44 protein-coding genes, 2 tRNA genes and 1 pseudogene are annotated in these 43253 nt (G+C 71.3%); 27 read left to right on the top strand and 20 right to left on the bottom strand.

Annotated features, from left to right (window positions below):
• The 5 genes from clpX to E1269_RS03115 form a co-directional block, all read right to left on the bottom strand.
• The coding region (clpX, locus tag E1269_RS03135) for an ATP-dependent Clp protease ATP-binding subunit ClpX (protein WP_131891021.1) at positions 1-808 on the bottom strand (808 nt) is incomplete at its 3' end.
• Positions 809-1093: 285 nt separating this feature from the next.
• On the bottom strand, positions 1094-1699 hold the full coding sequence (locus E1269_RS03130; RefSeq protein ID WP_131891019.1) for an ATP-dependent Clp protease proteolytic subunit: 606 nt from the start codon (positions 1697-1699) through the stop codon (positions 1094-1096).
• 59 nt (positions 1700-1758) lie between these two features.
• On the bottom strand, positions 1759-2331 hold the full coding sequence (locus E1269_RS03125) for an ATP-dependent Clp protease proteolytic subunit (RefSeq protein WP_162606206.1): 573 nt from the start codon (positions 2329-2331) through the stop codon (positions 1759-1761).
• A gap of 323 nt (positions 2332-2654) precedes the next feature.
• Positions 2655-4127 carry a trigger factor gene (tig, locus tag E1269_RS03120; RefSeq protein ID WP_131891016.1) on the bottom strand — a complete coding sequence of 491 codons (1473 nt, stop codon included), beginning with the start codon at positions 4125-4127 and terminating at the stop codon, positions 2655-2657.
• Positions 4128-4204: 77 nt separating this feature from the next.
• Positions 4205-4280: transfer RNA gene (locus E1269_RS03115), tRNA-Pro, on the bottom strand.
• 65 nt (positions 4281-4345) lie between these two features.
• On the opposite strand from E1269_RS03115, the gene E1269_RS03110 reads away from it, so the two are divergent.
• Positions 4346-4419 (top strand) — tRNA-Gly (locus tag E1269_RS03110).
• A gap of 14 nt (positions 4420-4433) precedes the next feature.
• On the opposite strand, the gene E1269_RS03105 is transcribed toward E1269_RS03110, so the two are convergent.
• The gene (locus E1269_RS03105) at positions 4434-4703 is read right to left on the bottom strand and encodes a hypothetical protein (protein WP_131891013.1); all 270 of its coding nucleotides are present in this window, start codon (positions 4701-4703) and stop codon (positions 4434-4436) included.
• A gap of 272 nt (positions 4704-4975) precedes the next feature.
• On the opposite strand from E1269_RS03105, the gene E1269_RS03100 reads away from it, so the two are divergent.
• From E1269_RS03100 to E1269_RS03075, 6 genes are read left to right on the top strand one after another with little or no spacing between them, the layout of a single operon-like run.
• Complete coding sequence (locus E1269_RS03100) at positions 4976-6028, top strand: LacI family DNA-binding transcriptional regulator (RefSeq protein WP_131891010.1); 1053 nt, start codon at positions 4976-4978, stop codon at positions 6026-6028.
• Positions 6025-6963: a ribokinase gene (locus E1269_RS03095; protein ID WP_131891007.1), complete on the top strand. Its 939-nt coding sequence runs from the start codon at positions 6025-6027 to the stop codon at positions 6961-6963. The genes E1269_RS03100 and E1269_RS03095 overlap by 4 nt, the downstream gene beginning before the upstream one ends.
• A 54-nt stretch (positions 6964-7017) precedes the next feature.
• Positions 7018-8325: an ABC transporter substrate-binding protein gene (locus tag E1269_RS03090; protein ID WP_131891004.1), complete on the top strand. Its 1308-nt coding sequence runs from the start codon at positions 7018-7020 to the stop codon at positions 8323-8325.
• Entirely contained in the window at positions 8322-9236 is a 915-nt protein-coding gene (locus tag E1269_RS03085; RefSeq protein WP_131891001.1) for a carbohydrate ABC transporter permease, read from the top strand. The genes E1269_RS03090 and E1269_RS03085 overlap by 4 nt, the downstream gene beginning before the upstream one ends.
• A 2-nt stretch (positions 9237-9238) precedes the next feature.
• Positions 9239-10090 (top strand): carbohydrate ABC transporter permease, encoded by an 852-nt coding sequence (locus E1269_RS03080; RefSeq protein ID WP_131890998.1) that lies wholly within the window; start codon positions 9239-9241, stop codon positions 10088-10090.
• 5 nt (positions 10091-10095) lie between these two features.
• Positions 10096-11085, top strand: a complete 990-nt coding sequence (locus tag E1269_RS03075; RefSeq protein ID WP_162606205.1) for a nucleoside hydrolase — start codon at positions 10096-10098, stop codon at positions 11083-11085.
• A 42-nt stretch (positions 11086-11127) separates the two neighbouring features.
• On the opposite strand, the gene E1269_RS03070 is transcribed toward E1269_RS03075, so the two are convergent.
• Positions 11128-12207: a helix-turn-helix domain-containing protein gene (locus E1269_RS03070; RefSeq protein ID WP_131890993.1), complete on the bottom strand. Its 1080-nt coding sequence runs from the start codon at positions 12205-12207 to the stop codon at positions 11128-11130.
• A 145-nt stretch (positions 12208-12352) separates the two neighbouring features.
• Between E1269_RS03070 and E1269_RS03065 the strand changes: the two genes are divergently transcribed.
• The 4 genes from E1269_RS03065 (at position 12353) to E1269_RS03050 (ending at position 16005) form a co-directional block, all read left to right on the top strand.
• Entirely contained in the window at positions 12353-13774 is a 1422-nt protein-coding gene (locus E1269_RS03065; RefSeq protein ID WP_131890990.1) for an FAD/NAD(P)-binding protein, read from the top strand.
• A 463-nt stretch (positions 13775-14237) separates the two neighbouring features.
• A complete protein-coding gene (locus E1269_RS03060) occupies positions 14238-15032 on the top strand; it encodes an ArsR/SmtB family transcription factor (protein ID WP_131890987.1) in 795 nt (264 codons plus the stop codon).
• Positions 15029-15463: a DUF3592 domain-containing protein gene (locus E1269_RS03055; RefSeq protein ID WP_162606204.1), complete on the top strand. Its 435-nt coding sequence runs from the start codon at positions 15029-15031 to the stop codon at positions 15461-15463. The genes E1269_RS03060 and E1269_RS03055 overlap by 4 nt, the downstream gene beginning before the upstream one ends.
• Complete coding sequence (locus E1269_RS03050) at positions 15463-16005, top strand: GNAT family N-acetyltransferase (RefSeq protein ID WP_131890984.1); 543 nt, start codon at positions 15463-15465, stop codon at positions 16003-16005. Before E1269_RS03055 ends, E1269_RS03050 begins: the two co-directional genes overlap by 1 nt.
• A gap of 68 nt (positions 16006-16073) precedes the next feature.
• Here E1269_RS03050 and E1269_RS03045 read toward each other — a convergent pair whose 3' ends face one another.
• The 6 genes from E1269_RS03045 to E1269_RS03020 form a co-directional block, all read right to left on the bottom strand.
• Complete coding sequence (locus E1269_RS03045; protein ID WP_131890981.1) at positions 16074-17165, bottom strand: phage baseplate protein; 1092 nt, start codon at positions 17163-17165, stop codon at positions 16074-16076.
• Positions 17166-17238: 73 nt separating this feature from the next.
• A complete protein-coding gene (locus E1269_RS03040) occupies positions 17239-17922 on the bottom strand; it encodes a glycerophosphodiester phosphodiesterase (RefSeq protein ID WP_131890979.1) in 684 nt (227 codons plus the stop codon).
• Positions 17922-19349, bottom strand: coding sequence for an ABC transporter substrate-binding protein (locus E1269_RS03035; RefSeq protein WP_131890976.1), 1428 nt, complete (start codon positions 19347-19349; stop codon positions 17922-17924). The genes E1269_RS03040 and E1269_RS03035 overlap by 1 nt, the downstream gene beginning before the upstream one ends.
• A gap of 35 nt (positions 19350-19384) precedes the next feature.
• The gene (locus E1269_RS03030; RefSeq protein ID WP_131890973.1) at positions 19385-20248 is read right to left on the bottom strand and encodes a carbohydrate ABC transporter permease; all 864 of its coding nucleotides are present in this window, start codon (positions 20246-20248) and stop codon (positions 19385-19387) included.
• Positions 20245-21249: a carbohydrate ABC transporter permease gene (locus E1269_RS03025; protein ID WP_203432814.1), complete on the bottom strand. Its 1005-nt coding sequence runs from the start codon at positions 21247-21249 to the stop codon at positions 20245-20247. Before E1269_RS03025 ends, E1269_RS03030 begins: the two co-directional genes overlap by 4 nt.
• Before the next feature lie 150 nt (positions 21250-21399).
• Positions 21400-22206, bottom strand: coding sequence for a DeoR/GlpR family DNA-binding transcription regulator (locus E1269_RS03020; RefSeq protein WP_131890967.1), 807 nt, complete (start codon positions 22204-22206; stop codon positions 21400-21402).
• A gap of 181 nt (positions 22207-22387) precedes the next feature.
• Here E1269_RS03020 and E1269_RS03015 point away from each other — a divergent pair, with 181 nt between their 5' ends.
• The 13 genes from E1269_RS03015 to E1269_RS02955 all read left to right on the top strand — a co-directional run bounded on the left by E1269_RS03015 (position 22388) and on the right by E1269_RS02955 (position 34243).
• On the top strand, positions 22388-23854 hold the full coding sequence (locus E1269_RS03015; RefSeq protein ID WP_131890964.1) for an FGGY-family carbohydrate kinase: 1467 nt from the start codon (positions 22388-22390) through the stop codon (positions 23852-23854).
• Complete coding sequence (locus E1269_RS03010) at positions 23851-24489, top strand: histidine phosphatase family protein (protein WP_131890961.1); 639 nt, start codon at positions 23851-23853, stop codon at positions 24487-24489. The genes E1269_RS03015 and E1269_RS03010 overlap by 4 nt, the downstream gene beginning before the upstream one ends.
• Positions 24482-25270, top strand: coding sequence for a DeoR/GlpR family DNA-binding transcription regulator (locus E1269_RS03005; protein ID WP_131890958.1), 789 nt, complete (start codon positions 24482-24484; stop codon positions 25268-25270). The genes E1269_RS03010 and E1269_RS03005 overlap by 8 nt, the downstream gene beginning before the upstream one ends.
• A 45-nt stretch (positions 25271-25315) precedes the next feature.
• On the top strand, positions 25316-26773 hold the full coding sequence (locus E1269_RS03000; protein WP_131890955.1) for an FGGY family carbohydrate kinase: 1458 nt from the start codon (positions 25316-25318) through the stop codon (positions 26771-26773).
• Entirely contained in the window at positions 26770-27810 is a 1041-nt protein-coding gene (locus E1269_RS02995; protein WP_131890952.1) for a 2-hydroxyacid dehydrogenase, read from the top strand. The genes E1269_RS03000 and E1269_RS02995 overlap by 4 nt, the downstream gene beginning before the upstream one ends.
• A gap of 287 nt (positions 27811-28097) precedes the next feature.
• Positions 28098-29777, top strand: coding sequence for a LuxR family transcriptional regulator (locus E1269_RS33260; protein ID WP_131890950.1), 1680 nt, complete (start codon positions 28098-28100; stop codon positions 29775-29777).
• 110 nt (positions 29778-29887) lie between these two features.
• The gene (locus tag E1269_RS02985; protein ID WP_131890947.1) at positions 29888-30301 is read left to right on the top strand and encodes an ester cyclase; all 414 of its coding nucleotides are present in this window, start codon (positions 29888-29890) and stop codon (positions 30299-30301) included.
• Between the two features lie 14 nt (positions 30302-30315).
• Entirely contained in the window at positions 30316-30591 is a 276-nt protein-coding gene (locus E1269_RS02980; protein ID WP_131890945.1) for a hypothetical protein, read from the top strand.
• Positions 30592-30783: 192 nt separating this feature from the next.
• A complete protein-coding gene (locus tag E1269_RS02975; RefSeq protein WP_131890943.1) occupies positions 30784-31095 on the top strand; it encodes a hypothetical protein in 312 nt (103 codons plus the stop codon).
• 137 nt (positions 31096-31232) lie between these two features.
• Positions 31233-32114 (top strand): hypothetical protein, encoded by an 882-nt coding sequence (locus E1269_RS02970; RefSeq protein ID WP_131890941.1) that lies wholly within the window; start codon positions 31233-31235, stop codon positions 32112-32114.
• A gap of 153 nt (positions 32115-32267) precedes the next feature.
• Positions 32268-32783 (top strand): RNA polymerase sigma factor, encoded by a 516-nt coding sequence (locus E1269_RS02965; protein WP_203432812.1) that lies wholly within the window; start codon positions 32268-32270, stop codon positions 32781-32783.
• Positions 32776-33507 (top strand): hypothetical protein, encoded by a 732-nt coding sequence (locus E1269_RS02960; RefSeq protein ID WP_131890937.1) that lies wholly within the window; start codon positions 32776-32778, stop codon positions 33505-33507. Before E1269_RS02965 ends, E1269_RS02960 begins: the two co-directional genes overlap by 8 nt.
• 52 nt (positions 33508-33559) lie before the next feature.
• Positions 33560-34243, top strand: coding sequence for a hypothetical protein (locus tag E1269_RS02955; protein ID WP_131890935.1), 684 nt, complete (start codon positions 33560-33562; stop codon positions 34241-34243).
• Between the two features lie 15 nt (positions 34244-34258).
• On the opposite strand, the gene E1269_RS02950 is transcribed toward E1269_RS02955, so the two are convergent.
• From E1269_RS02950 to E1269_RS02940, 3 genes are all read right to left on the bottom strand, one after another.
• Positions 34259-35518, bottom strand: coding sequence for an RNA polymerase sigma factor (locus tag E1269_RS02950; protein ID WP_131890933.1), 1260 nt, complete (start codon positions 35516-35518; stop codon positions 34259-34261).
• Between the two features lie 3 nt (positions 35519-35521).
• Positions 35522-35875, bottom strand: coding sequence for a YciI family protein (locus tag E1269_RS02945; RefSeq protein WP_131890931.1), 354 nt, complete (start codon positions 35873-35875; stop codon positions 35522-35524).
• Between the two features lie 249 nt (positions 35876-36124).
• The gene (locus E1269_RS02940; RefSeq protein ID WP_131890929.1) at positions 36125-36532 is read right to left on the bottom strand and encodes a cupin; all 408 of its coding nucleotides are present in this window, start codon (positions 36530-36532) and stop codon (positions 36125-36127) included.
• A 103-nt stretch (positions 36533-36635) separates the two neighbouring features.
• Here E1269_RS02940 and E1269_RS02935 point away from each other — a divergent pair, with 103 nt between their 5' ends.
• From E1269_RS02935 to E1269_RS02925, 3 genes are all read left to right on the top strand, one after another.
• Positions 36636-37265, top strand: coding sequence for a TetR/AcrR family transcriptional regulator (locus tag E1269_RS02935; protein ID WP_131890927.1), 630 nt, complete (start codon positions 36636-36638; stop codon positions 37263-37265).
• A 99-nt stretch (positions 37266-37364) separates the two neighbouring features.
• Positions 37365-38978, top strand: a complete 1614-nt coding sequence (locus E1269_RS02930) for a flavin monoamine oxidase family protein (protein WP_203432810.1) — start codon at positions 37365-37367, stop codon at positions 38976-38978.
• A 28-nt stretch (positions 38979-39006) separates the two neighbouring features.
• Positions 39007-39657: a Rid family hydrolase gene (locus E1269_RS02925; protein WP_131890925.1), complete on the top strand. Its 651-nt coding sequence runs from the start codon at positions 39007-39009 to the stop codon at positions 39655-39657.
• Between the two features lie 199 nt (positions 39658-39856).
• Here E1269_RS02925 and E1269_RS02920 read toward each other — a convergent pair whose 3' ends face one another.
• From E1269_RS02920 to E1269_RS02905, 4 genes and pseudogenes are all read right to left on the bottom strand, one after another.
• Complete coding sequence (locus tag E1269_RS02920) at positions 39857-40960, bottom strand: PP2C family protein-serine/threonine phosphatase (RefSeq protein WP_131890923.1); 1104 nt, start codon at positions 40958-40960, stop codon at positions 39857-39859.
• Between the two features lie 66 nt (positions 40961-41026).
• Positions 41027-41830: an Fpg/Nei family DNA glycosylase gene (locus tag E1269_RS02915; RefSeq protein ID WP_131890921.1), complete on the bottom strand. Its 804-nt coding sequence runs from the start codon at positions 41828-41830 to the stop codon at positions 41027-41029.
• 176 nt (positions 41831-42006) lie between these two features.
• Positions 42007-42486 carry a ribose-5-phosphate isomerase gene (locus tag E1269_RS02910; RefSeq protein WP_131890917.1) on the bottom strand — a complete coding sequence of 160 codons (480 nt, stop codon included), beginning with the start codon at positions 42484-42486 and terminating at the stop codon, positions 42007-42009.
• A gap of 42 nt (positions 42487-42528) precedes the next feature.
• A pseudogene (locus E1269_RS02905) lies at positions 42529-43136 on the bottom strand (mycothiol-dependent nitroreductase Rv2466c family protein).
• Positions 43137-43253: the final 117 nt, after the last annotated feature.

Below are 43253 nucleotides of genomic sequence, written 5' to 3'. Positions count from 1 at the left end.
TGCCCACCCGTTGCCCGATGATGTCATCCAACCCCGCGAACGCCCCACCCACGATGAACAACACGTTCGTCGTATCGATCTGGATGAACTCCTGATGCGGATGCTTCCGCCCACCCTGCGGCGGCACCGACGCCGTCGTCCCCTCCAAGATCTTCAACAACGCCTGCTGCACACCCTCACCAGACACATCCCGCGTGATCGACGGGTTCTCCGACTTCCGCGCGATCTTGTCCACCTCGTCGATGTAGATGATCCCCGTCTCGGCCTTCTTCACGTCATAGTCAGCCGCCTGGATCAACTTCAACAGGATGTTCTCCACATCCTCGCCGACATACCCCGCTTCGGTCAGCGCCGTGGCATCAGCGATGGCGAACGGCACATTCAACATCTTCGCCAACGTCTGCGCCAGATACGTCTTCCCACACCCCGTCGGCCCGATCAACAAGATGTTCGACTTCGACAGCTCGACCGCCTCGTCGCGGCCGTGCCCGCGGGCCGCACCAGACTGCCGCGCCCGCACCCGCTTGTAGTGGTTGTAGACGGCGACCGACAGCGCCTTCTTCGCCACGTCCTGACCGATCACGTACTCCTCGAGGAAGTCGTAGATCTCGCGCGGCTTCGGCAGCTCGGACAGCCCGCCGGTCTCCGCGGTCTCGCTGAGCTCTTCCTCGATGATCTCGTTGCACAGATCGATGCACTCGTCACAGATGTAGACCCCGGGGCCTGCGATGAGCTTCTTGACCTGTTTCTGGCTCTTGCCGCAGAACGAGCACTTGAGCAGGTGGTCAGCGTCGCCGATGCGTGCCACGCGGTACGTCCTTCCGTCTTCTGGTGCGATCTCGGCTGGTGGGCCGAGGATCCGCGGTGCGGGCCGGCGCGCTGCGGGCCCGCTCGCGAATCGACGTCGTGCGTATCGCCGGCCCTTGCGAGCCCTGCGTGCCTTCGACGGTACAACGTCGCGCCGACAAACGGGCACCCGCGGGCCGGTTCGTTCCCGGCGCGTCGCGGACCGGCGGACGCGAACTGCGGGAACGCGACGGCCACGGGCGCGGAACCCCGCCGCCCGTGGCCGTCGTGTGCATCGTCGTGGTCCCTAGCCGACCAGGCTGGCCTTGCGCGAGGCCGTGAAACTGTCGACGAGGCCGTAGTCGATGGCCTCCTGCGTGGTCAGGATCTTGTCGCGCTCGATGTCCTGACGCACCTGGTCGATGCTCTTGCCGGAGTGGTCGGAGAGCATCTTCTCCAGCAGCGCGCGCATCCGCAGGATCTCGTTGGCCTGGATCTCGATGTCGCTGGCCTGGCCGTAGGTGCCCTCGGTGTAGGGCTGGTGGATCAGGATGCGGGCGTTCGGGACCGCCAGCCGCTTGCCCGGCGCGCCGGCCGCCAGCAGCACGGCCGCCGCGGACGCCGCCTGGCCCATGCACACCGTCCGGACGTCCGGCTTGATGAACTGCATGGTGTCGTAGATGGTGGTCATGGCCGTGAACGAGCCGCCGGGCGAGTTGATGTAGATCTCGATGTCGCGGTCGGGCTCCATCGACTCCAGACAGATCAGCTGCGCCATGACGGCGTTGGCGACGTCGTCGGTGATGGGCGTGCCGAGGAAGATGATGCGCTCCTCGAACAGCTTCCCGTACGGATCGATACGCCGGTAGCCGTAGGAGGTGCGCTCCTCCCACTGCGGGATGTAGTAGTTCATCGCGGGGTCTCCTCTATCGGTGTTCGCTCGGTGTCGTTGGGACGGCGACGGCGTGCGCCTCAGGCCGTGCCGCCGCCCTGGGAGACCTGCGAGGCGCTCTCGACCACGTGGTCGACGAAGCCGTACTCGAGCGCCTCCTGCGGCGTGAAGTAGCGGTCGCGGTCGGAGTCGGCCTCGATGCGCTCCACCGACTGCCCGGTGTGGTGCGCGATCAGCTCTGCCATCTCCTTCTTGGTGCGCAGCATCGCCTCGGCCTGGATGCGGATGTCGCTGGCCGAGCCGCCCATGCCGCCGGACGGCTGGTGCATGAGGATGCGGGCGTGGGGCAGCGCGTACCGCTTACCGGGCGCGCCCGCCGTCAGTAGGAACTGGCCCATGGACGCCGCGAAGCCCATCGCCACCGTGACGACGTCGGGCTTGACGTACTGCATGGTGTCGTAGATGGCCATGCCGGCCGAGACCGAGCCACCAGGCGAGTTGATGTACAGGTTGATGTCGCGGCCGGGGTCCTCGGCCGCCAGGAGCAGCAGCTGCGCGCAGATGGCGTTCGCGTTCTCGTCGCGGACCTCCGAACCGAGGAAGATGATCCGCTCTCGCAGCAGCCGGCTGTAGACGTTGTCGTCCAGACCCATCGACGTACCAGGCGTCGGGGTGTGGGCCTGAATGAAGTGCGGGCCCGACGTCTCGGGGCGTGTGCTCACCGTGATCTCCTTGACTTGCTCGGACTGGTCGTCGAGACCGTTCGTTTCGTCGTTGGTGCCAACGACATTAACCAAGAAGGTCCCGCCGCCCATCCGCCGCATGGCCTGTGTTCGCTCACGGCGTGCGGCGCGGCGGACGGCGCCGTCGTGAGCTGGTCCGATGGGATGACAGAAATGGATCAGGTGACCGACGTGGCTGGGTTCGGCCACGATCGGTCACCTGATCCACTGGTTCGCTGCTCTGGCGCTGGGGCTCACGCCTTGGTGTCGTCGTCCCCGTTCTCGACGGCGTCGGCCTCGACCTTCGCGTCGGTGCTGCCGTCGGCGTCGGCACTGGCTTCGGCGCTCTGCTCCGCGCCGGCCTCGGCCGTCGTCTCGGCGTCGTCGATCTCGGCGAACTCGAAGGAGTCGCCGATCGGCGCCGCCGGTGCGCCGTCCTCGAGCTCGCCGGGCTCGGCGAGCGTACCGTCCTCACGCAGCCGGTTCAGCTCGACGACGTTCCCCGAGGCGTCGGTGACCTTGGACTTCTCGACGACGAGGGCCAGCGCCTTGCCACGGGCGACGTCGGCGACGACCGAGGGCAGGTTGCCCTGGTCGACCAGCTGCTGCGCGAGCTCGTTGGGGTCGACCCTCGAGGACATGGCCTGCTGGATGATGTACGAGCTCAGCTCGTCCTGCGAAACCTCGATGTTCTGGTCCTTGACGAGGTCGTCCAGCACGAACTGGGAGACCAGGCTGCGACGCAGCTGCTTCTCGAAGTCGCTGCGGTGCTCGTCGTCGCCGTGGCCGTCGGCGAAGTGGCTCTCGATCTGCGACTCCACCAGCTCCTCGGGCACCGGGACCTCGCCGGCCTTGTCCAGCAGAAGGTCGAGCACCTTGTCGCGGGCCGCCATCGCCTGGTCGATGCGCTTGCGGTTCAGCGCCTGCTCGCGAACGTCGTCGCGCAGCTCGTCCAGCGTGTCGAACTCGCTGGCCAGCTGGGCGAACTCGTCGTCCACCTCGGGCAGCTGCTGCTCCTTGACGGCGGTGACCGTGACCTCGCAGTCGACGTCCTCGCCGTCGTGGGTGCCGACCAGCGTCGTCTTGAACGTCGCCGACTCGCCGGCCGACAGCCCCGTCGCCGCCTCGTCCAGACCGTCGATCATGCCGCCCCGGCCGATCTGGTACGACACGCCGCTGGCCTGACCACCCTCGACCGGCTCGCCGTCCTTGGTGGCGTTGAGGTCGATCTGGACGAAGTCGCCGTCCGCGGCCGCCCGCTCCACCGTCACCAGCGTGCCGAAGCGGGCCCGCAGTGCGTCCAGCCGCTCGTTGATGTCGTCGTCGGTGACCTCGACGTCGTCGACCTGGACCTCGAGACCCTCCCACTCGGGCAGGGTGATCTTCGGCTTGACGGTGACCTCGGCGGTGAACTTGAGGTCCTCACCGTCACCGAACTGCGGCTGGTCGATGTCGGGCTGCGCCAGCGGCGTCAGCTCGTTCTCGCGAATGGCGTCGCGGTAGATCTGCGGGATGGCCTCGCTCACCGCCTCCTCCAGTACCACCGGGCGGCCGATCCGCTGGTCGATGACCATCGGCGGCACCTTGCCCTTGCGGAAGCCCGGCACCGTCACCTGGGCGGCGATCCGCTTGTACGCGGACTGGATGTTCGACTCAAGCTCGGCGAAGGGAACCTCGACCGCGAGCCGGACCCTAGTCGGGTTGAGGGTCTCGACGACGCTCTTCACGCTGACGTGTCTCCTGTGCTGGATGGTGTCGGGCACGTTCCGCGTAGCGAGCCGGTCTCGCTACGAGGAACGCGGGCTGGTCGGGGCGACAGGACTCGAACCTGCGATCTCCTGCTCCCAAAGCAGGCGCGCTAGCCACTACGCTACGCCCCGGGTGCCCGGACAAGTCTAGGCCAGGTGACAGGGTACTCTGGTCCACCGGGGCGAACGCCCCCAGTGCGGGTGTAGCTCAATGGCAGAGCCCCAGCCTTCCAAGCTGGTCATGCGGGTTCGATTCCCGTCACCCGCTCCACTGTTCACCGCGGTTCAGCGGCCATGTGAACGTCCTTCTCGTGGCGCGAGCACCTCAAGGGCATCGGCGATTGCGTGGTCGCGGTCCTTCGTGGCGTGCCGATAGATGAGCGCCCCTCGCGCCGGTTGTCCGAATGCGCGGGCGCGAGCGGCGATCAGCCGCCGATCATCGGGCGACTTCGCCTTCTTCTCCGCAGCGACGGCAACGAGGTATCGACTGCCGTCGTCCGAGGGCCGCCGTTGCCACTTGTGCCAGCCCAGGCGGCACAGCAGCGACATCACCATGCCCTGATTGTGGGCGATTCTCCGGAATCTGTCGACGACAACTGACAGCCGGCACCCGCCCGGCGGGTTGCGGCGACCTCTGTGGTGCTGTGGCGATTCGCGAACCAGTGGTCCGGACCTGGGCTCGATGAGTCCTGACCTGCGCGTCAACTGGAGTTGAGCTCGCCGCGAACCGGGACGAACTACCGCTGAGGAGGCGTTCACCTTGTCTACCGGCGGTTGATGTGTTTGGGTCGCCGTCACGCAATCAACCCGAGTTGATGGAGCGGACGATGGTGACGAGACGCGACGTCGCGCGCTTGGCCGGCACGTCGCCGGCGGTGGTGAGCTACGTCCTGAACGACGGGCCGCGAGGGGTGGCGCCGGCTACGCGCGAGCGCGTGCTGCACGCCGTCGACCAGCTCGGATACCGGCCGAACCGGATCGCGAGCTCGCTGCGCACGAACCGCACGATGACGCTCGGGCTCGTCGTGCCCGACAACACCAACCCGTACTTCGCCGAATTGGCGCGCGCGATTGAGGACGTCGCGTTCGCCGAGGGTTACACCCTGCTGCTCGGCAACGCGACCGACCGCGCGGAACGTGAGAACGCCTACATCCAAGCGTTCCTGGATCGCCGGGTCGACGGCATCCTGCTGATCCCGTCCCACGATTCGGTGGCCGCAGCGGCCGAGCTCGCCCGGACGGGCACACCGTGGGTGCTGATGGACCGGCTCCTCGACCTCGACGGTGTGCCGGCGGTCGTCCTGTCGGACAACCGGCAGGGCGGGCGGCTCGCCACGGAGCACCTCATCGGGCACGGCCGGCGCCGGATCGCCTGCATCTCCGGCCCGCGCGATGTACGCAACACGAGCGAGCGGGTCATGGGCTGGCGCGACGCGCTCGCCGCCACGCCGCTCGATCCGGACGCGGCACCGCTGCGCGAAGTCCCCTTCGATCGCTTCGCCGGTTACCGGGCCGCGCGTGACATCCTCACTCGCCACGACGAGATCGACGCCATCTTCGTCGCCAGCGACGAGCAGGCGCTGGGCGTGATGCGCGCGCTCGGTGAGCTGGGGCGCACCTGTCCACGCGACATCGCCCTGGTCTCGTTCGACGGCGTCGCGGCGTCGCTGCTGACGACTCCGACGCTGTCCACGATCCGTCAGCCCGTCGCTGCGCTCGCCCGGCACGCGGTCGCGCGGATTCTCACCCAGCGAGAAGAGGAGCCCGCGCCTGTGGAGACGATCGTGCTTCCCGTCGAGCTGGTGGCACGGGGGTCGTGCGGGTGCCCGGACGTGAGCGACGGCGTGGACTACCTCGACACGGAGCACGAACCGGCATGACGAGGACGCGAATCGCGGTGGTCGGGAGTGCCAACATCGATCTCGTCGTGGCGGTCGATCGCCTGCCAGAGGCCGGGGAGACCGTCCTGGGCGCCGATGTCGTCTACCGTTCTGGTGGCAAGGGCGCAAACCAGGCGGTCGCAGCGCTCAGGTACGGCGCCGAGACTTCTCTGTATGCCGCCATCGGTCGAGACACCTTCGGTACCCAACTGGCCAATGCCCTGGCCGACGAGGGCCTCGACGTCTACCTGCGACGCGACGACGATCGACCCAGCGGCGTAGCGCTGGTCGTCGTCGACGGCGCGGGAGCCAACACCATCACTGTCTCCGCCGGGGCGAACGACACCTTGTCGTCCGACGGCCTGGCGGATCTCGGTGCGGCGCTGCCCGAGACCGACGCGCTGCTCCTGCAGCTGGAGATCCCGCTGGAGACTGCCCTCGACGCCGCGCGCCGAGCCGTCGCCCACGGAGTCACCGTGACGCTGAACGCGTCGCCGCTGCCGTCGGAGATCACCGAGGCGCTGTGGGAGCTCGTCGCACTCACCGATGTGCTCATCGTGAACGAGACCGAGGCGCGCACGCTGCGGGCAGGCGGCTGGGACTGGGCGCAGCGAGCGCGCAGCCTGCTCGACCGCGGCCCGGACGTCGCTGTCATCACCCTCGGCGCGGAGGGAGCCGTCGCGGCAAAGCGCGATCAGGTCGTCACGCAACGCGGCATCCCCGTCGACGCGGTGGACACGACCGGCGCCGGCGACACGTTCTGCGGTGTCTTCGCCGCCGAGTTCAGCCGAGGCGGTGACCTGCGCAGAGCGATGGCCCACGCCTGCGCCGCCGGCGCCATCGCGACCACGCGCGTGGGCGCGCGCGAGGGGATGCCCTCGCGGACAGCCGTCGCGGCCGTCCTCACCTCGCCGGGGGCGCCGCATGCGCCGTGACGACGTCGAGACATCAGGCGCCGCCGCACGGACAGCCGACGAGAGGAGCGCTGCATGAGATGGGCACGAGCATCGGTCGCCACCGTCGTGGTGAGCGCCGTGGTCGCCCTTTCCGGATGCCAGACCGGCGACGGGGACGAGGTGACACTGACCTTTCTGAACCCCCACGCCGGCGCCTACGAACCGGTCGCCGAGGCGTTCGAGGAGGCGAATCCCGGTGTCCGCATCGAGCTCCAGAGCGTGCCGTTCGAGCAGATGGTCGAGCAGACCCAGGCACGGCTCAGCTCCGGTGACACGACCATCGACATCGTCTCGGTCGACCCACCCAGGCTGGCGAACATGGTGGAGCAGGGGTTCCTGACCGACGAGTCGGAGTTCCTCCCGAAGATGCGGGCCAATGTCACCGAGGTCGCCATCTCCTCGATCACCGTCGACGACCGGCAGTGGGCGTATCCGCTGTGGACCAGCGACAACTTCCTCTTCTTCAACCGCACGGTGCTCGAGCAGGCGGGCTTGCCGGCGCCGGGACCCACCTCCGCCGACCGCCTCACGTGGGAGCAGGTCCTGGAGATGGCACGCACACTCGTCGAGTCGGGTGCGGTGCGGTACGGGCTCGGCATGGACCAGGTCGACCGGTACTACGCTCTGCAGCCGCTGCTCGAATCCATGGGAGCAGGTCCCGGCCTCGAGGGCGACGAGAACCTCACGCCCGCGGTCGACACCCCGCAGTGGCTGGCCTTCGGCGAGTGGTACGGCGCCCTCTACGCCGACGCGATCGGCCCGCGTGGCGTGGACCCAGCTCAGATGGTCGACCTCTTCCGTTCGGGCCAGTCGGCATTCCTGGTCGGAGGAGCCTCGGCGATCGGCCGGATCGCTGACGGCGACTTCCCCGGTGAGTGGGGCATGGCGCCGCACCCGTACTTCGAGGGCGGACCGATCGTGACGCCCACCGACTCCTGGGCGATCGGCGTCAGCGCGACGAGCGAGCATCAGGACCTCGCTCGCGAATTCGTGCAGTTCGCGACGCTCGACCCTCGGGGCGCCGAACTGGCCTCCAGCGTCAACACCCTGCCGCCGGTCCAGACCGAGGCGTTCGACAGCTACGTCGACCACATCCGGCAACTAGCGCCCCAGCAGACCGTCGGGTTCGGCGACCTGTTCCTCGAGGACACCGCGGAACACTCCCGGCACCGGCCCACGAGCGTCGGATACGTGCAGTTCGAGAGCGAGATGAACACCGCATTCGGCGACATACGCAACGGCGCCGACGTCGAGCGGGTGCTCGCCGACGCCCAGTCGGCGCTCGAACTGCAGTTGGACCGACTGCGCGAACTCTCGCTCGACGCGGAGGAGAACGAATGACGACCACCACGACGGCGCGGCCCCGACACGACGCGCCGGCCCAGCGCGCACGGCGCGGCTCCACCGCCCGGCGGGAGACCTGGGGAAGCGCGGCGCTGCTGTTGCTCCCCGCCGTCGCGCTGCTGCTCGTACTGCGCATCATCCCGACGTTCGCAGCACTTTCCGAGGCGGTGCCGCTCGGATCCGAGCGGTCGCCCTGGTCGAACTTCGCCTACATCTTCTCCGACCCGTCATTCTGGAACGCGGTACGGGTGACGCTGATCTTCTCGATCATCGTCAACCCCCTCCAGATCGCCCTCGCACTCGCACTGGCCGTGTTGCTTACGAAGCGCATCCCCGCCGTCGGGCTCTGGCGCACGCTCATCCTGCTGCCCATCGCGGTACCCCAGGCCGTCTCGGCGATCATCTGGCTGGTGCTGCTGCGGCCCGACGGACCGCTGAACGGCATCGCGACCTCGCTCGGGCTGCCGACCGTGCCGTGGCTCACCGACCCGACGTGGGCACTCGCCTCGATCATCATCGTCTGCTCTTGGGTGGGCGTCGGGTACTGGATGACGTTCCTCGTCACCGGCATCAAGGAGATCCCCCTGTCGCTCTACGAGGCGTCGGCGCTCGACGGCGCCGGTAGCTGGCGGCAGTTCTGGAGCATCACACTGCCGGGCCTGCGGAGGCCGCTGCTGTTCGTGCTCGTCGCCGACACCGTCTCGAACTTCCTCGTGTTCGCACCGGTGCGGATCCTCACCCGCGGCGGCCCGCAGGGCGGTACCGACCTGCTCATGTACAACATCTCCGAACGCGCGTACACGCTCGGTGACACCCAAGCCGCGTCCGCCGCCACGCTCGTGCTCGTCCTGATCGTCGTGGCCGTTGTGACCGTCCAGTTCCGGCTGCTCCCCGGCAGAGAGGACTGATCATGGCCGACGCCCCCACCCGCCGCGAGGTCGCCTCCGGCCGCCGGGCCCTGCTGCTCGCGGTGCCCATCGCCGCCCTGTCGATGGCGCCGCTCGTCTGGGCGACGATCTCGTCACTACGCCCCGGCGAAGAGATCTTCCGCTATCTGTCGCCGTTCAGCTGGCGCACGGTGATCCCCGAGTCGGTCAGCCTCGACAACTTCGTATCGGTACTGCAGAGCTCCTTCGCGCCCGCGCTGATGAACTCGGTCATCGTCGCGTTCCTCAGCGTCACCCTCGGCCTGGTCGTCGCCGCGCTGGCGGGCTTCGCGCTCGCCGTGCTCCCGTTCCCGGGTCGAGGCGCCGTGTTCGCGTTCATGGTGGTGTGCTTCCTCGTGCCGTTCGAGGCGATCGCCATTCCGCTGTCATCGACGTTCCGCGACTTGGGTCTGGCGAACACCTATGCGGGTCTTGTGCTCCCAGCGCTCGGCAACGGTCTGTCGATCTTCCTGCTGCGTCAGTTCTTCATGGGTGTCCCGGCGTCGCTGGCCGAAGCCGGCCGGCTCGACGGCCTCTCGTGGACCGGCGTGTTCCGCCGCATCTACCTGCCGCTGTCCCGCGGCCCGCTGATCGGCGCGGGGCTCATCCTGTTCGTGTTCCAGTGGCAGTCGTTCCTGTGGCCGCTGCTCATCGCGCCGGCGCCGGGCGTTCGGGTCGCACCGGTCGCGATCGCGGACTTCGCCCAGGAGACCGGCGTCGACTACGGCCAGATGTTCGCCGCCGCGATCCTCACCGCCGCCATCCCCCTCATCCTGCTGCTGGCCTTCCAGCGGCACTTCACCGGATCCACCGCCAGCTCGGGAAGTAAGGAATGACCACCATGCCAACCAAGCGCCGCGTCATCCTCGACTGCGACCCGGGCAACGGCGTGCCCGTCACCGACGTCGACGACGGGCTCGCGCTCGGCCTGCTGATCGCGAGCGACGACATCGACCTCGAACTGGTTACGATCGTCTCGGGCAACACGCACCGCGACGTCGGCTATCGGGTCGCTCGGACGATGCTCGACGCCGTCGGCGCCGTCGTCCCCGTGCACCTCGGGGCCGTGACGGCACTGGTCGAGCCCGAAGAGCCGTGGGCGACACGGCGCATGGCGAAAGACCACGACGACTCCTCCGTCCAGCTGTGGGCCGACCTGCGGCCGCCGCGGGAGCACCCGCTGCCAGCCCGGGCCGACGCGGCCGCCGAGATCGCCGCACGCGTCGCGGCCGCCCCCGGTGAGATCACCATCGTCGCCGTCGGCCCTCTCACCAACGTCGCGCACGCCCTGGCGTTGCACCCCGGCCTGGCCGAGGACGTTGCCGAGATCATCGTCATGGGCGGCGCCTTCGACGTGCCGGGGTACCTGCAGGAACTGAACTTCGGCATCGACCCGGAGGCCGCACGGCAGGTGCTGACCTCCGGCGCGTCTGTGACGCTCGTGCCTCTCGACGTCACCATCACCACGGCGCTGCGACTGCCCGACGTCGATCGTCTCGCCGCCGCCGGCACCCCCGTCGCGGCCTACCTCGCCGAGACCACCGCACCGTGGATCCGCCACGTCGAGCGGTCACGGGAGCGCGAAGGCTGCCCCCTGCACGACCCGCTCGCTGCCGCACTGCTCCTCGACCGCGACCTCGTGCGTCTCGAGCGGTGCACCGTGGACGTGGAGCTGACGGGGCTCACCCGGTCGAGGCCGATCCGGTGGGACGCCGACCACTTGCGACTCGCCGCCGGGCTGGACGTGCCGGAGCACGCTCCGATCGACGTCGTGGTCGAGGCCGACAACGCCAGGCTCGTGGAGCTGCTGCTCGCCACCCTCGGAGCCTGATGCAATGCGCGACCAGCGCCTGAACGGCCGACGGCGACGGCGTCAGGTGCGGGCGCGCGGCCAGTAGTGCTCGACGAACAGGCGCGCGACGAGCTCGCCCCGGCTGGAGACGGCCGTCTTCTCGAAGATCGCCTTGAGGTGGTCGCGGACGGTGTGCGGTGAGATGACCAGCCGGGCGGCGATCTCCTCGGTGGGCAGGCCGCGCGCGACCTCCTGGGCGACTTGCAGCTCGCGCGGCGTCAGCTCGTAGGCCTCGGCGACGAGGACAGCCAGATCGGCAGCGGAGGCGGGCTCGATCACCAACGCGACTGGGCCGGGCCGTCCGGCCGGGCCGGTGAGGGCGGACGCGTGACAGACCAGCCACTGGCCCTGACCGGTGCGGATGCGGGTCCTGGCCCCGCTGCGGGAGCGGCCGCTGGCCACCGCGCGCGCCTGCAGAGCGGTTCCGACGATCCAGATCGGCAGCCGCACGCCGAGCGCGGACGGGACGGACGGGCCGGGCGGAAGGCTCGCCAGGTGCTGGCGTGCCTCGTCGTTGATCGACGTGGCCGAGCCGTCGTGGTCGAAGACGATCAGCCCGGGGCCGGGCGGGTCCGGCAGCGGCTCGGGGGACGACGGACGGGACAGGCGCCGAAGCCGGGCGGCCAGCGGTGCCGACAGCGAGGCGACGTGGTCGACGTCGTCCTGGCTGAACGGTGCGCGCCCGGTCGTCCGGAACAGGCTGACGACGGCCCAGGACCGGCCGCCCGCGCGCACCACGCCGCGCAGCTCGTCGTGGACGCCCTCCTTCTGCAGCAGCCGGCGGTACCGGGCGCTACGAGCGGGCAGGTCGTCGGTGACGGCCCGGAGTCCGGCCGCGGGAACGCGCGCGCGTGCCAGGTCGCGGAACGGGAGGACGTTCTCGTCCAGGAGCTCGCTCTCCCAGTACTCGGCGCAGCGCTCGCGATCGCCGAGGCCCTCCACCACCATGGGTGCGGTGACCAGTCCGGTCTCGGGGTCGGTCGCCGCCCACACCGCCGCGTCGTGCGGCACCGTGCGCCGCAGCCGCGCCGACACCCGGGCGAACATGCCGGCGGTGTCGCTCGCGCGATCGACGCCGGCCAAGACGTCCGCACGGCCCATGGAACGCTCCTCTTCTCCGACCGTGTCGGTCCAGCGTGCGTGGCCGGTCCCTTCGCGCCAACCCCTCAGCTGAGGGGGTCATTCCCGAGAGGTCACCCACGGCGGTGGGATCGAGGTGCGCCCAGGCGACGCCGAGGCTGACGGCATGGACATCGGAATCATCGGAGGCGGCTCGGCCGCCGTCGGACTGCTGGACGCGTTGGCCAGGGAGACGGGGACCCCCGGAGCGGTGACGGTTTTCGAGCCGTCCCAGGGGTTGTGGCGTGGGCTCCCGTACGCAGCGGACCTGGACTCGGTGCTGGTCAACTCCCCGCCAGCGATCATGTCGATCCGCCATGACGACTTCGACCACTACGCCTCGTGGCTTGGCGCACGCGGCACCGCGCATCTGGACCACCTGCTCGGCGCACCGCTCGTGCCCCGCGCCGTCTACGGCGAGTACCTGGAGCACACGGCCGAGAAAGCCATCGCGCAGCTGCGTGAGGACGGCTGGCGCGTGGACGTCGTCGCAGCGCCGGTGGAAGGGGCCGCGGCGACCGCCGGCCGGCTGGCGCTGCGGACCGGCGACGGCCGCGAGCACGTCGTCGACCAGGTCGCGCTCTGCGTCGGCGGCGGCACCCCACACGACCACTACGCGCTCGGCGACGCGCCCGGGTTCGTCGGCGCCCCATACCCGCTCGCGCGGGCCCTCGACGATGTGCCGCCCGACAGCGACGTCACCGTGATCGGCAGCGGCCTGACCGCCGTCGACGTCGTCGTCTCACTCGCCGCACGTGGCCACGCCGGGCGGATCAGCTTGCTGTCTCGGACCGGCATGCTCCCGCACGTGTGGCAGCGGCCGATCGCCCGCCGGCCGACACACGTCACCGTCGACGGGGTCAAGTCACTGCTGGCGCGCGACGGGGAGGTCACCGTCGACGGCCTCGCCGGGCTTCTGCGCGCGGAGCTGGCGGATGCAGGCGAGGACCTCGACGACCTGATCGCCGACCTGCGTGCCGCGGGTACCGACGAACCGGTGGCGCGACTGCGCCGCCAGATCGAGGCGATCGCCGACCCCCGGATCGCGCGGCGGGTCCTGCAGGTCGCCTCTCACACCGTGGCCCCGTACGCGTGGCGGTTGCTGCCGGAGCGGGAGCGTGCCCGGCTGCGCGCGGTGTCCCGGACCGCGATCAGCGTCGCCTCCCCCATGGTCCCGGTGAACGCCGTACGGCTGCTGGAGCTGTTCGATTCCGGCCAGCTCGAGCCGCGCGCGGGGGCCCGCGACATCGTGCGGCGCGACGGCCGGTTCACGGTCGTGGCCGACGACGGCGCGCGGCCCGCCGACGTCGTCGTCAACGCCGTGAACCCGCCCCCGGGGGCGGTCCCCCGCTCGGCGGCCAGGCTGGTGGACGCGCTGGTCGGCCTGGGCGTGGCCGCGCGGCAGCCGTCCGGAGGCATCGTCGCGGCGGACTCACGCCTGCACGTCGTCGGCGACCTGGCCGGAGGCGGCCCGTTCATCACCTCCAGCATCCCGGGCATCGCCGGACAGGGGGCTGCCACCGCGCGCGCCGTCCTGGCGGCCTCCTGAGCCGGGGCGCGCCCGGCGAGGCAAGTCATCGTCGTCCACGGGCGCTGCGGCGTGCGCGGCGGGTCGTGAGTCACCGCCGGGGGACCGTCCGCGGCATCGGGTGCCGGCGCAGGAACGGGCGGACGCCGTGCGGTGGTACATGACGGTTCGGAACTCGTCCTGGAGGGCGGTCGCCAGCGGCCATAGCTCGTCGGCCTTCAACGCGGTCTGCACCAGGACGACCGGCTCGCCGGCACCGTGATCGGAGACCGCCAGCTCGACGTCGTCGTCCACGCGCACCAGTCGCATCGGACCCACCCCCGGTCTCATCCTCCGCCTCTTTGCACTGGGCGTAGATACGCTCCACCGGCGCCCGTCCGCGGGCCACGACCACCGGTTGACACGCAGCCAATTAGCTGCCTATTATCGAACGATAAATGGCAGCCACACGGCTGCATATCCGAGAACCGAGGCACCCACCGCGATGGACGAGGTCTTCAAGGCACTGGCCGACCCGAGCCGCCGCGCCCTGCTGGACAGCCTGAACGCACGCAACGGGCAGACTCTGCGAGAGCTGTGCGCCGGGCTCGACATGGCCCGGCAGTCGGTCAGCAAGCACCTCGCCGTCCTCGAGGGGGCGCGCCTCGTCACCACCCAGAAGCACGGCCGCGAGAAGCACCACTACCTCGACGCCGAGCCCATCAACGCCATCGCCGACCGCTGGATCAGCCGCTACCACCGCGGACAGGCGCGGGTGCTGGCCGACCTCAAGACCGCATTGGAGTCCACCCCGATGACCGACACAACCGCGTTCGTCTACACGACCTACATCAGAACCACCCCGGAGAAGCTCTGGCAGGCGCTGACCGACCCGGCCTTCACCAGCCGCTACTGGGGCGTCCGCTTCGAGACCGACTGGACCCGCGGCGCGCCGATGACCTGGCACGACAGCGGCGTCGTCATCACCGACCCCGACCAGGTGGTGCTGGAGGCCGACCCGTACACGCGCCTCTCCTACACCTGGCACACGTTCACCCCGGAGTTCGCCGCCGCGCACGAGCTCGACCCCGCGGACGTCGAGGAGTTCGCCCGGGAGCAACGCTCCAAGGTCACCTTCGCCATCGAGCCGCACGGCGACGCCGTCAAGCTCACCGTGACCCACGACGAATTCCCGCGCGGAAGCGCCCTGCTGCCGAACGTCAGCGCGGGCTGGCCGGAGCTCATCGCCAGCCTGAAGACGCTGCTGGAGACCGGCGAGCCCCTTCCCACCCCCGCGTGACGCCCCGTCGGCGCCTCGTCGTGGGCTACGTGCTGACCGGCATCGCGGTCGCGCTCGCCCTTGCCGCCCTGGCCGTCGACCGCATTGCCCGGGACGACGGCACCGACCGCACCGCGCGCGCCGACGGCGTCGTCGTCGCCGTAGAGCGGGACGACTGGCGCTCATGGTGTCGCGTCGTCGAGTTCACCGTCGACGGCGAACGGCGCGAGGTTCGCGACGACGTGTGCACGGACGACGGGACGAACGTGGGCGACGCGGTCACCGTCCGGTACGACCCCCGCGACCCGCGCGACGCCGCCGTCGAGGACTGGTGGGCACGCTGGGGCGCCGTGACGACTCTCGCGGTCCTCGCCGCGACCACCGGCGGTGTCGGCGTTCTCACCATCGCGCTTGTCCGCCGCGGCGGCGGCGAGGATGATGTGCCGCGATGATGAGCCAAGCGATCACCGCGGCCCGCCAGGTCCGCATCCTCCAGCTCGGCGCCGGCGCGCTGCGTGCCCTGGCCGACGGCGACCTCGTCGCGGCCAACCTGCACTCCCCCGTCGCCCTGACACCGTACTTCGCCGGGCCGCACTGGAGCAGCGTGTGGCGCATGCGCAGCGAGCAGGTGGTGTCCGACCCCGCCAGCGCCGACTGGATCACCGGCGTCGTGTGGTGCGAGGAGCTGGCGGTCGCCGTCGGGCGCGCCGGCTTCCACGGTCCGCCCGACGGCGCCGGCATGGTCGAGGTCGGCTACGCGATCGACCCGGCCCACCGGCGACGCGGCTACGCGCGGGCCGCGCTGGAGCTGATGCTCGGTCGCGCCGCCCACGACCCGCGGGTGCGAACCGTCCGGGCATCGATCGGCCCGGCCAACCTCGCGTCTCGCAACCTCGTGCTGCAGTACGGCTTCGTCGAGGTCGGCGAGCAGCGGGACGACGATGACGGCCTGGAGGTCGTCTATGAGGTCTCCAGCGCCACCTTCCGCGCCTGAAGGAAAGCCACCGCCGTCCGCCCCCGGTGGTCACCGACACCCACCACCCGATGATCACGGGAGCGCGGTCAGGGCAGCTCCTTGTAGAGGACCGTGCAGAGGCGGTCGTCGTCGGGGTTCGCCGTCACACTCGTGCCGAACGCGAACCCCAGGCGCGCGCTGTCGCGTTGGCCCGGCCGGGCCAGCCAGACGCCGAGGCCCTCGGGCTCGCGGCGGTGCAAGTCGTGGCCGTCGACGGTACGCACCCGCTGCTCGACCTCACCGGTGAGCCAGTCGACCCGGGTCAGGTGGGCGTTGCCCTGGCCCTCCGGCGGGTTCGTCGAGCTGTAGATTCGGCCGTCGAACAGGTAGAGGTACCGCCCGTACGTCGCATAGCCCTGGAACACCGGGCCGCCGCTGAGCACGGCCGGCTGCGGCACGTCGGCCAGCGGCGTGTAGCTGGACCGCTGCTTGCTCACCTCGTCGACGGAGAACAGCGCGTACCGGAACGCCCCGTCGCGGCGGTACCGCATCACCAGCGTCCGGTAGGCGGGGTCGACGTTGCAGGTGGTGCGGTCCACGCCCGGCAGCAGCTCGCGACGTTGCAGGTCCGGCGTGCGCTCGGCGTCGATGACGGTGCCGTCGGCGAACGGGAACCGCAGCAGCCGCGTGCCCCAGCCGCTGGTGCCCTCGGTGACCGCGTCGACCTCGGTCCACAGGTGCACCGAGCGTCCGGTGCGCTCGACGCCGATGGCGACGCCGTGCCCGAACCGCTGGAGGTACATGTGGCCCAGCAGGTTGCCGGCCAGGTCGAGCTTGGACATGGTGAGGTCGCCGCGGGCGGCCCGCCGGGCGTACTCCTCGTCGCCGGGCTCGTCGCCGGGCAGGACCGTGCCGCCCTGGGTGATCTGTACGACGTACAGGTGACCGCCAGCGCTGTCGACGGCGAACGACTGCATGATGGTGCGCTGGTCGTGCAGTCCGGTGTTGACGACGAGCTCCTCGTACGGTGCCGCCAGGTCGAACGACGGCGACCGTCCCGGCAGCCCGCTCCGCCCGGCCGGTGCGACGGGCACCGAACCCGCCACGACCGGCGCGGCCACCGCTCCGACGGCCACCGACGCCGCGACCGCCCCACCCGCGCGCAACACCCCGCGTCGGGTCACGAACCGATCAGCCATGCCTGCCTCCTCGTGAGGTTGGCCCATGATCATCAACGGTTGGCGACGTCAGGGCGTCGCCAACCGTTGATGATCATGGGAAGAGCAGCTGTGCCATCCGTCCCGGGTGGTCGGTGGTGAAGCCGTCGACGCCGAGAGCCAGCGCGTCCTGGAGCTGCTCGGCCGTCTCGACGGGCCAGACACTGACCTCCAGGTCCCGCTCATGTGCCGCCGCGACCAGGTCCTTCGTCATACCCGACCAGCCGAACAGCACCCGCGACGCGCCGAGCTCGACCGCCCGCTCCACCAGCGCGGCCGAGCCCGTCTTCGAGATCAGGCCGACCGGCGCGGACGGGAACCGCACGGCCAGCTCGGCGACCACGTCCTGGTCGAAGCAGCACGGCGAGATCCGGTCCAGCTCCGCCGGACGCTCGGCCAGTAGCCGCGCCAGCGGCCCGATCGCCTCCGGCGCCTTGATCTCCACCTGGAGCCTCGCCTCGGTGCCGTCGAGCACCTCCTCGAACGACGGCACCGGCTCACCGCCGCCGGCGTCCAGCGCCCGGAGCTCGTCCCAGGTCAGTGCCGACACCGCGCCCGAGCCGGAGGTCGTGCGGTCCACGGTCGCGTCGTGCATGACGACGAGCCGGCCGTCCGCGGACAGCCGCAGGTCCAGCTCCAGCTCGTCGGCGCCTTGGGCGACGGCGAGCCGGAACGCCGCCATGGTGTTCTCCGGCAGCTCCGCCGCGGCTCCGCGGTGGGCGCAGTTGGCGATGCCCATCAGCCGAAGTACTCCTCGTACGCGGGCTTGATGTCCTCCGCACCCTGCCGCAGCTGCTCGGCGACCTCGTCGAACACACCCTGGACGTCCTCGCCGCCGTCGCTGTAGATGCGCTGCAGTCCGGCGATGATCAGGCTGGTGCCGTTGGGCAGGTAGGAGCGGATCGCGTCGCTGGCCTTCGCCTCGGGCAGCTGCTCGACGGCGACGTTGAAGTTGGGGTCGTCGGCCAGCGTCCGCGCCAGCTCCGGCACCTCCATCGACGCCTTGACGATCGGCAGGTACCCGGTGGCGAGCGTCCACTCCGCGGCGTTCTCCGGCTGGCCGAGGAACTTGAGCACCTCGAACGCGGCGTCCTTGCGCTCCTGGGTGGCGCCTTTGAGCAGCGAGAAGCCCATGCCGCCGGTGGGAACCCCGCTGGCGACTTCGCGCGGCAGGAACGCCGTGCCGACCTCGAACTGGGCGGCCTCGTAGATGCCGCGCAGGCCGCCGGTGGACGTGATGGTGGTGGCGACGACGCCGGTGCCGAAGTCGGTGCCGGCGCTCTGGGCCAGGTAGCCGTAGCCGTCGTCGAAGATGTAGCTCTGGTGCCAGGCGCCCGCGTCCACGGCTCCGCCGCTGTCGATGGTGACGTCCAGGCCCTCGGAGAGCGTCCCGCCGAACTGCCAGGTCGCGGCCATGAACTGCCAGTCGTCGTCGCCGGTGAACGCGTGTGCCTTCAGCGGCTGACCCTGCACGGTGAGCCGGGTGATCTCCGCGGACCACTCGCGCAGCTCCGTCCACGTCTCCGGGCCTCGGTCGGGCAGTCCGACCTGCGCGAACACGTCCTTGTTGTAGTAGAACAGGGGCGTGCTGCGGCCGAAGGAGAGCCAGTACAGCTCGTCGCCGACCAGCCCTTCGTCGTAGAGCGCCTCGATGTAGTTGTCGCGGTTGAACTCGTCGTCGAAGTAGCCGCCCAGGGGTTCGAGCGCGTCGTTCAGCAGGAACCGGCCCCAGAACGTGTCGGCCAGCATCATGATGTCCGGCACCGCACCGGCGCGCAGCGCGGCGGTCAGCTTGGGTGCGGACTCGTGGTACGGGCCCTGGAACTGGGCCTCGGCGTAGATGTCCTCCTGCGACTGGTTGAACTTCTCGAGCAGCGCGGCCAGCGCCTCACCGTTGACACCGCCCATGGCGCTCCACATGACGACGTTGGTGCGCCCGGCGTACTGCTCCGGCGGGCTGACGTCGACCTGCCCGAGGTTGCCGCCCTCACTGCCGCCGCTTTCGCCGTCGCCTCCGGAGCCGGTGCCGGAGTCGTCGGTGACGCCGCCGGCGCAGGCACCGAGCAGGGGCGCGGCGACGCCGGCGGCCGCGGCCAGGCTGAGGAAGTCACGGCGGCTGGGCCGGGACGAGTCGCGGCGGCGGATGAGTGCGGGGGTGGGTCGCATGATCGTGTGGTCCTTTCGTGCCAGGGGGCGCGGGGTCAGCCCTTGACGGCCCCGCCGGTCAGCCCGCGGGCGATCTGCCGCTGGGCGAAGAGGAAGAGGACGAGCATCGGGAGGCCGACCATCACCGTGCCGGCCATGATCGCTCCCCAGTTCGCGTAGCCCTCGGTGGTGCGCAGGTAGAGCAGACCGATCGGCAGCGTGCGCATCTCGACGGTGTTGGTGACGATCAGCGGCCAGATGAAGTCGTTCCACATGTCGACGACGGCGATGATGCCGACGGTGACCAGCATCGGCCTGCACATCGGCAGCACGACCTGCCACATGATCCGCAGATGTCCGGCGCCGTCCACCCTGGCCGCCTCGATGACGTCGCCGGGCAGCGTCATCATGTACTGGCGCAGCAGGAACATGCCGAACACCGAGCCGGCGCTGGGCAGGATCAGCCCGGTGTAGGTGTTGACCCAGCCGAGGTTCGACACCGTGATGTAGTTGACGATCAGCGTGACGTTGTTCGGTACCATCAGCGCGCCGAGCATCACGAGGAAGATCAGGTTCTTGAACGGGAAGCGCAGGAACACGAACGCGTAGGCCGTCAGCGTCGCGTTGACCAGTTTGATCGCCGCGCCGCCGGCGGTGACGATCAGCGAGTTCAGGAAGAAGTCGCCGAACGGCGCCGCCCGCCAGGCCTCGGCGAAGTTCTCGACGTGCCAGCCGGGCAACCAGCGTGGCGGGTACTGGTAGATGTCGCCGGGTTCCTTGAGGGCGGACGAGAACAGCCAGTAGAGCGGGCCGATGAACAGCAGTCCGACGGCCACCAGGCCGGCATAGAGCAGCACGCGCTGCACGCTGGTGCTGGTTCCCTGGCGCCTCTCCGGCGACGCCTGCCGATCCACGCTCATCGGTAGTGCACCTTGCGCTGGACGAACTTGGTCTGCAGGCCGGTGACGACCAGCAGGATCACGAAGAGCAGCATCGCGCCGGCCGCGGCGTTGCCGGCGTCGGAGGCCTGGAAGCCCTGCTGGTAGATGAACCACGAGAGGGTGGTGGTCGCACTGCCCGGGCCGCCGCCGGTGAGCACCGCGATCATGTCGTAGGCCTGGAACGTCCCGATGATCGAGACGACCATGACGAAGAACGTCACCGGCGACAGCAGCGGCAGTGTGATGCGCCGGAAGATCGTCCAGGAGCCGGCGCCGTCGAGCCGGGCGGCCTCGTACAGCTCCTCCGGCAGGTTCTGCAGCCCCGCGAGGTAGACGATGGCGATGAACCCGATGCCTTTCCACAGGTACGCGATGATCAGCGCGACCATCGCCCAGTCGGCGTCGTTGACCCAGCGCGGCGACTCCATGCCGAACGGGTCGAACACCACCCTGGTCAGCCCGTAGGCGGGATCGAACATGAACAGCCAGAGGGTGGCGACGGCGGCGCCGCTGACGATGTGTGGTGCGAACGCGGCGGTCCGCACGATGCCCCGGCCGCGCAGCTTCTGGTTGAACAGCACCGCGAGGGCGAGGCCGATCACCGCGCTGCCGATGACGATGGCGGCGGTGAACACCAGCGTGTTCAGCAGGACCTCATGGAACCCGGGGCTGGTGAGCAGGTTCTCGTAGTTCTGCAGGCCCACGAACCGCGGGACACCGGAGATCATGTTCCAGCGGGTGAGGCTCAGCCAGGCGTTGTAGATCACCGGCCAGTAGTCGAACGTGCCGATGATCGCCAGGTTGGGCGCGACCAGCACCAGGAAGAGCAGGTATTCCTTGCGGTTGCGGCGCCAGTTGTGGCTGCGCCGCCGGGGTACCGGGCGACGCGCCGGTCCGCCGCGGCCCGCGCCGCGGCCACCGTCCCGCGCGGCCGCCGGCTCTGGCGGCCGGACGACCGTGGAGTCTGTCTGAGATGCCACGCGAACGCCTCCCGCCATGACCAGTACTCGGACGTGGTGCGAGAGACCGTAACAGACTTAACACAAAGAACGATAGACTTAACTTGAAGGTAGAGATGAACGAGAGATGACCGGCCCACGACCCGTCGTCGGCAGGTCCCGCCGGCGGCCTCAGCCGGCCACCGTCACGGCGGTCCGTTCCCGCAGCTCATCGACGAAATCACGCGGCGTTCCCGCGTTCACCACGACGTCGTGGAAGTCCGACGTGGGTGCCAACCGGTGCAGTGCGGTGCGGTTCAGCTTGGTGGGATCCATGAGAAGTATCCGCCGCTGGCCGGCCGCCATCATCGCACGCTTCACCGTGACGATGTCCGGCTCCTGGTGGTAGGTGGTGCCGATGGTCATCGCCGACGTGCTGAGGAAGACGACGTCGACGGTGAGCGCGCCGATCGCCTCGATGGCGCTCATGCCGAGGAACGCGTCGTGCGTGGAGTTGTAGTCGCCGCCGACTCCGATGAGGTGGACGTCGGGCATGGTCCGCAGCAGCTGCATGATCGGCAGGTAGTTGGTGACGACGGTGAGCGGCCCGAGCCCGAGGTCGCCGAGCCGGCGGGCCAGGAATAGGTTCGTCGTCGACGTGTCGAGCATGATGGACATGCCCGGCTCCAGCAGTGCCGACGCGGCCGTGGCCAGCGCTTCCTTCTCCCTCACCTGCACCGTGACGCGGTACTCGGAGCTGCTCTCGAACACCGTCGACGGCTGCGCGGAGACCCCGCCGTGGAACTTGCGCACGACGCCGCGGCGGGCCAGCTCGTCCAGGTCGCGGTGGACGGTCATGACGCTGGCGCCGGTCAGCTCGGTGAGCTCGGTGACGGTGGCGACGCCGTTGGCCATCACGTGGGCCACGATCGCCTGCTGGCGGGTCTCGCGGGCCTGGGTCCGCCGGGACGGCGGCTGGCTGCGGGTGGCGGACGTCATGCCACCCAGTGTGGCGGAGCGCCGGGTCGAGAGGCCCGTTCGGCGCGCGGCCAGGTTCGGGGGTTCGCCGTTGGTCGTCACGGGGTTCCACCATCCGTTCGGATAGGTTTAACAAAGCTTAGTGTTATCTATGCGATATCGTGTCGGGCTAGTCCTGGAGACCGATCGCGACGGGGTGCACATGGAGCCGAGTCCGGCAGGCGCGAGGTGGGTCGGCGTCGACATCGGCACCCAGAGCGTCCGGGTGATGGTGGTCGACGACGGCGGCCGGGTGCTGGCCCTAGGTTCGGCGCCGCTGGAGAGCCGGCGCCGCAGCGTCCGTATGCGGCAGCACGAGCAGGACCCGCACCAGTGGTGGGAGGCGCTCGGCGCGGCGTCGCGACAGGCCTTCGCCGCGCTGCCCGGCGGCGGGGCCCGAGCCAGCGCCGTCGCCATCTGCAGCACGTCCGGAACCGTCCTGCTCACCGACGACCGCGGCGCGCCGCTGACCCCGGCACTGATGTACGACGACGCCCGTGCCGTCGACGAGCTCGACCGGATCAACCGTCGGGTCGCCCGCGGCATCCAGCTCTCCTGGGCGCTACCGAAGATCGACTGGCTGTTCCGGCACCACACCCGCACCGGCCCGGCGCCCCGGTACGTCGCGCACAGTGCCGACGTCATCGCCGCCGGCCTCGTCGGGCACCGGGTGCGCACCGACACCAGCCACGCGCTGAAGTCCGGCTACGACGTCGTCGCCGGCCGCTGGGACGCGGCGCTGCTCGAGGCGGCCGCCGTCGACCCTGCCACGCTGCCCGAGGTCGTCCGTCCGGGAGCGGAGCTGGGGACGGTCACCGCCGAGGCGGCCGCCCACACCGGCATCCCCGCCGGCACGGCAGTGGTGGCCGGCATGACCGACGGGTGCGCGGCGCAGATCGCGGCCGGCGCGCTGGCGGCGGGCTCCTGGAACTCCGTCCTCGGCACGACGCTGGTGCTCAAGGGCGTGTCGACCACGCTGATCGAGGACCCCGACGGTGCCGTCTACAGCCACCTGCATCCCGACGGCGGCTGGCTGCCCGGCGGGGCGTCCAACGTCGGTGCCGGTGCCGTCGCCGCCGAGTTCAGCACCGACGACCTCGACGCCCTCAGCGCCGAAGCCGCCGGGTTCGAACCGGCCGGCGCGGTCATGTATCCGCTGACCGCGCGCGGCGAGCGGTTCCCCTTCGTCCGGCCCGACGCGGTCGGCTTCCAGCTCGGCGAGGTCAGCGGCCCGGCCGAGCGGTACGCGGCGCTGTTGCAGGGTGTGGCGTTCGTCGAGCGGCTGTGCATCGAGCACCTGGCCGCCATCGGCGCCGACGTCGGCGGCGAGATCAGCGTGACCGGCGGGGCCACCCGCAACGACTACTGGAACCAGCTGCGCGCCGACGTGCTCGGCCGGCCGCTGGTGCTGCCCGCCACGCCGGAGCCGGCGTTCGGCATGGCGGTGCTGGCGTCGGCGCGCGGCAGGCGGGTCACCGACCGGGCCGCGCGCATGGTCGGCCGGCGCGCCGTCGTCGAGCCCCGGCCCGGCGCCCACGAGCGGCTGTCCGCCGGCTACGAACGGCTCACCGCCGAGCTGGTCCGCCGGGGCTACCTCGGCACCGCCTCCCTCACCGGCAGCCGGCCATGACGCAGCCGAACACGCCACCCACCCTCGTGACCCTGGCTCGGCACGGGCGCACGCCCTGGCACGAGGGCAATCGCTACACCGGCTCCAGCGACATCGGGATCGACGACGTCGGGCGGCGGCAGGCCGAGGCCCTGGCCGGCTGGGCCGCGCGAGCGCGCCCGGACGCGTTGTACGCCTCGGACCTGCTGCGTTCCCGCGAGACCGCCGGCACGGTGGCCGCCGCGACCGGCCTGTCGGTCGGCGTCGACGCCCGGCTGCGCGAGCTGGACTTCGGCAGCGCCGAGGGGATGATGCTGTCGGAGCTGCGCGCCGTGGACCCCGGCGCCGTCGAGCGGTTCCTGCGCGACCCCGTCGAGCACCATCTGCCCGGCGGTGAGCACCCGGCGGCGGCCGCCGACCGGGCCGAGCGGGCGCTGCGTGAGATCGCCGCCCGGCACGCCGGCCAGCACGTCCTCGTCGTGGGCCACAACACGATGATCCGGCTCGTGCTGTGCCGGCTGGTGGGCGTCCCGCTGCGGGCCTACCGCACAGCGTTGCGCGGCCCGGAGCCGACCGCGACCACCGCGCTGACCTTCGCCGCCGACGGCACCGTCACCCTGGAGCACTTCAACCGGCCCGGCGGCAGCGATGGTTGAGCGGCCGACGTCACGCCACGACCGGCAGGACCGGATCGCCGACCACGTCCTGCGCGAGGGCTCGGTGTCGGCCAGCCAGCTCGCGGATACTTTCGGCGTCAGCATCATGACGGTCCACCGCGACCTCGACGAGCTGGAGCGCCAGGGCGTGGTGCGCAAGTTCCGCGGCGGCGTGAGCGCTCAGCCGTCGAGCGTGTTCGAGAGCAACGTCGTCTACCGGCTGCGCACCGCGAGGGCGGAGAAGGCCGCCATCGCCCGGTACGCGCGGACCATGATCGAGCCCGGCATGGCGGTCATGCTCGACGACTCCACGACGACGCTCGAGGTGGCGGGCCTGCTCCCCGAGATCACCCCGCTCACCGTGATCACGAACTTCCTGCGGATGGTCAACGAGGTCGCCCGGCAGCCCGGGGTGCGGCTCATGGCGCTGGGCGGGGAGTACTACCCGACCCACGACTCCTTCCTCGGCGTCCCGTGCATCGAGGCGATCGAGGCGCTGCGCGCCGACGTGCTGCTCACGTCGACGTCGGCGGCGTCGGCCGGCCTCGCCTACCACCAGGAGCAGGAGATCGTCCTGGTCAAGCGGGCGATGATGCGCTCGGCGAACCGCAAGGTCCTGCTCATGGACCACACCAAGCTGGGCGGCACCGCACTGCACCAGCTCGCACCACTGACCGACTTCGACGACGTCGTGGTGGACGGCGGCGCGCCGCCCGACGTCGTCCGGGCGCTGCGGGAGCGCCGAGTGAACGTGCACGTCGCGCCGCTGGAGACCGACTGACGCACCGGCCACCGGCTGACCGGTACCGCTCGCGAGGAGGCGATCATGTACATCGGGGTCGACATCGGCACGTCCCTCACGAAGGCCGTCGGGTACGCCGCGGACGGCTCGGAGCTGTGCGTGCACAGCGTCCCCACCGAGCTGACGCACGGCGAGGACGGCCGGGTCGAGCAGGACATCGACGCGGTCGCGGGCTCGGTCGGTGCGGTAGTGCGTGCGGTCGCGGTCGACCTGCCCGGCGACCCGGACCTGGTGGCGCTGACCGGCCAGGGCGACGGCTGCTGGCTCACCGACGGCGCGGGCAGCGCGGTGCGCCCCGCGGCGTCCTGGCTGGACGGCCGCGCGGCCGACATCGTGCGGACCTGGGACCGCGACGGCACCGCCGACGCCATCCTGGCCCGCAACGGCGGCATGATCTTCCCGGGCGCGTCGGCGGCCATCCTGGCGGTGCTGGACCGGGACGAGCCGGCGGTGCTGGGCCGCGCCGCCACCGCCGGGCACTGTGTCGGGACGATGTTCGGCCGGCTCACCGGCGAGCGGGCCATCGACGTCTCCGACGCGTCGTACCCGTTCCTCGACCCGGTCCGGCGGGACTGGTCCGACGAGATCCTCGAGCTCACCGGCCTGTCGCACCGCCGCGAGCTGCTGCCGCCGGTGGTCGGGCCGGGCGGGCCGGCCGCGCCGCTCGCGGCCGCCGCGGCGGCCGACCTGGGCGTGCCGGCCGGGACGCCGGTGAGCGCCGGACCGTACGACCTGCTGGCCTCCGCGCGCGGCAGCGGCATCGTCTCGCCCGGCGACGGCCTGCTGATCATCGGCACCACGCTGGCCTGCCAGGTGGTCACCGACGACCCCGCGCCGATCGGGCACCGGGCCGGCCTGCTGCTGGGCACCTGGCAGGACGGGCGGTGGCTGCGGGCCATGCCGGCCATGGTCGGGACCGCGTCGCTGGGCTGGCTGCTCGACCTGCTGGGCGCCGACGTCTCCGCACTGGCGTCGCTGCTGGCGGACTCGCCGGCCGGGGCGCGCGGCGTCCGGGTGCTGCCGTACTGGTCCGCGTCCGGCGAGCGGGCACCGTTCGTCGAGGCGTCGGCCCGCGGCCGGTTCGACGGCCTGCACCTCGGCACCACCCGCGCCGACCTCGTCCGCGCGCTGTGCGAAGGGCTCGCGTTCGCCGCCAGGCACTGCTTCGACGCCGCCGGACTGACCGGCCGGCTGGCCGTCTGCGGCGGCGGCGCGCAGAGCGCGGAGTGGACCCAACTCTTCGCCGACGTGCTCGGCCGGCCGCTGGACGTGGTCGAGGTGCCGCAGGCCGGTGCCTACGGCGCGGTCCTGTCGGCCCTGGAAGCGCGCGGGGAGTCGCCCGGCTGGCCGATCCCCGCCCACACCGTGACGCCGACGCCGTCGTCGCGATCGCTGTACGACGACGCCTTCGCCGACTACCTCGACCGGGTCGAACGCGCCCGGGAGGTCTGGGCGGGCACTGGTTCGAGAGGGGACGCATGAGCCTGATCCTGCTGGCCGGGGACGATTTCGTCCGCAACGAGCTCCTGGCCGACGAGCTGCGGGCGGCGGTGGGATCGCCGCCGGCACAGCTCGAACTGCGGACGCTGGAGCTGCCGTGGCCGCACGTGCCGTTCGGCCGCGTCGCCGAGGTCGACGAGGCCTCCGACGTCGAGGACGACCTGCTCGCGTTGGTCGACGGCGTCGAGGTGATCGTCACCCAGATGGGGCCGGTGACACGGCGCCTGCTGGACGCGACACCGTCGTTGCGGCTGGTCGTCTGCACCCGGGGCGGGCCGGTGAACGTCAACGTCGAGGAGTGCACGAAGCGGGGCGTGCTCGTGTGCAACACGCCCGGACGCAACGCCGTCGCGGCCGCCGAGCACGCCGTCACGCTGATCCTCAGCACCGTGCGGGCGATCCCCCGCATCCACGGCACCGTCGCGGCCGGGCAGTGGCGCAGCGACCTCTACGCCTACGACGAGTGCGGCCTCGAGCTGGGCGGGTCGACGGTCGGGCTGGTCGGCTACGGCGCGATCGGCCGGCGAGTCGCACGCATCCTGCGGGCCTTCGACGCCCACGTGCTGGTGGCCGACCCGTTCGTGGACGCCGGCTCCCTCGAGCCCGACGTCTCGCTGGTCGGCCTGCCGGAGCTGCTGGAGCGCAGCGACGTGGTCAGCCTGCACGCCCGGCTGACCCCCGAGACCACCGGCATGATCGACGCCGCCGCGCTGGCGGCCATGCGACCGGGCAGCTACCTGGTCAACTCCGCCCGCGGCGGGCTGGTCGACTACGACGCGCTCGCCGCCGCCCTGGACGGCGGCCACCTGGCCGGCGCCGGCTTCGACGTCTTCCCCACCGAGCCGCCGGCACCTGACTGGCCACTGCTGCGCTCGGACCGCGTGGTCATGACGCCACACCTGGCCGGCGCGACCCGACAGACCGCCCACCGCGCGGCGTCGCAGGCAGCCGCCTCCGTGGCGGCGTACCTGGCCGGGACCCGGCCGCCGGGCCTGGTGAACCCCGACGCACTGCGCTGACGGGCCCAGCCGGGACGCCTGGCGCCACGCCGAGTCCGGCGTGACAGGCGCGGAGGATCGCTTCCGTCAAATCGTCGCTGGCACCGGCCGCTGGAACAACCGAGGTCCTCCGGACCGCGTCGCAGCACTGATGTGAACCGGAGGCCCGGACTTCAGCAGGAGGGCCCCTCCGCCGGGCCGCTCGATCTTGCGGTGCAAGGGTCGGGCGGTGACTCGGTCGGACAGCCCGGCCAGTCCCCTGCCTGGGGGCCACGCCGCCGACACTCGTTCGGTGGCATCATCGGAGGATGAACGCCCGCGACCTCGTCGCGGCAGGTGAGGACGCCCTGGCCGCAGGCGACTGGCCGGCCGCCCGCGACGCCTTCGGGTTGGAGTGGGATGCGTCCGAGTCCGTCGAGGCCCTGGACGGGCTGGGCAGGGCGTTGTGGTGGCTGGGCGACCCGGGAGAGGCACTCGACGTCCGTGCCCGGGCCTTCGCACAGCTGCGCCGTGCGCACCGCGACAGCACGGCGGCCGCAGTGGCGATCTGGATCTCCCGGCAGTACCGCAATCTCTACCACCGCGACGCCATGGCGGATGGTTGGCTGACCCGGGCGAAGTCGCTGCTCGCCGGGCTCGACGACGCCGCGAGCATGGCTGGATGGATTGCGCTGGCTGAATCCGAGGCGGCCGAGCCGGGTCCCCGCGCCTCCACGGCCGCAGACCGTGCCGTGGCCATCGCGCGGTACCAGGGAGACGTCGACCTCGAAATCGTGGCTCTCGCTCGTCGGGGGGCCCTCAGCGTCGCCACGGGTCAGCTGGCGCCCGGCCTGTCGGACCTGAACGAGGCGATGGTGGCGGCCACCTCGGGCGAGGGCGAGGACGTACAGTACGTCGGAGAGGCCCTGTGCACTCTGCTCGAGGTAGCCGGCTGGCTGGGCGATCGCCAGACAGTGGAACCCTGGGCGCAGTTGATCATCGACTTCCGATCGTCGTACGCCTTCGGTCCGCTGGTGCCCTTGGAGGCGTCGGCGACTGACCTGATCTCGGCGTTCTGCACGGGCTGCTGCGGTGGGGTCTACCTGGTGACAGGCCGGCTCGACGCCGCGGAGCAGCAGCTGGCCGACGCGGTGAGCGTGATGGCGACCACCGGCGTGCGGCCCCGGTGCCTCCACCCGGTCGCGCAACTCGTGGAGCTGCGCGTGCTCCAGGGGCGGCTCGCCGAGGCCGAAGTCCTGCTCACCGGCTACGACGAGGAATGGGAGTGCGCCGTCGCAGGCGCGGGCCTCGACCTCGCGCTGGGCCGACCCGCCCAGGCCGTACGGCGGCTCCGCGAGGCGCTCGACGGCCTGGCCCAGGTGCCCGTCCTCGCCCTGCCGGTCCATGCCCAACTCGTCGAAGCCGCCCTGGCGAACGACGACGACACATCCGCACGGGCTTCGGCCGGCGCGATCGACGAGGTCGCGACGATGACCGGATCGAGATTGCACCGGGCGCAGTCCGAGCTCGCGCGCGGCCGGGTGGCGCTCGCCGGCGCGGACACCGAGGCCCCGGGTCTGCTGCGATCCGCCGCGCGGGGCTTTGCCGCGTATGGGGTGCCGCTGCTGGCGTGCCGGGCGCGGATGGCGCTGGCCCACTCGCTGGTGACGACGGATCGTGGGGTCGCGATCACCGAGGCCCGCAGTGCCCTGCAGGCCTTCGACCGGATGGGGGCAGCCGCCGATGCTGATCGGGCCGCCGCGTTCCTGCGCGAGCTCGGTGTCCGCGGCCGCACCGGCGCGCGCGGAGTCGGTGTACTCAGCCAGCGAGAGAAGGAGGTCCTGGCGCTGGTAACCGACGGCCTCACCAACGCCGAGATCGCGGAGCGGCTGTTCATCAGCCAGAAGACGGCCGGCAACCACGTCGGCAACATCCTCACCAAGCTCGGGGTCCGCAGCCGAACCGAGGCGGCCGCTTTCGCGTTGCTCCACCTGGGCCCACGCCGATGACCGGGCCGGCGCCCGAGGAACGAGGACACCGGTGGGGATTCCTCCCCATGCTCGCCGGCGTGATTGGGAGCACCCTTGGAGCTGACCGTCCAACACCACGAGGGGGAACCATGGGGAGCAAGGAAAAGGACGTCGTGCGGCGTTTCTACGAAATCATCGGCGAAGGCCGACCCGAGGCGCTCGACGAAGTCTGCGCTTCAGACCTGGTCGGTCACGCAGGCGCCGGTTCAAACCTGGCAGACCTCAAGGCGTCGATCGCCAGCTACGTGGCGCCGTTCCCCGACCTTGCCGCCGAGGTGCGGCACCTGGTCCAGGAAGGCAACTTGGTCTGCGTTTGGCTGTCCTACACCGCAACGCACCGGGCCGAGTTCGCCGGCGTCCCGGCGAGCGGACGCCACGTGAAGTTCGCTGCGTGGGACCTGATCCGGGTGCAGGACGGCAAGATCGTGGAGATCACGCAGTACTGCGATCTGTTCACGATCATGGGCCAGATCGGTGCGCTGCCGACCGCGGCGCCGGCGTAGGGAGGTGGCTGGCCATGATGAAGAACACGTTCAGCCGGATCGCCCTGTCCCTCGGCGCATTGACGACCGCGCTCCTGGTGACGGCGCCACCCGCCGCCGCGACGCCGAGCTGCGTCGCCCAGACGATCCAGGCCGAGCACGAGTTCTACGGCACGTCCTGGGGCCAGGAGACCGTCGCGTTCTTGGCCACGCATCCCGAAGTCTTGCAGGAGTCCGGGTTCCGTCACATCGGCGACCTCGTCAGGTTCGCAGCTTCCCAGGACCCGGCCGCCTGCCCCGCCGATTTGTAACGCGCCCCGTGACTGGGTCCTCAACTGGCCGCTGAGCCCTCTTGCACAGTCGCTCAGCGGCCTCGAGGCTGGACAGCACTGTGCGTCCGAGGGTCGTCACCTTGACGTCTGCGGCCACCTGTGGGGTGTGAACGCGTGGCGAGCAAACAGCAAGGACATCGCCGTCTACGAGAACGACGAAGGAAGGCCCTGATGGGCAGGCACGTCGTGGACATCGAGGCCGAAGCATCCGAGCTCAGCCGGGACATGGACGTTCCCGCCGACGCAACGCCGTCCCGACCGGGGCGGGCAACCGTACTGTCCGTGCGCCGCGGGAAGGATGAGGCCGAGCAACTGGCCGCACTCGCCGCCGAACGCAGCATCCCGGTCTCGACACTGGCCCGGTCGCTCATCGTCGACGCGCTGCGCACGTCAACCCGTGGGCCTGGCGACGTCGCGGTACATGACGCCGTGGTGCGGGCGCTGCGAGAACCCCTGCGCCCCGACATCCTCGCCGCGAGCTGACCCGGCGATGGCGGGGGGAAGAATGCGAGTTCTGCGCCGGCGGGCGGGCCTACGAGATGGGCGAGCCGAGCACCTCGACGGCGGACAGCCGGCCCACTACCGTGCACAGCAGAAGGCGAGCCGCTGAGAGGCACCCCATGGGCGACGTGCTGACGACGCTGCGTGACTCCACCGACCCCGCGATGCGGCGGCTGGCCGGCGACGATGCCGCCGACCCGATGGACAGCCGCAGGGTCCGGACCCTGCTGGACTTTCCCACCGACGTCCACCCGTACCGCAAGTGGTGGGGCATCCACTGGCGGCTGGTCGAGCTGGCCGACCTCGGTGCCCGGCCGCAGCGTGGGGCTCTGGAGGCCGCCGTCGACCGCGAGCTGTCCTGGCTGACGTCGCCGGCGCACGTGCGCGCCGTCACGGCGGTCAACGGGCGGTACCGGAGGTGCGCCTCGCAGGAGGGCAACGCCCTTTACGCCTGCGCGACCCTGGGCTTCGCCGACGATCCGCGGGTTCGGCAGCTGGTCGAGAACCTGCTGGCCTGGCAGTGGCCGGACGGCGGCTGGAACTGCAACGGCGCACCAGACGCCTGGCGCTCGTCGTTCCACGAGACCGTAACGCCGGCGCTCGGGCTGGCCGCGTACCACGCCGCCACCGGCGACCTCGATGCCCGCGCGGCCGCCGCGCGGTCGGCCGAGCTATTCCTGGAGCACCGGATGTTCCGCCGACTGGCCGACGGCTCCGTCATCCACCCGACTTGGGTCAAGCTGCATTACCCCGCCTACTGGCACTACGACGTCGGACAGGGGCTGCGGCTGCTGCAGGTGCTCGGCCTGCTCGACGACCCGCGCGCCCAGGACGCCCTGGACGTCGTCGAAGGGGCCCGGCGCGGCGACGGCCGCTTCTCGGGCCCGGCCTGGTGGAACGCCCAGATGCGTCCCTCCGTCGACTGGGGGCGCGGCCCGGACAACGACATGCTCAACCTGCGCGCCGCCAACGTGCTTCACGCCGCCGGCCGCGCCGGCTGAAGATTCTTCCGCCACCGGGAACCTGGGGCACCCGGGCGGTGTAGGAAGAGTGCAACCGCGCCGAGGAACAGGACCGCATCCATCGCCGACGACACCGACGAGGCCGTCATCGCCCGCGTACGCGCCGGAGACCGGGACGCGTACGGCGATCTCGTGCGCCGTCATGCGGCCGACGCGTACCGGGTCGCGGTACTGGTCGGGGCCGGGCCGGAGGCGGAGGACGTGGTTCAGGTGGCGTTCGTCAAGGCGTACCGGACGCTGGGTAGGTTCCGCGACGGCGCACCGTTCCGGCCGTGGCTGCTGCGCATCGTCGTCAACGAGGCACGCAACGCCGCCCGCGCGGCCCGGCGGTACCGGCGGGCGACGGAGCGGTCGGCGCTGCTGGACGGGCTCGACGACGCGGTCCTGAGCGTCGACCCGGCGGCGGAGGTGGTGACGGCGGAACGACGGACGGCACTGCTGGCCGCGGTCCGGTCGTTGCCGGAACCGCAGCGACGGGTCGTGGCCTGCCGCTACTTCCTGGACCTGGACGAGCAGGAGACCGCGACGGTGCTCGGCTGGCCGCGCGGCACGGTGAAGTCGCGGCTGCACCGTGCCCTGCGCCGCCTGGAGGCCGATCTCCAGCCGGAGCACAGGAACGACCTCGAGCGGGAGGTGGACCATGGATGACCGGGCTCTCACCGCCGAGCTGCGTGACCTCGGCGCCTCGCTGGAGGTTCACGGCCCGGACCCGGCGGCGGTCGCCGTCGCCGTCCTGGACCGGATCGCGACCGAGGAGGCGGCACCGGCCGCTCGCGTACCGCGGCGCCGGCTGCGGGCGAGGCTGGCCGCCGTCGCCGTGGCACTCCTGGTCGCGCTCGTGCTCACCCCGCCGGTGCGCGCGGCCGTGGGCGAGTGGTTGGGGTTCGGCGGCGTCGTGGTGCGGCCCGGGCCGTCGCAGCCGTCGGCGTCCGCGCCGCCGACGGCGTCCGGGCTGACGCTCGCCCAGGCGCGCGAGCTGGTGGCGTTCGAGCCGCTCCAGCCGGCGCGGCTGGGCCCGCCCACTGGCGTCGAGGTGTCGGCCGACGCCCGGCTGCTCACCATGACCTGGGGCGACGGCGCCGGCACGGTACGGCTGGACCAGTTCGACGGCGAGCCGTCGCCGATGTTCGTGAAGACGGCGCTGCTGGGCGAGACCGCTGTCTCGATCCCGGTCGGCGACACCACCGTCTGGTGGTTCAGCGAGCCGCACGACCTTCGGATGCTCGACGGGGACGGCCGCGAGCAGGCGCACCTGACCCGGGTGGCCGGTCCCACGCTGGTGTGGGTCGTCGACGGCGTCAGCCTGCGGCTGGAGGGCATGGATCGCGACGAGTCCCTTGCGGTGGCCGCGTCGACGCTCGGAACCGACTGAGCACGAGCGGTGTAAGAGAAGTGTCCGCACCCTCGAACCCCCGGGAGCACCCATGCGCAGCGTCCGCCGTGCCGCCGTCGCCGCCGTCGCCGCAACAGCTGCCGCCCTGAGCGCCGTCCTGCTGACCGCGGCGCCGGTGTCGGCCGGCGGCCCGACCAGCGTCCTGCTCGTCGCACCCCAGCACGGCGCCTCCGCCGCCCTGCACAACACGAACGAGGCGTACGACCGGCTGGCGACGGCGCTGAACCGGCAGCCGGTGGCGCAGCGGGCACCGCACTCCCAGCCACCGGACCTGAGCGGCTCGAACTTCGTCGCCACCTGGATGATCCACGACGTGCAGCCGTGGCGCGTCGATCGGATCATGCTGGGCGGCAACGGCCTGCCGGAGTGGATCCACACCACGGAGTCGGTCGGCGGCGACGTCGACCTGGGCGCCGAAGGCGTCTGGCACCGCCCGTCCGACCCCACGGGGCTCATGGTGATCCTCAAAGGGCTCGGGCTGACCGGCGGCATCGCACCCGGCGCCGACCCCGCCGACGCGGCGCAGGACACGGCGGCCGACGAGGCGGACGGCGCGTTGCCCGCCCCGTCCGGGCCGGGCAACGGCGCCGCCTGGGCGGTGCCGGCCGTCGTCGCCGGCGCGGTGGCCGGCGTCCTGGGCGAGCGCTGGCTGCGCCGCCGGCGGGAGCAGGGCGAGGGCGGGCGCTGGCAGCTGCTCGACGTTCCCGGCCGCTAGGGGTGTCGGACATCCCTAACCCGCCGCCCGCGCAGCGGCCAGGCACCGTTCCAGGAACGCACGCTCGGGGTCGTTGCCGCACAGCTCCAGCGCCAGCTGGTACGCCTCGGCCGCCTCGGCCCGCCGCCCGAGCCGGTCGAGCAGGTGCCCTCGGGCGGCGTGCAGCGGGTGGTAGCGGTCCAGCGTGCCGGCCGCGACGAGCGTGTCGATGAGCGCCAGGCCGGCCTCGGGACCGAGGAGCATCGCCACGGCCACGGCCCGGTTGAGGTCGACCACCGGCGACGGCGCCGTGGCGCGCAGCACGTCGTAGAGGGCGACGATCTGCCGCCAGTCGGTCTCGGCCAGCGACGGCGCCTCGTCGTGGACCGCGGCGATGGCCGCCTGCAGCGCGTAGGGCCCGGGCGGCCGGTGCCGCAGTGCGCTCGTCACCAGGGCCCGGCCCTCGTCGATCATGGCGTGGTTCCAGCGGGAACGGTCCTGGTCTTCCAGCAGCACCAGCTCGCCGTCGTCGTCGACCCGGGCCGGGCGCCGCGCGTCGACCAGCAACAGCAGCGCGAGCAGTCCGCCGACCTCCGGCTCGGCCGGCAGCAGTCCGTGCAGGATGCGGGCCAGCCTGATGGCCTCGCCCGCCAGGTCGGGCTGGACCAGCGCCGCTCCGCTGCTGGCCGCGTACGCCTCGGTGAAGATGACATAGACGACCCTGAGCACCGCCGGCAGCCGGCCCGGCAGCTCCGCCGCCGACGGCACCCGGTACGGGATGCCGGCCTTGCCGATCTTGTGCTTGGCCCGGACCAGCCGCTGCGCCATGGTGCCCTCCGGCACCAGGAACGCCCGCGCCACTTGCGCCGTCGAGAGCCCGGCGAGGTAGCGCAGCGTGAGCGCCACCCGCGCCTCGGCACCGAGCGCGGGGTGGCAGCAGGTGAAGAACAGCCGCAGCCGGTCGTCGCCGATGACATCTGGTTCGGCGACGGGGGCGGTCAGCCTCTCGGTCTCGGCGCGCTCGCTCTCGATCTTGAGCACGGCCAGCTTGGCCGCGTAGTTCTGTCGCCGCCGCAGCGTGTCGACGGCACGCCGGCGCGCGGTGGTGAGCAGCCACCCGCCGGGGCGGTCGGGGACCCCGTCGACCGGCCAGCGTTCCACGGCCGCGGCCATGGCCTCGGCCGCGACCTCCTCGGCCAGGTCGAAGTCGCCGAGCCAGCGCACGAGCGTGGCGAGCAGCCGGCCCCACTCCTCGCGGAAGACAGCTTCCGCGGGATCGGCTGCTCGCTCACTCACCCCTCAGCCCTGGTCGAAGACGGTGATCGGGCGGACCTCCATGCTGCCGAACCTGGCACCCGGGCACTTGGCCGCCCAGTCCAGCGCCGTGTCGAGGTCCGGCACGTCCACCAGGTAGTAGCCGCCCAGGACTTCACGGGTCTCGGCGAAAGGGCCGTCGGTGACCACCCGGTCGCCGTCGCGCACGCGCAGCGTGGTGGCAGTGTTTGCCCGCTCCAACGCGTTGCCGTCGACGTAGAACCCGGACTTCCGGATCTGCTCGTCGTAGGCGAACCACTCCGCCATCTCGGCCTCGAGCTGCTCCGGTGCCGGCTGCTCGCTCGGCTCCGTACCGTAGATCAACAGCAGGTATTGCATCTCGGTCTCCCCCTTCCCGGGGTCGCCAGGGCGGCCCGGTGCCACCCTTCACCATGACGACGAACGGGTTCGGCCCTCATATACAACACCCGCCTACTGACATTCGCAGACCGACGAAGACGCGTACGGCCCTCGAGCGACTCGGGCTCTCCTATCGCTTCCGTGGGTAGGGTGCTGCTCGACGGGGTAGCAGGACGCGGCGATCACGGCGGACACCCCGGCCACACCCGCGCGAGCACCAGAAGAGCCTCAACCTGCCCGCTCCGGCCGCGCCGGCGCGAACTCGGCCAGCCGCTCGGCATGGGCAGACGCCTGCGTCGCCGGCATCCAGTGCGGATACGAGACGTAGACGACCTCGGACTCCTCCTCCGCGCGGTAGACGAGATCGGTACCCGCGCGCAGGTAGATGACCTCGCCGACGGCGGCCGTCCGCACGACGCCGCCGCTCTCGACGCTGAACCGACCCTTCGTAACGATCAGCGCCTCGTCGTACGACACCGTCCACGGGTTCGACTCGCCCGCGCCGTACCGCGCGAACCCGACCGTCATCGCTGCGTCGTGGCGATGGTCGATCGCGTCGGCCAGCAGTAGGTCCTGGTCGTCTCGACGGTACCACTCGAGTGCGTCCGCGCTCGTCACCTTGGTCACCTCGGGCATGGGTGGCTCCTTTCTGTATCGGTCACTACATAAAGCCATCACACGCCACGTCATGCCGTCAAGGGGTTAATGTAGGGATCGATACAGAAAGGAGATCCGAGGCATGGGACGCGGCCGGCCGCGCGGGTTCGACCGCGACACCGCGCTCGACCGGGCGATGCGGCTGTTCTGGGCCAAGGGCTACCAGGACACATCCATCGCCGACCTCACCGAGCAACTCCAGATCGGCTCCCCCAGTCTGTACGGCGCGTTCGGCTCCAAGGCCGACCTGTTCCGCGAGGCCGCCGACCGCTACCAAGCCGGCGACGGCGGCTGGCCCGGCGTCGAGCTGGCGGCGGCCACCACCGCCCGCGACGGCATCGAACGGTTGCTGCGCGCGAACGTCGAGGTCTTCACCCGGCGCGGCGGGCCGCGCGGCTGCCTGCTCACCCGTGCGATGCTGACCTGCCCGCCCGAGGACGCCGAGGTCCGGGCGTACCTCGATCGGAGCCGCCGCGACCGGCTCGCGGCGCTGCGGTCCCGACTGGGCATGGCGACGGAAGCCGGCGAGCCGCTGCCGTCGAACGACGTGGACACGCTCGCCCAGCACTACGACGCCCTGATCCAAGGGCTGGCGGTCCGGGCACTGGAGGGCGCCTCGCGCGCGGCGCTGCAGCGCACCGTCGACCTCACCATGGCCGCCTGGGACGCACTGGCGGCCGCCAGCGACACCGGCACCGCCGACAGACGGTGATCCCCCGATAACTCCGACGAAATCGATACATAACGGAACCTCCGAAGACTGCTCCTGCGACCCGGCACCCCCGGCCGGGTGCACCGACAGGAGGCGACGTTGACCACGACAGCGGGTACACCTCGCGGACACAGCAGGCGCAGCTTTCTGACCAGGGTCGGCATGGTCGGCGGCGCGACGGCGCTCTACGGCGGCATGGAGGCCCTCGGCCTCTTCGCCTCGCCCGCCGAGGCCGCCACCGACTTCCAGCCGCCGCGCGCGGCCGACCTGCCCGACTCCGCCCGCGGGCGCCGCACGAAGGTCGTTGTGCTCGGCGCGGGTACCGCCGGGCTGACCGCCGCGTACGAGCTGGGAAAGGCCGGCTACGACTGCCACGTCCTGGAGGCACGCGACCGGCCGGGCGGTAGGGCGAAGACCATCCGCCGCGGCGACCGCTTGACCGACACCGACGGCGTCACGCAGGTCTGCCGGTTCGACGACGGGCTCTACTTCAACGCCGGCCCGGCGCGCATCCCCAACCATCACGTCACGCTCGACTACTGCCGCGAGCTGGGCGTCGAGATCGAGGCACTGGTCAACGCGAACGCGGAGAGCCTCTACTACCACGAGAACACCTCGACCACCGACTACGGGCCGCTGGCCAGCACTCCGGTCACACACCGGCAGGCCAAGGCCGATGTCTACGGCTACGTGTCCGAGCTGCTCGCGCAGGCGGCCGACCAGGGCGCTCTCGCTGCCGTGCTCAGTTCCGACGACGTCGACAGGCTGGTCTCGTTCGCCGAGAGCCTGGGCGGGCTCACCGGCGGCCGCTACGTCGGCAACAGCCGGCGCGGTTACGTCGACGCGCCCGGCGCCGGGCACGACGCCGGCGTCGTCGGTACCCCGCCGTCGATGTCGGCGGTCCTGCAAAGTGAGTTCGGCACCAGGTTCGCGTTCGAGTTCGGCTTCGACCAGGCCATGATGATGTGGCAGCCCGTCGGCGGCATGGACCGCATCAGCGCCGCCCTCGCCGACGCCGTCGGCGGCCGCCGCCGCATCACCTACGAGGCCCCGGTCACCCAGATCAGCAACACCGGCGACGGGGTCCGCGTCAGCTACCGGTCGAACGGGCGCGTCCGCACCATCGAGGCGGACTACTGCATCTCCACGATCCCGCCGATGGTGCTCAAGGACATCCCGTCCAACTTCTCCCAGGCCACCAAGGACGCGCTCACCGTGCCCACGGCGGCCAACACCGGCAAGATCGGCCTGCAGTACGGCCGCCGGTGGTGGGAGGAGGACGACAAGATCTTCGGCGGCATCACGGCGACGAACATGGACATCTCCGGGATCTGGTACCCGTCGTCGGGCTTCCTCGGCCGCAAGGGGGTCGTCGTCGGTTACTACTCCGGCGCGTACACCGACCTGTCCGTTCCGGAGCGGGCGGCGCGCGCCGTCGCCCAGGGCGTGAAGATCCACGGGACGAAGTACCGCGACGAACTGGACACGTCGTTCTCCGTCGCCTGGCCCAAGGAGCCCTACAGCCTGGGCGGCTGGGTCAGCTGGCCCGGCGGGCGCGGGGCCGCGTACGACCACCTGCTGCGCCCCGACGGCAACGTCTACTTCGCCGGCGACCACCTGAGCTACCTGATCGCCTGGCAGGCGGGCGCGTTCGAGTCCGCCCGGCAGGTCGTCACGGACCTGCACCAGCGCGTCGCCGCGACCGCGGCCTGACCCCGTCACCGTCCCCGAAGGAGACACGATGTCCCAGCACCCCACCCGGCGCCGTCTGCTCGCCGTGACCGTCGGCACCGGGCTCACGACACTGGCCGTGACCGGCGGCGCCATCGCGGCCAGCCGGATCGGGCAGCCGCGCCCCCGGGAGATCCGCTACAACCTGGCGCCGGCCGCCCAGGCCCCCGACCCGTTCATCGCGAGCGGCGTCGCGTTCGGCTCGCAGGCGTCGATCTACTTCTCCAGCGGCATCGGACCGTCCGCGCTCAACGCCGGCGCACCGGCCGGGACACCCGAACGCTACATCGACCCCGCTCAGTACCCGGGCGGCAAGCTACCGGCCGGCGTCACCGTCACCCAGGCCCAGGGCATGAACGCGATGGCGCGCATCCGGGAGAACCTGGAGTCGCAGGGGCTCACCCTGACCGACATCACCAGCATGCGCATCTACCTGCAGGCACCACCGGGCGCCGCCCGGGCCGACTACGACGGCTGGAACCGCGCCTACCGCAAGTGGATGGCGAACGTGGACCGGGTGAGCGGCGAGGTCATCGCGGCCTACCAGCCCGTCGAGTTCGCCAACGCCACCCGGCCGTCGCGGACCAACCTGGAGGTGGCGACGCTGCCCGTCGCCGGCTGGCTGGTGGAGATCGAGGCGGTCGCCGCCTACCCGGGGTGAGCTCGGGTAGGAGCCAGCCTTGCCACGGGCGAGGTCGGGTGAATGCCGCCGGCCCCCGCCCCTGACCCGAAATGATCACGTTCAGCACGAAATCGCGTGTCGCACCATGATTACAAGCATGGTGAAGCTCGTGTGATCCTGCTGAACGTGATCATTTCGGGGCGCGTGGGACGACGGGTCGACTCGTGCCCGGTCACCGTCAGATGCGCCAGAGGAGGAGGAGTGCGCGGTCGTCGGCGTCGGAGGACGCGACGGCGTCGATGAGCTTCTTGGCGCCGTGGCGGAAGCCCTTCGCGATCAGCCGCTCGGCCTCGCCCTGGAGCTTGTCGATGCCGTCGGACAGGTCGCGCCGGGGCGCCTCGACCAACCCGTCCGTGTAGAGCATCAGCGCGTCGCCGGGCCGCAGCCGCCCGCAGACCGGCGCGTAGAAGTCCTGGTCGAAGACGCCGAGCAGGCCGCCCTCGGTGTCGAGCGTGACCCAGCGTCCGGACCCGGCATGGAAGTGGATGGCCGGCGGGTGCCCGGCCGAGCGGACCTCGTACTCCCCCGTCCGCAGGTCGACCACAAGGTGCACCGCGGTCGCGAACCCCTCGGGCCAGCGCTGCCGCAGCAGGTAGGCGTTGGCGGCGGGGAGGAACTGCTCGGGCGGCAGCGACCCGAGCAACCCGCCGAACGCGCCGGACAGCAGCAGCGCCCGGGTGCCGGCGTTGTGACCCTTGCCGGAGACGTCCACGAGCGCGAGCTCGAGCGTGCCGCCGTCGGCGGACCGGGTGGCCACGGCGAAGTCGCCAGAGAAGCTGGACCGCTCAGCGGCGTGGTGGACCAGCTCGACCTCCCAGCCGCGCGGCAGCGCCGGGACCTTGCCCTGCGCGCTGAGCCGGTCACGCAGGTCGACGAGCATCGACTCGCCCATGGTGCCCTGCAGCCCGAGGCGTGCCCGCGACCGAGCCAGCCCCAGCGACACGACCGCGGTGATGCCTACGACGACGGTGACCGCGACGAACGTCTGGTCGACGTCGATGGCGACACCGCCGGCCACGAGACAGAACGCGGCCGTGCCGACCAGCCACGCCAGCGACCGCGGCGCGAGGAACAGCCCGCCGAACAGCAGCGGCAGCACCAGCGCGATGGCCGGCACCATGGACATCCACGACACCATGGCCAGGCCCAGCAGCAGCGTGACCGCGAGCAGGCACGCCAGGACCACCGGCTCACGGATCAGCCGGCGGGTGATGGGGCCGGCCGGACGCCTACCGGAGACCACTCCGGCAAGCCCGAGCAGGCCAGCCGGTCGGGTCGTCACACCGAGGACCCTAGCGGCAAAGAGAGCGGTCCTGGTAGAGCACGGGAAACCATCTCGAAGACCCGGTCAACACTGACATCGGGGGCACCAGAACAGGTTCCGGGCAGCGGCGATGCCGACCCGGACCGGGGTGCCGCAGACCAGGCAGGGCTGGCCTGCCCGCCGGTAGACGTAGACCTCGCCGCCGTGGTCGTCGACACGCGGCGGTCGGCCCATCGCCTCGGGTTCGTGCTCGGGGCGGACGGTGTCGATGCGGCCGGTCGCGACCCCCGTCGCCATGAGCCCGACCAGGTCGTCCCAGACGGCGCGCAGCACCGGCGCCGGCACCGTCCGGCCCGGCCTGGACGGGTCCACGCCGGCGCGGAACAGCGTCTCGGCTCGGTAGACATTGCCGACGCCGGCCAGCACCGTCTGGTCCATGAGCAGGATGCCCACGGGCGTCCGGCTCCGACCGATGCGCTCCAGCGCCGGTGCGGGGTCGTCGCCGCGCAGCGGATCCGGGCCGAGGCGGGCGTGGATGGCGGCCTTCTCCGCCTCGCCCAGTACCTCGCACGCCGTCGGCCCACGCAGGTCCGCGTGCGCGTCGGACGTGGCAAGCCGCATCCGGACCTCGCCACGCACCGGACCGGGCGGCCCGGCCACGACGTCGAACGTCCCGTACAGCCCGAGGTGGACGTGTACCCAGCGCCGCCCGTCGAACCCGATGAACAGGTGCTTGCCGTGCGCCTGCGCGTCCCGCACCTCGACACCGTCGACGACGGCGGCACCGGCGGCGAAGCGCCCCTGCGGGCTGCTGACACCGACGGGGCGGCCGCCGAACGCGCGGACCACCTGGTGAGCAAGACGGTGGATCGTATGGCCCTCGGGCACGTACCGTCCTTCCATGAACGATCGAGACAAGGCCGCGCGCAAGCTCGACCAGGTCGACCGGCGCTCGCAAGTCGGGGTGTCGCGGGCCCTGCGTGCCCGCGACGTCTCGCGGCCCAGTCCCGCCCAGCTCGAGGCGGCGCTGGCGAAGCTGGAGTCGACGCCGCTGCCGCCGCGCCCTAGTCAGCGGCCGCCGCGAGCGGAGGAAGCTCGCCGGACTCCTCGTAACGGCTGAGCATCCCGATGCGGCGCGCGTGCCGCTCACTCTGCGAGAACGGCGTGGCCAGGAACGTCTGGACGAAGCTCACGACGTCGTCGAACGGGTGCATCCGGGCGCCGACGGCGACCACCTGGGCGTCGTTGTGCTCGCGGGCCAGCCGCGCGGTCTCGTCCGACCAGGCCAGCGCCGCCCGGATGCCCTTGACCTTGTTGGCCGCGATCTGTTCGCCGTTGCCCGAGCCGCCGATGACCACGCCGAGGCTGTCGGCGTCGGCGGCGACCGCCTCGCCGGCGCGCAGGCAGAACGCGGGATAGTCGTCGAGCTCGTCGTAGACGAACGGCCCGTGGTCGACGACCTCGTGGCCGCCGTCACGGAGCACCTCGACGAGGCGGTTCTTGACCTCGTACCCGGCATGGTCGGAGCCGACGTGCACACGCATGGGCGCCAGTCTGCCGTACCGCACCCGGCACCCGTGACGGGGTCAGTCGAAGACGGGCTTGCGGGTGCGGGTCCGCTTCAGCTCGAAGAAGCCGTCGTACGACGCCAGCGCGCGCACGCCGTCCCAGATCCGGCCGGCCTCCTCGCCACGCGGCGCGGGCGACAGCACCGGCCCGAAGAACGCGTAGCCGCCGATGGAGATGACCGGCGTGCCGACCTCGGTGCCGACCTGGTCCATGCCGGCGTCGTGGCTTTTTTCAGCGTGTCGTCGAGCTCGTCGCTCTCTGCGTAGGCGGCCAGCGTCTCCGGCAGTCCCACCTCGGCCAGCGCCTCGGCGATGACCCCGTCGTAGTCGCGCCGCCGGCCCGGGTGCAGGCGCGTGCCCATCGCGTCGTAGAGCGGCTTGACGTACTCCTGGCCGTGCAGCTCGCGCGCGGCGTTGACCACCCGCACCGGTCCCCAGGCGCGGCGCATCAGCGCGTTGTAGTCCTCGCCGAGGTCGCGTTCGGCGTTGAGGTACGACAGCGACATCACGTGCCAGGTCACCGCGATCGGCCGGACCTTTTCGACCTCCAGGATCCAACGCGACGTCATCCAGGCCCACGGGCAGGTCGGGTCGAACCAGAAGTCGACGGCGCCGTTCTGGGTCATCGGCTCGTCCTTCGTATCGATTGACGTATCAATGAGGTATCGATGTGGCCAACCGCACGGGCGAGCAAGCGATTCCCGCCAGGTTATCTACAGCATGAGTCCGGATGTTCTGTCAGG

This window comes from Jiangella asiatica (assembly GCF_004349065.1).
In the GTDB taxonomy this organism is placed as follows: Bacteria; Actinomycetota; Actinomycetes; order Jiangellales; family Jiangellaceae; genus Jiangella; species Jiangella asiatica.
This window is presented reverse-complemented; position numbering and strand designations above follow the sequence as displayed.

What these genes read in the sequence shown, in the direction of transcription:
- E1269_RS02995 (WP_131890952.1), top strand. Translation starts at nt 26,770, where the DNA reads ATGAGCCTGATCCTGCTGGCCGGGGACGATTTCGTCCGCAACGAGCTC.
- E1269_RS03005 (WP_131890958.1), top strand. Translation starts at nt 24,482, where the DNA reads ATGGTTGAGCGGCCGACGTCACGCCACGACCGGCAGGACCGGATCGCC.
- E1269_RS02940 (WP_131890929.1), bottom strand. Translation starts at nt 36,532, where the DNA reads ATGCCCGAGGTGACCAAGGTGACGAGCGCGGACGCACTCGAGTGGTAC.
- E1269_RS02980 (WP_131890945.1), top strand. Translation starts at nt 30,316, where the DNA reads ATGATGAAGAACACGTTCAGCCGGATCGCCCTGTCCCTCGGCGCATTG.
- E1269_RS03015 (WP_131890964.1), top strand. Translation starts at nt 22,388, where the DNA reads ATGGAGCCGAGTCCGGCAGGCGCGAGGTGGGTCGGCGTCGACATCGGC.
- E1269_RS03105 (WP_131891013.1), bottom strand. Translation starts at nt 4,703, where the DNA reads ATGGTGATGTCGCTGCTGTGCCGCCTGGGCTGGCACAAGTGGCAACGG.
- E1269_RS03100 (WP_131891010.1), top strand. Translation starts at nt 4,976, where the DNA reads ATGGTGACGAGACGCGACGTCGCGCGCTTGGCCGGCACGTCGCCGGCG.
- E1269_RS02945 (WP_131890931.1), bottom strand. Translation starts at nt 35,875, where the DNA reads ATGCAATACCTGCTGTTGATCTACGGTACGGAGCCGAGCGAGCAGCCG.
- E1269_RS03000 (WP_131890955.1), top strand. Translation starts at nt 25,316, where the DNA reads ATGTACATCGGGGTCGACATCGGCACGTCCCTCACGAAGGCCGTCGGG.
- E1269_RS03075 (WP_162606205.1), top strand. Translation starts at nt 10,096, where the DNA reads ATGCCAACCAAGCGCCGCGTCATCCTCGACTGCGACCCGGGCAACGGC.
- E1269_RS02985 (WP_131890947.1), top strand. Translation starts at nt 29,888, where the DNA reads ATGGGGAGCAAGGAAAAGGACGTCGTGCGGCGTTTCTACGAAATCATC.
- E1269_RS03085 (WP_131891001.1), top strand. Translation starts at nt 8,322, where the DNA reads ATGACGACCACCACGACGGCGCGGCCCCGACACGACGCGCCGGCCCAG.
- E1269_RS03050 (WP_131890984.1), top strand. Translation starts at nt 15,463, where the DNA reads ATGAGCCAAGCGATCACCGCGGCCCGCCAGGTCCGCATCCTCCAGCTC.
- E1269_RS03080 (WP_131890998.1), top strand. Translation starts at nt 9,239, where the DNA reads ATGGCCGACGCCCCCACCCGCCGCGAGGTCGCCTCCGGCCGCCGGGCC.
- E1269_RS02935 (WP_131890927.1), top strand. Translation starts at nt 36,636, where the DNA reads ATGGGACGCGGCCGGCCGCGCGGGTTCGACCGCGACACCGCGCTCGAC.
- E1269_RS03065 (WP_131890990.1), top strand. Translation starts at nt 12,353, where the DNA reads ATGGACATCGGAATCATCGGAGGCGGCTCGGCCGCCGTCGGACTGCTG.
- E1269_RS33260 (WP_131890950.1), top strand. Translation starts at nt 28,098, where the DNA reads ATGAACGCCCGCGACCTCGTCGCGGCAGGTGAGGACGCCCTGGCCGCA.
- E1269_RS02970 (WP_131890941.1), top strand. Translation starts at nt 31,233, where the DNA reads ATGGGCGACGTGCTGACGACGCTGCGTGACTCCACCGACCCCGCGATG.
- E1269_RS03060 (WP_131890987.1), top strand. Translation starts at nt 14,238, where the DNA reads ATGGACGAGGTCTTCAAGGCACTGGCCGACCCGAGCCGCCGCGCCCTG.
- E1269_RS03035 (WP_131890976.1), bottom strand. Translation starts at nt 19,349, where the DNA reads ATGCGACCCACCCCCGCACTCATCCGCCGCCGCGACTCGTCCCGGCCC.
- E1269_RS03125 (WP_162606206.1), bottom strand. Translation starts at nt 2,331, where the DNA reads ATGGGTCTGGACGACAACGTCTACAGCCGGCTGCTGCGAGAGCGGATC.
- E1269_RS03040 (WP_131890979.1), bottom strand. Translation starts at nt 17,922, where the DNA reads ATGGGCATCGCCAACTGCGCCCACCGCGGAGCCGCGGCGGAGCTGCCG.
- E1269_RS03010 (WP_131890961.1), top strand. Translation starts at nt 23,851, where the DNA reads ATGACGCAGCCGAACACGCCACCCACCCTCGTGACCCTGGCTCGGCAC.
- E1269_RS02910 (WP_131890917.1), bottom strand. Translation starts at nt 42,486, where the DNA reads ATGCGTGTGCACGTCGGCTCCGACCATGCCGGGTACGAGGTCAAGAAC.
- E1269_RS02925 (WP_131890925.1), top strand. Translation starts at nt 39,007, where the DNA reads ATGTCCCAGCACCCCACCCGGCGCCGTCTGCTCGCCGTGACCGTCGGC.
- E1269_RS02960 (WP_131890937.1), top strand. Translation starts at nt 32,776, where the DNA reads ATGGATGACCGGGCTCTCACCGCCGAGCTGCGTGACCTCGGCGCCTCG.
- E1269_RS02975 (WP_131890943.1), top strand. Translation starts at nt 30,784, where the DNA reads ATGGGCAGGCACGTCGTGGACATCGAGGCCGAAGCATCCGAGCTCAGC.
- E1269_RS03095 (WP_131891007.1), top strand. Translation starts at nt 6,025, where the DNA reads ATGACGAGGACGCGAATCGCGGTGGTCGGGAGTGCCAACATCGATCTC.
- E1269_RS03030 (WP_131890973.1), bottom strand. Translation starts at nt 20,248, where the DNA reads ATGAGCGTGGATCGGCAGGCGTCGCCGGAGAGGCGCCAGGGAACCAGC.
- E1269_RS03070 (WP_131890993.1), bottom strand. Translation starts at nt 12,207, where the DNA reads ATGGGCCGTGCGGACGTCTTGGCCGGCGTCGATCGCGCGAGCGACACC.
- E1269_RS03020 (WP_131890967.1), bottom strand. Translation starts at nt 22,206, where the DNA reads ATGACGTCCGCCACCCGCAGCCAGCCGCCGTCCCGGCGGACCCAGGCC.
- E1269_RS02955 (WP_131890935.1), top strand. Translation starts at nt 33,560, where the DNA reads ATGCGCAGCGTCCGCCGTGCCGCCGTCGCCGCCGTCGCCGCAACAGCT.
- E1269_RS03045 (WP_131890981.1), bottom strand. Translation starts at nt 17,165, where the DNA reads ATGGCTGATCGGTTCGTGACCCGACGCGGGGTGTTGCGCGCGGGTGGG.
- E1269_RS03090 (WP_131891004.1), top strand. Translation starts at nt 7,018, where the DNA reads ATGAGATGGGCACGAGCATCGGTCGCCACCGTCGTGGTGAGCGCCGTG.
- E1269_RS03130 (WP_131891019.1), bottom strand. Translation starts at nt 1,699, where the DNA reads ATGAACTACTACATCCCGCAGTGGGAGGAGCGCACCTCCTACGGCTAC.